Raw genomic sequence first — 49,432 nt, 5'->3', positions numbered from 1 at the left:
GATGCCTGAAACGCTACCTCGCCCGCAAGATCTACCGCACCATCACCACAGACCTCGCCCTCACCACCACTTGACAAACAATAGGAGCATCGAAACCGGCGCTTCGCGTGAGGGCGGGGCGCCGGTTTCGCGCGAAAACGCCACCCACTCAGCGCAGGGCTTCGGCGACCGCCTCGGCCGTCTCCAGCACCAGCGGCCCGATCTCCTCCGGCGCCAACGGCTGCAGGGCCACCACGCCGACGCTGGCGCGCAGCCCCGGCACCCCGCGCACCGGCGCGGCCACCGCGAACGCGCCCGGCTGCAGGTCGCCGCTGCTGGCGATCCACGCCGGCCCGCCCGGCGGCAGGTCCACGGCCCGCCCGGCGGCGCCGCGGTGCACCGGATGACGGCTGCCGACCCGGTACGACACGTGGAAGCTGGTCCACGACGGCTCGACGACCGCCACGGCCTGCGCCTCGCTGCCGTCGGCCACGGTCAGGTGCACCGTCGCGCCGACCTTCTCCGCCAGCGCCCGCAAGGCTGGCAACGATGCGATGCGCAGCTGCGGCAACACCCGCCCGGCCAGCCACAGCACGCCGAGCCCGAGCCGCACCTTCGAACCCTCGCGGCGCACCAAGCCGCGGCTCTGCAGCGGCCCGAGCAACCGGTACACGGCCGCGCGGCTGACGCCGACGGTCGCCGCCAGGTCGCTGATAGTGGGCGCTTCGCTCTCCGCGTCCGCCACGGCCTGCAGCAGGCTTAGACCGCGGTCGAGCGTCAGCGAGCTCTCCTTGGTGCCCGGCTGGGCGTCGCGCGGCAGGCCCATCGGGCCGCGAATCGGCTCGGGGCTGGGTTGGGCCATCGCGTCACCTCCGAGCCGCGGCCAGCACCGTGCCGGTCACCTCGCCGAGCCCGATCACCGAACCGTCGGGACCCGGCGCGCTGCCACTCAGTGTCACCCGGTCCCCGTCCTGGAGGAAGGTCCGCTGCTCACCGTCCTGCAGCGTGATCGGCTCCGCTCCGCCCCAGGTCAGCTCCAGCAGGCAGCCCCGCTGGTCGCGCTCGGGCCCGGACACGGTCCCGGACGCGAACAGGTCGCCGGGGCGCACCGGCGCGCCGTTCACGGTCATGTGCGCCAGCTGCTGCGCGGGCGACCAGCTCATGTGCTCGAACCGCGGCGAGGCCAGCAGCGTCTCGTTGCAGCGCACCTCCAGCCGCAGGTCCAGCCCCCACGGCTCCTTCTCGACGAGGTAGGGCTGCAGCGCGTGCGCCGGTTCCGGAATCGGCACCCTGGCCTGCTCGAAGGCCGCCAGCGGCGTGATCCACCCGGCGACGGAGGTGGCGAACGACTTGGCCAGGAACGGCCCCAGCGGCTTGGACTCCCAGGCCTGGATGTCCCGCGCCGACCAGTCGTTGACCAGTGCCAGCCCGAACACGTGCTCGGCGAAGTCCGAAGTGGACACCCGGGCGGCCGGTTCGCCGCCGCAGACGAACCCGACCTCCGCCTCGAAGTCCAGCCGTCGCGTCGGGCCGAACGCGGGCTGCAGGTCGCCGGCGGCCTTGCGCTGCCCGCTCGGACGGTGGATGTCGGTGCCGGAGACGTACACGGTGCCCGCGCGACCGTGGTAGGCCACCGGCAGGTGCGACCAGTTCTCCGGCAGCGGCTCGGCGGTGCGCCGGAAGATGCGGCTGACGTTCTCGGCGTGGTGCCGCGACGAGAAGAAGTCGACGTAGTCGCCGACCGCGAACGGCAGCACCAGGGTGTGCCAGTCGGTGCGCACCAGGCTCGCGCCCGCCGGCGCCCGATCGGCCGCGACGAGCTCGCTGAGCCGCTCCCGCAGCTCGCGCCAGCGGTCGCGGCCCGCGGCCAGCAGCGGATCGAGCGAGTCGCCGGAGACCAGCTCGGCGAGTCGAGGACCGAGTTCCCCGGCGATGCCGCGCAGCAGCAGCGCGTGCCGCCCGACCCGCACCGCGATGACCGGACCGCTGCCGGTCACCAGCACCCCGTAGGGCAGCGTCTGGGGGCCGAACGGCTTGTCCGGGGCGAACTCGGGGTCCTCGATCCAGGTCAAAGCAGTCCCAATCCTTCGAGTTCGGCGACGGGGTCCTGCAACGAGCACGAGCCGTAGGAGGCGAAGACGTCGCGCACCGCGTTGGCCGCGTCGTCGGACAGGGCTCGCGCCTCCTCGGCCAGCGCGGCGCCGTCGGTGCTGGCCAGTGCCGCCCGGACGTCCTTGCCGGACAGCGAGCGTGCGGTGGCGACGAGGACGTTGAGGAAGCCGTGGTGGGTGAACCCGGTCTCCTGGTCGGTGCCGCGCACCGCGGTGTGCAGCCCGGTGGTGGCCTTGAACGGGACGTCGAGGGTGCCCGCCACCGCGAGGAAGTCGGTGACCACGTCGATGGACGGCACCGATTCGGCGGTCTGCCCGCCGCAGCGCAGCTTGGGCCAGCAGCCGTGCTCGGCGACCCGCCGGATGCCGTCCAGCCAGCCGTCGCCGCCGCGTCGCGGCTCGACCACCCGGATGATGTCCTCCGGCACGAACTCCGACACGCGCTCCAGCCAGATGTCGTCGACGTCGGACGGCGCGGGCATCTCGACCATCCGCAGCGCGAGCAGCTCCTGCCGGCCCTCGATGATCGACAGGGCCTTGGGCACGCCGCCGAGCCCGGTGTCGCACACCAGCGAGAGCGGCACCGGGGACGCCGGCTTCACCTTCGCCAGTTCGGTGATCAGCTCGGCCAGCCGGGACGCCTTGCACAGCATCGGCCCGAGCAGACCCGTGAACGCGCCGCCGCGCGCCTCGAGGTGGTCGGCCACCGCCTGCGGCACTGCTGCGGTCCCCGGCGGGAACAGCGCCGCGTCGTCAACCAATCGGGCGAACAGGGGCGGGATGCCGCGCGGACCGGGCGCGCGAAGCTCAACAGCGCTTGACACGGCTGACACGCTAATGCCGTACCGGCCAGTGAACAAAGGTGCCCGATAAACGGACGTCGGGCGGGGTCATGTAGGCCTCCCTCGCCTGGTTTGGACATCATCATCCTCCCTGGTCCGACGGCGCTCGCACCGCCCCTGGGAGCACTACTCCGGTTGCCGCCCCACGGGGGCGTTCCAGCTGGTACTAAGAGGATGCGCGGGCAGTGGGGCCGCTTCGGCGACCGCGCGGCGCCCGATGAGGCGACTTCCCCACCCGACACATTTAAGTTAGGCTTGCCTAAGTTGGAGGTGAGCAGTGGGTGAGACGACCATTCGCCGGCCCGCGACGCCGAGCGCTGCCGAACGTGCCAGGAGCATCGCCAAACGCGGCGGCCGCGCAGCGCTCCTGCCGGCCGACGAGAACTCGGCGCGCATCGCGCCGTTGCTGCACCACGTGCACGCCGATGGCTCCGCGACCGTCCTGCTGGCGGACGAGCACCCGCTGATCGCCGCCGCCTGGCAAGCGCCGCGCGCCGAACTGGCCGCGGTCCTGGAACTCACCGACCCGACGCCGGTCCGGCTGCGCGAGCCGGTGCGCGGACTGCTGTGGCTGACCGGCTGGGTGCGGCTGCTCGACGGCGCGGAGGCCCGCGACGCCGTGCTCTCGGTCGCCGACGAGCGCCCGGACCCGCGACTGCTCGACGCCGGGCACGGCGCGAGCGTCCTGCGGCTGGAGTCCGCGTCGCTGGTGCTGGCGGATTCGGAGGGCACCGGCTCGGTGGATCCCGCGGATTTCCAGGCCGCCACGCCGGATCCGTTCTGCATGCAGGAAGACGCGTGGCTGCGGCATCTGGAGCTGTCGCACCGCGACGTCGTCGGGCTGCTCGCCCGGCACCTGCCGGAGAAGCTGCGCGGCGGGCACATCCGCCCGCTCGGGCTGGACAGGTACGGCCTGCGGCTGCGGGTGGAGTCGGCCGACGGCGACCACGACGTGCGGCTGGCGTTCTCCCGCCCGGTCAGCACGACCGAACACCTCGGCGTGGAGCTCCGCCGCCTCGTCGGCTGCCCCTTCCTCGCCCAGCAACGCCAGGGCTGACGCCGCCGGCGGCGCGAACGGACCGTTCACCGCGCTAAACGGCGCGAAGAGGCCGTTCACCTCCTGCCGCGCCCGAACGGCGCGAACGGACCATTCACCTCACTAGATGGCGCGAAGAGGCCGTTCGCTTCGACCTCGGGTCAGTCGTCGGGGCAGCGTTCGGAGTTCTCGGGGGTCAGGCGCTGGATGCGGCCGTCGCGGAAGCGCAGCGGCTCGGCGCCCGGGCCCACCAGCATCGCCTCCTCCACCGACGCGTCGCGGGTGATCACCCAGAGGAACGCCCGCGCCACGATCGCCGATTGGCCTGGCCGTCGCCCGTCGGTGAACCGCACCAGCAGCCCGCCCGGATCGCTGTGCCGAACCTCGACCAGGACACCGTCCCGGATGCCGAACAGATCGGCCGAGCCGAGCGGCCCGTCGAGCACGTCGAAGCGGCGCAGCGCCTGCAGCACGCGCACCGCGCGTTCGGTGTCCGCCGCGCCCCACACGAACACGTCCATGCCGATCCGACGCGGCGGGGGCGGTGACCAGTTCCGCACGCGGTTTTCCCGGTATTTCCAGACCTTCGAGCGCCCGGCCGGCGGCGTCACCGATCCGGGTACGGTTCGACGCGTGAGCACCCTGCGCGCATGGCTGACCCCGACCCGGCCCGGCGAGCCCGCGACGATCGCGGACCGGTCGGAGCGCAGGGCGATCATCATCGAGCTGTTCGTGGTCTTCGCCGTGACGCTCGGGCTCTCCGGCGTGCAGAGCCTGCTGTCGCTGCTGGACGCCCTGCTGCGCCCGGAACCGCTGGCCGACCAGCACGCGGCGATCAACGTGCCGCAGGCGGAGCTCGGGCTGCTCGACATGCTCGCGCAGCTGACGAACGTGCTGCGGCTGTGCGCCTGGGGCGGCTTGGGGCTGTACCTGCTGTGGCGCGGCGGGATGGCGCTGCGGCAGGTGGGCCTGGACCGCTCCCGCCCCGGGCGGGACTTCGCGGGCGGGCTGGGCCTCGCCGCCCTGATCGGCATCCCCGGCCTCGGCCTGTACCTCGTCGCGCACTCCCTGGGCCTCGCCCTGACCGTTCAACCCTCCACTTTGGACGCGGCGTGGTGGCGCGCGCCGGTGCTGACGCTGGCCGCGTTCGGCAACTCCTTCGCCGAAGAGGCCCTGGTCGTGGCCTACCTGCTGACCCGGCTGCGGCAGCTGGGCTGGTCGGAGAACCGGGCGCTGTGGGTGTCGGCGGTGCTGCGCGGCAGCTACCACCTGTACCAGGGCTTCGGCGGCTTCGTCGGCAACGTCGTGATGGGCCTGGTCTACGGCCGCGCCTGGCAGCGCACGAACCGGCTGTGGCCGCTGGTCGTCGGCCACGCGCTGATCGACGTGGTGGCCTTCGTCGGCTACGCCGCCCTGCGCGGCCGCGTCGGCTGGCTGCCCTGACCGGGTTCGCCGCGAGGGGCTCCAGTTCCAGAGGCCGTTCCAGACTGGCGGTCGGGCACGCGCGGGACCTGGCCGCCGTGCCGCAGGGCAGAGCCAATCCGAAACGACCCCTCAGGCAAAATCGGGAGACCCCCCGCCCCGACGTGACGCATCGATCGTCCATTTCACGCAATGATTCGGTGGTCGAATAGACGTTTTGTTTAATGATTGATCGAAATCATCGTCGATGACGGACGTTTCCGTTAGTCGCGGTTAGGCTGCTCATCGTGAGCGAACCACACGTCCAGAGCGAGGTCGGCCCGCTGCACGCGGTGCTGCTGCACCGGCCGGGCACGGAGCTGAAGCGGCTCACGCCGCGCAACAGCGACCAACTCCTGTTCGACGCGATCCCGTGGGTCGATCGCGCCCAGGAGGAACACGACGCGTTCGCCGAGGTGCTCCGCAACCGGGGCGTCGAGGTGCTGCTGCTGCGCGACCTGCTCACCGAGGCGCTGCACGACACCCGCGCTCGGGCCGCGGCCGTGCTCGCTGGCGTGGACGAGCTCAGGGTGGGCACGGAGATCGCCGACACGCTGCGCTCGCACCTGTCCAGCGTGGACGATTCCGCGCTGGCCGGGATCCTCATCGCGGGCATGACGTTCGAGGAGCTGCCCGCCGCGGAGGGCGAGTCCCTGGTGCGCCGGATGCACCACCCGCACGACTTCGCCATCGACCCGCTGCCGAACCTGCTGTTCACCCGGGACTCGTCGGTGTGGATCGGCGACCGGGTCGCGATCGCGGCCCTCGCGATGCCGGCGCGCCGCCGCGAATCCGCGCTCACCGACCTGATCTACGCCTACCACCCGCGGTTCTCGCACTCCACCCGCGCCTACGGCGCGCACTCCGCGCCCGTCGAGGGCGGCGACGTGCTGCTGCTCGCGCCGGGCGTGGTGGCCATCGGCGTCGGCGAGCGCACCACGCCCGCCGGCGCGGAGTCGCTCGCCCGCTCGCTGTTCGCCGACGACCTGGCGCACACCGTGCTGGCCGTGCCGATCGAGCAGGCCCGGGCCTCGATGCACCTGGACACGGTGTGCACGATGGTCGACCGCGACGCCGTGGTGATGTACCCGGCGATCCAGCACTCGCTGGAGGCCTTCGCGCTGCGCCCGCTGGACGGCGAGCTGAAGGTGTCCGGCCCGACCCCGTTCCTGACCGCCGCGGCGGAGGCGATGGGCATCGACCACCTGCGGGCGATCGACACCGGCCTGGACCCGGTGACCGCGGAACGCGAGCAGTGGGAGGACGGCAACAACACGCTCGCCGTGGCACCCGGCGTGGTGGTGGCCTACGAGCGCAACGCCGAGACCAACGCGCGGCTCGAGGACGCCGGGATCGAGGTGCTGCGGATCAGCGGTTCCGAACTCGGTTCCGGCCGGGGCGGCCCACGGTGCATGTCCTGCCCCATCACCCGCGCCCCGCTGAATCCGTGAACTCGACCGATTCCCATTCCATCACTTGATCGAGTGACGAATGAAGGGCTCTCCAACCGAAAAAGTCGATCATGGGTCGCCCTTCGCCGAACAATAGCCACTCGAATTGGTGACGCGACGAGAAACATTCACCACCGGCAGCGACGATAGCTTCACCACCAGCCAAAACGGCACAGGTTTGGCTTGGCTAATTTATCTGAGGATTGCCTTGGCTAAAACGCGATCAGCCAAGGTTAACCATAGGATTATTAGGTTTGCCTGAAATGTATCTGGACTCATTCCAGAGTATATTGGGGGCATGGCTGTCACCGCGAAGAAGATTCAGCACAAGGAATCCCGTTTCGAGCACCTGCTGCAGGAACAGGTGCGCAATGAATTCACCGCCTCGCAGCAGTACATCGCCGTCGCGGTCTGGTTCGACAACGAGGACCTGCCGCGGCTGGCCGCGCACTTCTACCGGCAGGCGCTGGAAGAGCGCAACCACGCGATGATGATCGTCCAGTACTTGATGGACAACAACGTCAAGCCGGTCATCCCGGCCATCGAGCAGGTGCGCAACGACTTCACCGAGACCCGCGAGCTCGTCGCGCTCGCCCTGGAGCAGGAGCGCGAGGTCACCCGCGAGATCGAAACGCTGGCCAAGACCGCCCGCGAGGAGGGCGACTACCTCGGCGAGCAGTTCATGCAGTGGTTCCTGAAGGAGCAGGTCGAGGAGGTCGCCTCGATGTCGACGCTGCTGAACGTGGTCGACCGCTCCAAGGGCAACCTCTTCGACGTGGAGAACTACCTGGCCCGCGAAACGGTCGGCGACGAAGGCGTCGACGCGACGGCACCCCGGACCGCCGGCGGCACCCTCTGAGCCCTCGCGCTACCCGCCGGGCGAATTCGGTTCGGTGGCGGGGTTCTGGGACGAGGTCGGGTTCGGCTTGGAGGTCTGCGATGCCGAGGTCGTCGGGTCCGGCTCGGAGGTCGTCGTCAGCAGGATCTCCGGCTGCAGCGGCTCCCTGGTCGGCGGGATCGTGAGGCTCGGCAGCTGCGGCGGCTGGCCCGGCTGCTGGTGCACCGGCGGCGGGGCCGGAGGCTGGTGGGTCGGTTGCGGCGGCGCGGTCGAGCCCGGGTTCGGATCCGTTTGCACGACGGGTGGCACCGCCGGCTGCACCGGCTCGCCCGCTTGGTGACCGATCAGCGCGATCCCGCCGCCGACCAGCAGCGTCGCGGCGAGCGCGCTGCCCGTCACGGCCAGCATCCCGTTGCGCTGCCTGCGGCGACGCGCTCCGGCCACCAGCGACCACTCGGCGCCGGTTCGCACCGGGATGTCCAGCCGATCGTCCCGGAGGACCCGCTGCAGCTCGTCCTCCAGATCCATCACGCGTCACCTCCTCCCACCAGCGGCCCGAGCCGCTTGCGCAACGTCGCCATCGCCTTGCTGGCCTGGCTCTTCACCGTTCCGCAGCTGATGCCGAGCGTGTCGGCTATCTCCAGCTCGGAAAGTCCCTCGTAATAACGAAGCACGACCACCGCGCGTTGCCTCGGTGGCAGAGATCGCAGCGCGACCCACAGCGGCTCGTGCTCCAGGCGATCCTGCTGGCTGGCCGCGGGGATGTCCGGGAAGTCCGCGAGCAGCGTTTCCCGGCGCGTCCGCCGCCACCGGCTGACGTGCGTGTTCGCCATCGCCTTGCGCACGTAGGCGGTGGGGTCCGCGCAGTTCCGGCTGATCTTCGACCAGCGGGCGCCGACCTTCTCCAGCACGGTCTGCACCAGGTCCGCGGCATCGTGCGGGTTGCCGGTCAGGGCGTGGCCATAGCGCATCAGCCCGGGTAGTGCTACCCGGACGAACTCCGCGAAATCGTCCTCTGCCGCCGCCATGTCCCCCCGACGTGCCCGCTCGCGATAGACACCGGACGCCTCGGTGGCGGTCGGCACTGCGGGCAGGTGCGCGGTCAACCCTCCACCCCCTAAAACGTCGGGTATCGCCAGGGATGACACGCCGCAACGCGCCGGTCGGTTGCCCGACCGGCGCGTTGATCACCTGTTCGGCCCAACGGTACCGGTGGGCCAGTTTCAATTGAAACTGCGAGCAGCCTCGGACTCGGGCTTCCGGAGCAGCTCGACCAGCGCCGAGATGCTGTGCTCGCCGTGGCCCTCGGCGACCGCCCGGCGCAGCAGGTCGTTCATCGGCTCGCGCCAGCTGACGTCGATGTTCGCCGCCGCCAGCTCGTCGTCGTGGGCGCTGCCCGCGTAGAACAGGCCGACCGTCGAGGACGGGTCGCTGTAGTCGCCGGCGTCGATCTCCGCCGCGAACTTCGGCAGCACCGAGCCGATCATCTCCAGCCACTTGACGGCATAGGGCACCAACTCGCTCGCGGGCGTCCCGCGCTTCGCGACCAGGGCCGCGCCCTCGAAGAAGCCTAGGAGGGCGGGCAACAGCGTGGCGCCGACCGCCATCTCGTACAGCGCAGCGAGATCCACGTCGTCACCGAGGTACCGGGTGTCGCCGCCGAGCTCCCGCAGGGTCTGTTCGTACTCGTCGAAGACGGCCTTGTCGCCGCTGTAGTACAGCAGCGTGTCCGGCTTCGCGACCGCCTCGGGCACGTTCTTCACGGCGCCGTCCAGGAAGCGGGCGCCCTTGCCGGTCGCCCACTCCGCCATTTCCCGGGCGCCGCTGGGAGTTCCACTGTTCAGCGTGATCAGGGTGCGGCCGGCCAGCTCGCCGGCGGCGGGAGCCAGGGCCTCCAGGGTGGCGTCGTAGGTGGTCAGGCAGGCGATGATCAGCGGGCCGGCGGTGACCGCGTCCGCTATCGATCCGGCGTGCGCTGCGCCCTCGGCGACCAGCGGCGCGGCCTTCTCCGGGCTGCGGTTCCACACCGTCGTCGGATGCCCGGCGGCCAGGAACGCCTTGGCCAGCGCCGCACCCATGTTCCCCAGCCCGAGGACGGTCACCGCCGTGCGTCTGCCACCGGTCATGTTCGTGCTCCAGTTCAAAGTCGGCTCTTTCGAGGTCGATCGCGTTGACGCGTTCGATCCTCGCGACTTGGCCGAACCTTGATCAAGTACCGACTATTTTGTCGGGTACTGAACTTTTTGTCAGTGGGAGCCCAGGATGAAGCGGAACAAGTACACCTGCGGACTGGATGCCGCCATCGACGTGATGGGCGGCAAGTGGAAGTGCCTGATCCTGTGGGAGCTGGCCTTCGCGACGCGGCGCTTGGGCGAGCTGCGGCGCGCGATCCCGGACATCAGCGAGCGGGTGCTGATCCTGCAGCTCAAGGAGATGGTGGCGAGCGGGCTGGTGCACCGCGAGATGTACCACCAGGTGCCACCGAAGGTGGAGTACTCGCTGACGGAGTTCGGCCGGTCGCTCATCGCGGCGCTGATGCCGCTCGGGGAATGGGGCGAGCAGAACATGGCTCGCATCGAGGCGATTCCCCGCGACTAAGGGGAGAACTCCAGCAATCGTCCACTGTGGAGCCAAGTCGGGCGGTTCCGGCCGGAACCGCCCGACACCGGGCTCAGCGGATGGTGACCTGGCGGCCGCGGAGGCCGTCGCGGGCGCGCCGCTCCGCCGCGTTCAGCGGCTCCGAGTCGAGCGAGCCGAGGGCATCGGCCAGCCGGCGCCCGAGCTCCGCGGCGGGCTCGTCCCACTCGCGCGCGTGCTTCTCGCGGTCGAGGTCCCACACCGGCACCAGCAGGCCGTGCGCGCGGAACGATCCCGCGTACTTGCTGTCCTCGCCGAGCGCCAGCTCGCCCCGGGCGGACAGCCGCGCGAGCGCCGCCAGCAGCTGCTCCTCGGGCTCCGGGCGCACCCAGCGCAGGTGGGCCTTCTCGCCCGCGTCGACCCAGTACGCGGATTCCACGCCTTCGGCGGCCAGCCGGTCGGTGGGCATGATCGCCGCGTTCGCCCGCTCCAGGGACAGCGCGACCTCGCCGGCCGGTTCCACGTCGCCGGGCAGCCACCAGGCGAAGTCCTCGTGCAGCTCGACATCCAGCGCCGCGGCCGGGTCGAGGAGGTCCTGCAGGCGAGCCGGGATGGTGCCGGGCTCGGCCGTCTCCGGGCCCACCACCGACAGCGACTCGCCGATCTCGGCGGTCTGCACCCACTCGACGGCCCGCGCGAGATCCCGGCTGATATCACCTGAGTGGGTCTGCACCTGGAGGCCGATGAAGGACTTGTCGTCATTGCGCCGCAGCGCGGCGGCGGCCATCGGCAGCACGGTCGCGAGCGTGACCGTGCCCTCGCCGCGCAGCGGCAGCTTCGCGGTCGCCGACGGGACGAACTCGCGCAGCGCGACCAGCTCGCATTCCGCGGCCAAACCCTCGAACGGCCTGGTCACGATCACGTCGGCGGCCCCGCCCGCGGCGCCGTGGCAAGCCTTGTAGCGCTTCCCCGAACCGCACGGGCAGGGCTGGCGCGGCTTGATCCCGGTGTCCGCCTGGGGCTTGGGTGCGGTTCGCTTCGACACTGCAGATCCCCTCGCTCATGGTCACTTCGCAGTGACGCTACCGAACTGCGCGAGGCCCGATTCAGCCAGGTGGAAGCGGGTGGACGCGGGCGCATTGGTGGCCACGAAGCGCACTCCGGAGCGGGCGCACAGCTCGATGTCCGCGGGGTCGTCGACGGTCCAGCAGTACGTGTCGCGGCCGAGCGCGGCCGCGCGCGCGACGAATCCCGGGTCCTCGCGCAGCAGGCGGATGCCCGGCCCGGCGAGGTCCGCCCACGGCGGGAGCACGCCGGAGCGCAACGGGCCGCGGAACCGGTCGAACAGCAGGACCGTCGGCACGCCCGGCGCGGCCTCGTGGAACCGGCGCACCGCGGACTGCGCGAACGACATCATCAGCACCGGCGAGTTCTCCCGGTCCGCCGGCGTCGCCAAGCCGTGCCGGGCCAGCAGCGCGACCAGCTTGTGCTCCACCAGCCCGCCGTAGCGCACCGGGTGCTTGGTCTCGATGAACAGCCGGACCGGGCGCGAGTTGTCCCGCAGCAGGCCGAGGAGTTCGTCGAGCAGCAGCACGCCGTGCTCGGGCTCCGCGGCCGGGCCGCGCACCAGGTCGTCCGCCGACCGGGGCGGTTCCTGGTGCCAGCCACCGAAGTCCACTTCGGACATCGCGGCGACGGTGAGCTCGCTGACCACGCCGCGGCCGCTGGAGGTCCGGTCGATGCGGCGGTCGTGCACGCACACCAGGTGGCCGTCCCGGCTGACCCGAATATCGCATTCGAGCGCGTCGGCGCCCTGTTCGAGGGCCAGTTCGTAGGCACCGCGGGTGTGCTCGGCGCGATGCGCGGAGGCTCCTCGGTGCGCGACGACGTCGGGGGTCGGTTGCCGCACGGCGCCCATTATGCGGGCGATCTCGATCCACTTCCGGCATCTGTGACGCACCGCAACGCCAACCCGTCGACACCTCCCACCCACCACCGACCCGAACGCCCACTTCACGTCCTCGTGGTTCCGCAATTTCCATTGAAATTGAAGGTCCAATTTCAATGAGCCTTTTTCATCCTGGTCGGTCCGCAGCCGCGGGTCGCAACGCCGCACGTAGATGGGTGTCGCATGCGCCGCAGGCGCATAGCCCACCTACGACGCTTGCACCGCCGCGGGTTCTCAGCGTTCGCCTGGCGAGGACGGCCCCTCCGCCGTGTATTGGCATACATCAGGAGGGGCACCCACAGTCCAGGCGGACGCTGAGGTTCCGCCACCCGCACCGCCACCCAAAACGAGGTTGGAAAAACCTCAATGGAAATTGCGGGAACTCGGGCGCGCGGTCAGCGGGGAGCGCTGGTGGGGCGGGTGGCCCGGGGCGCGGGCGGCGCGGCGCGGACCGCGCGGACCCGGAGTTGCGCGAGCTCCGTCGGGTCCAGCGGGGCGAGCAGCCGCATCAGGTACCTGATCAGCAGCGCCGTCATGATCGCCAGGGTCGTGACCAGGGCGTTGTTGAGCGCGTGCAGCACGACGCCGTCCGCCTGGGCCTGCACGCTGCCGAAGAATCCCCAGCCGAACGTGAGCCAGCCGACCAGCAGGGTTCCCACCCACGCCGCCCACCAGAACCGGACGCGCAGCGTCGGGAACGGCCGCTCGCCCCGGCGGCGCACGCCCTCCGCGACGAGCACGGAATGCTCCAGCTCGGCCAGCGTCGAGCCCGGCACGGACAGGTTCAGCCCCGGCACCAGGACGCCGACGACCACCTGCCAGTCGGGCCGGGCGCACTGCACCCCGATGCGTTCCGCGGCCGCAGCGCGCGCCCGCAGGCCCCACAGGACGACGAAAACACCGGAGAGCACGCCGAGCACCCAGAGGATCGAGCCGGTCGTGCCGACCAGCACGTCGGAGATGGCCAGCGGCGTGCGCGGAAGCGCCTGGCTGCGGCTGATCAACAGCAGCACGTACCGCCAGCACTCCGCGAAGGTGGCCAGCGCCGCCACGCCCGCGGTGATCCACAGCGTCACCACCGCGGTCCCGGCGGCGGACACCGCCCGCGGCATCGGATCGGCGTGCGGCCGCAGCGGCAGCGCCAGCGGCCACCGCCACGCGAGCAGCGGGAAGCCCCAGCGCGGCACGGCCGGGTAGGCCGGCGGGCCGGTGTAGCGGCGCGGTCGGCGCGGCGGCCGGATCCGCCGCGGGCCGCCGGGCGGGGTGGCGACCCACTCCACGCTCGGCCGTCCGGGGCCGGGAGGTCGGGCCGTCACAGCACGTACGGCTCGCCGTCGGCGTCGTCGGAGACCAGCGGCCGCCCGATGGCGGACCAGCCGTTCATGCCGCGCTCGACGTTGATCGCGTCCCAGCCGTTCGCGTTGAGGTACGCGGCGACCTTCGCCGACCGGCCGCCGGAGCGGCAGATCACGAAGACCTGGTCGGCCTCCGGGATCTCGTCGAGCCGCTGCACGAGCTCGCTCATCGGGAGGTGCACGGCCTCGGGCGCGTGCCCGGCCTGCCACTCGTTCGCCTCGCGCACGTCGAGCAGCACGCTGCCCGCGGGCAGCTGCGCGGGCAGCTCCTCCGGCTGCACGCCGGGCACCTGATGACCAGGAACTGGAGTAGTCACACCCCGATGCTGCCACGCGATGCGTGGTGCCCGCGTAAGAGACTCGCATTTCGCGCCGGCGGACGCCCCGCACTCCGGAAGAAACCGCCCTCACCTGCGATAACACGAGACCATTTCGTAGTTGATCACGCTTTCGGTCGGAGATTCCGAAGATATCGCCGTTTTCGTGAGACCCCGTGCCACAGTGTGCTTGTTCGATTCAGCTCCGTTCGCGGAATCCGCCCGGCAGGAAGGAAAGCCATGTCTCGTCGAGCCATTCTCCGCTGGCCGAACGGCAGCGACTGGGGACATCTGGCGACGGTTCCGGAGGACGGCGGATCGCCGCGGTTCGCCGGGTTCGTGCGGATGAGCGACCCGCGCGTGCAGGCCCTGCTGGTTCGCGTCCCGCCCCGCCGGGCCGACGGCGACATGCGGGAAGTGCACTTCACGGCCGCCGAATCCGAGCTGAGCGCCGCCTGACGCGAACGACCGACGAAAGCGCCCCGCCCGGTTCTCGGCCGGACGGGGCGCTAGTTCGAGGTGGAGCGGTTCAGCGCGTCAGTGCGAGACGGCCTTCTCCGCGCCGGCGCCGGTCAGCGACCGGACCTCCATCTCCGCCTGCTTGGCCTTGTCGGCCGAGTCCTTGCTCAGCACCGTGCCGAGGTAGCCGAGCAGGAAGGACACCGGGATCGACACCAGGCCCGGGTTCTTCAGCGGGAACAGCGCGAAGTCCAGCGACGGGAACATCGAGTCCTCGGAGCCGGAGACGGCGGGCGAGAAGACGATCAGCAGGATGGTGACCGCCAGACCGCCGTAGATGCTCCACAGCGCGCCGTTGGTGTTGAACCGCTTCCAGAACAGCGAGTACAGCAGCGTCGGCAGGTTCGCCGAAGCGGCGACCGCGAACGCCAGCGCCACCAGGAACGCGATGTTCTGGCCGTTGGCCGCGATGCCGCCCAGGATCGACACGACGCCGATGACCACCGCGGTGATCCGGGCGACCTTGACCTCCTGGCCCTTGTCGTCGACCTTGCCCTTCTTGATCACGTTCGCGTAGATGTCGTGCGCGAACGAGGCGGACGCGGTGATCGTCAGGCCGGCGACGACCGCGAGGATCGTCGCGAACGCGACCGCGGAGATGAAGCCCAGCAGCAGCGGGCCGCCGATCTCCAGCGCCAGCAGCGGCGCCGCCGAGTTCACGCCGCCCGGCGCCTTCTTGATCACGTCGGAGCCGACCAGCGCCCCGGCGCCGTAGCCCAGGACCAGCGTGAACAGGTAGAACAGGCCGATCAGCCAGATCGCCCAGACCACCGAGCGGCGGGCCTCCTTGGCCGTGGGCACGGTGTAGAAGCGCATCAGCACGTGCGGCAGACCCGCGGTGCCGAGCACCAGCGCGATGCCCAGCGAGACGAAGTCCAGCTTGCTGATCTCGGTCTTTCCGTACTGGGCGCCCGGGTTGAGCACCTTGTCGCCTGCGACGTCGGCGGCCGCGCCGAGCAGGCCCGACAAGTTGAAGCCGTACATGGCGAGCACCCAGATGGTCATCACGAAGGCGCCCGCGATCAGCAGCACCGCCTTGATGATCTGCACCCAGGTGGTGCCCTTCATGCCGCCGACCAGCACGTACACGATCATCAGCGCGCCGACGACGAAGATCACCGCGGCCTGGCCGGTCTTGTTCGTGATGCCCAGCAGCAGCGCGACCAGGCCGCCGGCACCGGCCATCTGCGCGAGCAGGTAGAAGAACGTCACGGCCAGGGTGGACAGCGACGCGGCGGTGCGCACCGGACGTTCCTTCATCCGGAAGCTGAGCACGTCGCCCATCGTGTACTTGCCGGTGTTCCGCAGCAGCTCCGCGACCAGCAGCAGCGCCACCAGCCAGGCCACCAGGAAGCCGATCGAGTACAGGAAGCCGTCGTAGCCGTAGACCGCGATCGCCCCGGCGATGCCGAGGAACGACGCCGCCGACAGGTAGTCACCGGCGATGGCGATGCCGTTCTGCGGGCCGGTGAACGCGCGGCCGCCGGCGTAGTAGTCGGAGGCGGTCTTGGTGTTCCGGCTGGCGCGGAACACGATGACCATGGTGACCACGACGAACAGCGCGAAGATGCCGATGTTGAGCGCGCTGTTGTTCGCGGTTTCGCTCTGGGCCAGCGGGGAAAGTGCGGCGATCACTTCTGGCCTCCTTCGGAGTCGTCCTTCTTCGCGCCGTCGTCGCCGTCGTCATCGGCGTCGCCGTCGTCATCGGCGTCGCCGTCGTCATCGGCGTCGTCGGCGGCGGCGGCGGCGATGTCCTTCGCACCGTCGCCGTCGCCGTCGCCGTCGCCGTCATCGGCGTCGTCGCCGTCATCGGCGTCGTCGTCGGCGGCGGTGTCCTTCTCGTCGCCGTCGTCGTCAGTGGCGTCCTTCTCGGCGCTGTCGTCCGCGGACTTCTCCGGGGCGTCGTCGGTCAAGTCCTCCGCGGTGTCCGCCGCGGTGTCCACCGCCTTGTCCGCCGCCTTGTCCGCCGCCTTGTCGCTCGCGCCGCCCTCGAGGGATTCGCGGATCTCCTCGGCGATCGGGTCGAGCTCCCGGTTGGCGAATCGCACGTACCAGGTGGTGATGGCGAACGTGGACACGAACTGCAGCAGGCCCAACACGAGGCCGACGTTGATGTTGCCGACCAGCTTGATGCTCATGAAGCCGTGCGCGTAGTCGGCGAGCAGCACGTAGACCAGATACCAGGCCAGGAACAGTGCCGAGACCGGGAAGACGAAGTTGCGCAGTCTGCGTCGCAGGGTGGTGAATTCGGGGCTGCTATGGGCAGCGGCCCAGGTTTCGGCGTCGATACCGGACCCGGACCCGATTTGGTCCGTGGTGCTCACGGTGTCCTCCCACAAGAAAAGGCTCCGTCCCGGGTGCCGCCGGTACGGGAGCCTGCTGAATCAGTTCAACGCGGGAACGCTACGTAGTTCGACCACCGCTGTGAAGCCCCGTTGGGAGTACGCAAGCTAACGATCGAGTGAAGTTATCCGAGACCAAGCGGACGCGTTGAATTGCGTCTCACCAGATCGATTTCACCCGTTCAGCCTATTGATTTTCCATTGGTCTATACCATCAAACACGAAAGGTGATTGCATTCGTCGCGGAATCCGCCCAAAAAGTTCAAAGAACACGACGCATGATCACGTTCAGCGTTGATGGCGGCCCTCGGTCGGCGCCTGCTCCGCGGGCTCCGCGCTGAGCCGGCCGTCGAAGAAACCGAGCCGATCCGGCGCGTGCAGCCGCAGCATCACCCGGCCCACCCCGGCAGGCACCCGCGCCCGGGTCGCCACGCTGACCAGTCCGGTCACCGCGAACGCGATCGGCACGGTGACCAGCGCAGGCTGCCGGGCCAAGGTCGCGAACCAGCCCGCCCCGTCCCCGACGAACTTCGTGCACGCCACCGCGATCAGCACCAGGCAGCAGCCGACCACCATGCCGCTGGCGGCACCCACCGCGGTGAGCCCGCGCCACCAGATCCCGAGCACCAGCACCGGGCAGAACGTGGAAGCGGCCATCGCGAACGCCAACCCCACGCTGCGCGCGATGTCGTGGTTGTCCGCGGGCAGCGCCAGGAGCGTCGGCACCAGGCAGCCCAGCGCGGCCGCCAGCCGGAAGTCGAGCGTCCGGCCACGGAGCGCGTCGCGCGAGGACAGCACCCCGGCCACGCTCACCACCAGGCCGGAAGAGGTCGACAGGAACGCGGCGAACGCCCCGGCCGCGGTGATCGCCGCGAGCAGCCCGCCCACCCAGTTGCCCAGCATCGCCTGCGGCAGCAGCAGAACCGCCGCATCGGCCTCGCCGGTGACCAGCAACTGCGGCACGTACAGCCGGGAGAGCATCCCGAAGATCGTCGGGAACAGGTAGAACGCGCCGAGCAGCGCCAGCACGAACAGCGTGGTGCGGCGCGCGCCGGACCCGCTCGGGTTGGTGTAGAAGCGGGCGAGCACGTGCGGCAGGCCCATGGTGCCGAGGAACGTCGCGATCAGCACCGAATACGTTTCGAGCAGCCCGGAAACGCCGTCGCCGTGCGGCCGCAGCCAGGTCGCGTTGTCGGCCTCGGCCGCCGCGACGACCGGGACCGCCGCGCCCGCCGGGAACCGCAGCTCGGTACCCGCCGCCATCGAGTGCTCGCCGGGCTGCAGGTAGATCGAGCCGGTGCCTTCGGCCGCCCACACCGGCTCGCTGACCCGCAGCTGCACGTCGGTGTCGATGTACACCGCCGTGTCGCGCGGGAAGACCGGCGGCAGCGGCTCGTCGAGCGCCTGGTGCGGCGGCGCGTTGACGAAGACCACGAACAACGCGAACGCGGGCACCGTGATCGCGAACAGCTTCACCCAGTACTGGAAGCCCTGCACCAACGTGACGGCGCGCAGCGCGCCGGTCGCCACGGTCAGCAGCACGATCACCGCGACCGCGAAAACCCCCACCCAGTAGTGCACTCCGACGATCGCCGCCAGCGTCATCCCGGCGGCCTGCAGCTGCGGCACCAGGTAGAGCCAGCCGATCAGCACCACCAGCGCGGTGCACAGCGTCCGCAACCGCAGCGAACCCAGCCGGGCCTCGGCGAAATCGGGCAGGGTGTACGCGCCGGAGCGGCGCATCGGCGCGGCGACGAACAGCGTCAGCGCCAGGTACCCGGCCGCGAAGCCGATCGGGTACCACAGCGCGTCCACCCCGTCCTTGAGCACCAGGCCCGCGATGCCCAGGAACGACGCCGCCGACAGGTACTCACCGGAGATCGCCACCGCGTTGCGCTCTTCGCGCACCGGCTGCCGCGCCGCGGAGAAGTCGGAGGTGGTGCGCGCCGACCGGGAACCCCAGAGCCCGATGCCCAGGGTCGCCGCGACGATCAGCACGATCCCTAGCAGGGACCAGGAACTCGAAACCATCGCACCGCGCCGCCCCTGGGGTGTGGAAATCCGTCGTCGATCATGCGGTCACTGCTCCACCATGTGGATGAAGTCCCGCTCGTGCCGCTCCGCGCTGCGGGTGCACAGGTACCCGATCAGCAGCAGGAACGGGTGGACCAGCACGCCGAGCAGCAGCCACGGCAGCCGGAAGCCGAGCACCTCGAAGTCGCCGATCGACGGCACCACCCAGAACAGCACCGGCAGCCCGAGCAGCACGACGGCGACCACGCCGGTCAGCACCAGCGCGCTGCGCAGCTGCACCTTCACCAGGTGCCGGACCAGCACCTCGCCGACGCTGGTCTGCTCCTCCAGCTCCATGATGGTGCGTGCGACCTGCCGGGTCCGGCGGTCGGCGAGCACGACGCGCTTGCGGCGCGGGCGGGGCGTCGAATCGCCCAGCCGCGCGCGGATGTCGAAGCCGTGGTCCGGGCTCATCCCGCCGAACCGCGGTTCATTGCTGGCCCCAGCCCTGCCGCGGCGCCCGGACCAGCCGGTCCTTCAGCTCGCGGGTGTGCCGCCTGCTGACCGGCAGCTCCTTCGACGGCCCACCGCCGAGCACCACCGAGTACCCGGACGACGACATGCGCAGCTCGGTGACCAGCGGCAGCGACACCAGGAACGACCGGTGGATGCGCAGGAAACCGGCCTCCGCCCAGCGTTCTTCCAGCTGCGCCAACGGGATCCGCACCAGGTGCGAGTCCTCGGCGGTGTGCAGCCGGGCGTAGTCGCCCTGCGCCTCGACCCAGCGCACGTCCTTGCGCGGGATCATCCTGGTGGTGCCGGCGAGTTCGACCGGGATGACCTCGTCGTCATCGGCCGCCGGCGCCTCCAGCGCGCGGGATCCCTTGGCCGCCTGGGCCTTGTTCTTCTCGATGGTGCGCAGCGCGCGGTCGACCCGCTCGGCGTTGGCCGGCTTCATGATGTAGTCCAGCGCGCCGACCTCGAACGCCTCCAGCGCGTTCTCCTCGTGCCCGGTGATGAACACCAGGGCAGGCGGATTGCGGAAGGCGGTGAGCACCCTGGCCAGCTCCATCCCGCTGAGCCCGGGCATCGACACGTCCGCGAAGACCGCGTCCACAATGGACTCCTCGCCGTCCCGCCTGCCGAGCAGCTCGGGATCGTCGCTGCGCAGCAGCCGCAGCGCTTCGGCGGCGTCGAACGCCGTCAACACCCGTCCGACCCGCGCGTTGTTGCCGAGCAGGTACTTCATCTCGTCCAGCCCGGCCATCTCATCGTCGACGGCCAGAACGACGAGACCCGCTGGATTCTCTCGTGTACTCACTGCAACGCCATATCCTGCCGCGCCCACGGCGCACTGTCCATGATCGAGTGTCGGCCCCCACCCGCTGACGCAGCCTCGTACCACCCGAGAGCCGACGAGTGAGGTCAGTCACGCCTGACAACCAAACTAGTTGCTAACAGAGCGCGCTGGACACCAGGGGGTGCGCAGTGCGGAAATCCGCTCAGCGGCACGGCTTTTAGCCCGATCAGCCCAGCGTCTGCGGCCGAACGAGTGACAGTCTCGAAACCACGATCTACGCAGTGCGATCACGCCGATTACCCAGCGTTCGCAAGGGATTCGCCGGTCCCAGAAACGGGTCCGCTTGGGCCCGTGAGTGTTTCGGGTCGCTATGGCACCCCGAAACACTCACGGGCACCGATCCGGCTTCAAATTCCGGAAAGCTCGATCGAGCCGCCCGAAAACGAGCGTCACAGCCCGAAGCGGTTCCACATGGCTCGGTGCTCCAGCGCCTCGACGGCCGCGAGCACGGTGTCCGCGCCGCCGCTGCCGCCGAGCCGGACCGAGGACGACATGCCGAGCCGGGCCAGCAGCGGCTTCCGCGGCTCCACCGTCAGCAGGTGCGCGTCCGGGAACTTGTCCTTCACGATGCCCCGCAGGGTGCCCAAGCCGTCGACCAGCCCGAGCTCCTCGGCCTTCACGCCGGTCCAGATCTCGCCGGAGAACAGGTCGTCATCGGCGCCGTCGACCTTCTCGCCGCGGCGCTTGCGCACCCAGGCGCGGAACTGCTCGTGCAGCTCGTCCTGCAGGCCGCGCAGCCACTGCACGTCCTCGTCCTTCTCCGGGCTGAACGGGTCGAGCCGCACCTTGTGCGTTCCCGCGGTGTGCACCCGGCGCTCCACGCCGAGCTTCTCCAGCAGGCCGGTGAGCCCGAAGCCCGAGCTGACCACGCCGACCGAACCGACCAGCGACGTCGAGTGCGCGTAGATCTCGTCGGCCGCGCAGGCCAGCCAGTAGCCGCCCGAGGCCGCGACGTCCTCGCAGAACGCCAGCACCGGCACCTGCTTCTCCTCGGCCAGGCCCCGGATCCGGTCCGCCACCAGCGCCGACTGGGTCGGCGATCCGCCCGGCGAGTTGATCGACAGCACCACGGCGCTGAGCCGGTCGTGCCCGAACGCGCGCGTCAGCGCGGATTCCACGTTCTGCAGCGAGATCGTCGGCCGGCTCATCGGCGATGCCGTCGGCGTGATGACGCCGTGCAGCTTCACCACGGCGACCACCGGGCCGCGCTCGGCGCGCTCGGCGAGCTTGCCCGGCAGCTTCGCGGACAGCTTCCCGGTCAACATGTCGGTGAACTTCTGCGGCGCCTTCTCGTTCATACCTCGACGTTACCGGCTGAGCTGCGGCCCGGCCGCCAACCCGACGCTCGGCTCGTCGATCGCCTGCGGCGGCACCGGCCGCACGCCCGGCGCGAACTTCGGCACCCGCATGATGACCTTCATGCCCGCGCCCTTCTCGGTCTCCACGACCAGCCCGTAGTCGTTGCCGAAGGTGGCCCGCATCCGGTTGTTGATGTTGCCGAGGCCGACGTGCGCGCCGGTCAGGTGCGCGTTGGCCAGCTCCGCGTCGAGCAGCTCCGGATCCATCCCGATGCCGTCGTCGTCCACGCTGATCAGCGCCTCGGTGCCGTTGTCCTCGGCGATCACCGACACCGTGCCGCCGCCGGGCTTGGTCGCCAGGCCGTGCCGGACGGCGTTCTCCACCAGCGGTTGCAGCGCCAGGAACGGCACCACCACCGGCAGCACCTCCGGGGCGATCTTGAGCTGGATGTTCAGCCGGTCCGGGCCAAAGCGGGCGCTCTCCAGCGTGAGGTAGCGGTCGATGTTGCGGATCTCGTCGGCCAGCGTGGTGTAGAGCCCGCTGGTGCGGAACGAGTAGCGGGTGAAGTCGGCGAACTCCTGCAGCAGGTCCCGAGCGTGCTCCGGGTCGGTGCGGATCAGCGAGCCGATGGTGTTCAGCGCGTTGTAGATGAAGTGCGGCGAGATCTGCGCCCGCAGCGCCCGCACCTCGGCCTTGGCCAGCCGCTCCTTGGACTCCTGCAGCTCGGCCAGTTCCAGCTGGGTCGACACGTGGTTGGCGACCTCGGCGGCCGCGCGCAGCAGCCGCTTGCGGTCGCCGCCGGCGATGACGGTCAGCGCGCCGCGGCTCTCGCCCTCGACCTCCAGCGGCACCACCACGGCGTGCCGCATCGGGCAGGGCCGGTGGTCGCAGGTCACGTCGCCGTGGTCGAGGAACTCGCGCTTCCCGGTGCGCAGGACCTGCTCGATCTTGGTCCGCAGGTCGGCGTAGTGGTAGTTCGCCTCGCCGTCCCAGCTCAGCAGCGTGCCGTCGGCGTCGACGATGCCGACGGCGACGCACGCCAGCAGCTCGCGCAGGTGCGGCGCGGTCTTGTCGGCGGATTCCTGGGTGAGCCCGGCCCGCAGGTGCGGGGCCGCACTGGTCACCCGGTGCAGCGCCGCCAGCGTGGCGTCCTCCACCGACGTGTTCACCCGGCGCGCCCGGCACAGCAGTACGAACATGCCGAGCACGGCGAGTGCGGCGAGCGTGGTCAGGACCGTCCGCTCAGTCAACATCTCGGGCACAACATCAATCTTCACGTCCGCCACGCTTGGAATCAAGGCGGCTACGCTCAGTGCACCGTTTCCATCGGTAAGCGGTACCTTACTATTCCGTTCAGCGGGAACGATGCGTCCAACCAGTGGCAACGGCCTGTGCACAACCGGCCGATCTGTCCACAGGCTGTGGACAACTACTTCAGCAAGCGGGACAACCGGCGATCCGCGAGCGGCTTGCCGCCGGTCTGGCAGGTCGGGCAGTACTGCATCGACCGGTCCGCGAAGGACACCTCCCGGACCGCGTCACCGCACACCGGGCACGGCAATCCGGTGCGCGCGTGCACCCGCATCCCCGACCGCTTCTCCGCCTTCAGCCGCGCCGCGTCCTGCTTCAGCGAACGCGCCACGGCGTCCTGCAAGATCTCCTGCATGCTGCCGTGCAGCCGCTCGACCGCGGCGGCGTCGAGCTTGCCCGCCGTCGCGAACGGCGACAGCTTCGCGGCGTGCAGGATCTCGTCGGAGTAGGCGTTGCCGATCCCGGCCAGCGCGGACTGGTCGGTGAGCAGCGTCTTGATCCGCTCGGTGCGCCCCGCCAAGACCTCGGTCAGCCCGGCCAGGTCCAGGCCCAGCGCATCGGGCCCCAGCTTCGCGATCCCCGGCACCTCCGCCGGCGACGCGACGACCCACGCCGCCAGCTTCTTCTGGGTGCCGGCCTCGGTCAGGTCGAAACCCGCGCCGCCCAGGTGCACCCGCAGCGCGATCGGCCCCCTGCCGGGCTTCGGCGGCGCCGGGGACAGGTTGTCCGACCAGCGCAGCCAGCCGGCCCGCGCCAGGTGGCAGACCAGGTGCAGCCCGCCGCAGTCGAGATCCAGGTACTTGCCGTGCCGCACCGCATCGGTGACGGCACGACCGTGCAGCTCGGTCCACGGCGGGCTCGCCGTCTTCAGCACGCTCATCGACGCGACGTCGACGCGCTCGACGGTCCGGCCCACGGCGTTGTCGCGGAGGTGCTGGGCCAACGCCTCCACCTCGGGAAGTTCCGGCACCGGTCCAGTGTGCAGGCAGAACCCGCGATTTCAACGCCGAAACCGGCTTCCAGTCCCGTTCCGCGCGGCGGAACCGCGGAAGCCTTCTCACCGCGGGGTCCGAAGGGGCGGGACTACTCGACGGGCTGCAGGCTGCCGTTCATGTCCGGCTCGGCGTACAGCTCGATGTGCCGGGACACCGACGAAACCTCCTGGCGCACGTCGACGAAGCCGCGCACCACGCCCACCCAGGTCTCCGGCGGGTTCTCGTCGTGGTCACCCGGGGTGGCGGCGGTGACCGTCCACGGGCGCCGCAGCACCCAGCGGACCGGGAAGAACAGCACGGCCGCGATCAGCAGCAAGATCAACCAGCTCGGCACGTACACCTCGTCCGGCGTCCACACCACGAACATCACGACCAGGAACAGGAACACCGCGCCCATCAGGATCGCCGGCGCCGAGCCCCCGTTCACGTCGTGCTCGAACTCGTCCGCCGCGATCGGGTTGGACCACTCCAGGTTCGCCTTGATGGTCCATTCACGGCCGTCGGAACCCCGCACCACCCGGTTCATCGTCGCCTCCCCGCCCACCCGGGCTGGTCGCTTCGGAACATCGTCTCGCCACTCGAATCCCGTCGGTCACCGAGCGTGAAGCAACGGTACCGCGTACGTCATGGGCCCGACGGGTGATAGTCGTCCCCGAAACAGGCCCATTGTCGATCATGAGCGGCGCCCGGCCAACCCCGAACGCGACCGATCAACCGCGGCGCGAACACCCCGCAGCCCGCTGGCCGGACACCGCGGCCGCCTCCTCGTAGGCCTCCCGCAACCCGCGCCGCGCCCGGTGCGCCAGCACCGCGGTCGCATTCGGCGTCAACCCCAGCTGATCGGCCAGGCTGGCGGGGCGATGCCCCTCCACCTCGGTCCGCCACAGGACCTCGCGCCAGCGCGCCGGCAACCGGTGGAACGCGCGGGCCAGCAACTCGCCCTCGGCTTGCACGAACTGGTGATCGCGCTGCCGCGGCGCGTGCTCGCCCAGCTCGTCGGTGTTCATCGGCTCGTCCCGTCGGGCCGCCACCCACTCCCCCAGCACCCGGCGGACCACCGTGAACAGGTAGGTGCGGATCGCATCCCGCGGCCCGCAGCCGCCTCGAACCGCGCGCAATGTGCGCAAGAACACCTCGGCGACCACGTCGTCGACGTCGATCCCGGGCCGCGGCATGCTCAACGCGAACCGCCGCACCGCAGGCGCATACCGCCGGTACAGATCGCCGTAGGCGAGATCATCGCCCGCCCGCAACCGCGCCAGCAACACCCGGTCATCCGGCTGCAGACCCCCGGCGACATCATCACGCATCCCCATGAACTCCCCCCAACGACCAGCCGCGGCGAATACCGCGCGACCAGCGCAATCGCTACCGTGGACCCCCAAGGCCACGGCTGTCACCAGGCACCGCACGGGAGGTCGGAGTGGATCTCGACGAAGCCCGCGAAGTGATCGGCAACCAGCACCGCGCCGTGCTCAGCACGCTCCGCGCCGACGGCACACCCCAGATGACACCGGTGCTGACCACCACGGACAGCGCCGGACACGTCACCGTCAGCACTGTCGCTGGCGCCGCCAAAGTGCGCAACCTGCGCCGCGACCCGCGCGCCTGGCTGTGCGTCCTGCCCGACCAGTTCTTCGGCCGCTGGATCCAGGTCGAAGGCACCGTCGAGATCGTCGAGCTCCCGGCCGCCCTCCCCCTCCTGGAGGAGTACTACCGCAGCATCTCCGGCGAACACCAGGACTGGGCCGCCTACCGCCAGGCCATGCAGGAGGAACACCGCGTCCTCCTGCGCATCACCCCGACCCGCGCGACCAGCTCTCCGAGCCGTTGAGGGACCCCCGGTGAACGGGCTTGAAACGATGGGCTAAAGTAGTCTTCAACAGCCCGACAGGGCGCTGAATACGCGGATGTAGCGCAGCTGGTAGCGCATCACCTTGCCAAGGTGAGGGTCGCGGGTTCGAGTCCCGTCATCCGCTCGGAGCTGGGAGCCGTGTGTCGACTTCGTTCGACCTCGGCTCCTCGCCATTTCATTGGGGGGATCGAATCCCCCCAAACCCCCCTACGGTGCGGTGGGCACCTTTCGTTTGCTCCTTGCGATTCGTGGCGTTCCCGGCCTGGTCTGGGACCAGCTTCTTTCGGCTTGCTTCGCTGCGGCCGACTCCATCGACGCCTTCGCATCGGCTCCGCGCGGCCGCAGCCTTGCTTCGCTTCGGCGGCTTCTGCCGGGGTTTTCAGGTTTCGAGGCGGAAGCCTATTTTCAGGGTTACCTGATAGTGGGCCAGTTCGTTGTTCTCCACGTGGCCTCTCACGTTCGTCACTTCGAACCAGTCGACGTTTCTCAGCGTTTGGGATGCTCTTTTCACCGCTTTTCTTATTGCGTCGTCCACTCCCTCTTTCGAGGAGCCCACTACTTCGGTTACTCGGTACACGTGGTCCGTCATGGGTCGATGGTTGGGCTCGGCGCTGTCGTTCGCAAGCCGATGTTGCCGTGGGTCGTCGGCCTTCGGCCGTGTTGGTGGTGACGTGCTGGTTCGTCGGCCTTCGGCCGTGGGGTGGGGGTTGTCGGCCTTCGGCCGTGGGGTGGGGTGGTGGGTGGTCGGCCTTCGGCCGTGTTCTGGGTTTTGGCGGCCTTCGGCCGTGGGGTGGGTTTCTCGGGCTTTCTCCCCCGGCTTTCTCCCCTGGGCTTTGTCCTCTGGGTTTGTCCTCTGGCTTTGTCCTCTGGGTTTGTCCGGGTTTTGGTTGTTCGGTTGGGGTTTTTGTTCGGCAAGCAGCTGAATGGACCTTTTTGGGGTGGGGGGTGGGGGTCATCATGGTTTCGTCGGTTTTGGTGGGAGGAAGGTCGTTGCGATGGCGGAGGAACCACCTGCGCCTTTCACCCCTGGCGCCGAGGAGGCCGCCGCTCGGGCGGTGCTCAGCTCGCCCACCTGGGCTTTCGTCTTCGGGGCCGCCGGGGCTGAGGAGACCTCGAAGGTCGCCAACCGGCGGGCCTGGGACAGCGTCTTCCTCGAACACCGGTTGCCCGCCGACGTTTCCCGGCGGTCCAGCGGTTCCGTCGTCTTCGGGGTTGCTTCGGAGGCTCCGATCGCCGTTGCTCCGATGGGGATTCCCGCTCAGGTTTGGCCGCACGGGGATCTGGAGATCGCCGCCGCTTGCGCCGAGGCCGGGATTCCCGTCGCCGTGTCGACCATGGCTTCCGCCCGGCTCGAGGACATCGCCAAGTCCGGGGCCCGCTGCGCTTTTCAGCTCTACTGGCTGCGGGACGCCGCCCTGCGGCGGCAGTTGGTCGCGCGCGCCGAGGACGCCGGGTGCGTCGCGCTGCTGATCACCGTGGACGCGCCCGTTCGGCGGGGCTCGGAACGGGAGCGGCTCGTCGGCTACCGGCCCGGGGTCGACGTCGAGCCGGTCATGGCCGGTAGCGCCGAGATCGATCCCTCGCTGAGCTGGCCGGACATCGAAGAGCTCATCGCTTCGACGCGGTTGCCCGTGTACGTCAAGGGAATCCTGTCGCCCGAGGGCGCGCAGCGGGCCCAGGCCGCCGGCGCGGCCGGGGTGGTGGTGTCCAACCACGGCGGGCGGCAACTGGAGTGCGCACTGCCGACCGCGTTGGCCCTGCCGCGCGTGAACCGGGCGCTGCACGCGACCGACCGCGGCTTCGACGTGGTCGTCGACAGCGGCATCACGACCGGCACGGACGTGGTCCGGGCGCTGGCGCTGGGCGCGTCGTCGGTGCTGATCGGGCGCCAGGTCCTCTACGGCCTGGCCCGCGGCGGAATGCAAGGAGTCCTGAGCGTTCTGCGCCGGATAACGGCGGAGTTCGCCCAAACCCTGATGATGACGGGCTGCGCGACCCCGGCCGAAGCCGCCAACCTCCACCCGCACATCCTCGACGCCTGATCCGAATTCGTGACGGCGTTCCGGGCCTGCGCGGGTTCTCGCCGGTCCGGAACTCGTCAGCCTTGATCAGCTCTCGGTCGGGACGTTGAGGCCGACCGGGCAGGAGACTCCCGTGCCTCCCAGGCCGCAGTAGCCGTTGGGGTTCTTCGCGTCGCTCAGGTACTGCTGGTGGTAGGTCTCCGCGTAGTAGAAGTCCTTGAGCGGGGCGATTTCCGTGGTGATCTCGCCGAGGCCCGCCGCCGTCAGGGCCTCCTGGAAGGCCGTCGCACCGGCTTCCGCTTCCGCCTTCTGGGCCTCGTCCGCGTAGTAGATCGCCGAGCGGTACTGGGTGCCGATGTCGTTGCCCTGGCGCATGCCCTGCGTCGGGTCGTGGTTCTCCCAGAAGACCTTCAGGACCTGCTGGTAGCTGATCGCCGCCGGGTCGAACACCACCAGGACCGCCTCGGTGTGGCCGGTCAGGCCCGAGCACACCTCTTCGTACGTCGGGTTGGGCGTGACGCCGCCGGCGTAGCCGACCGCCGTCGACCACACGCCGTCGGTGCGCCAGAAAGTTCGCTCCGCGCCCCAGAAGCAGCCCATGCCGACCACCGCGGTGGCGTAGCCCTCCGGGAACGGCGGCACGATCCGGCGGTCCGGGAACACCGCGTGCTCCGCCGCCACCGGGAGCGGGGTGGACCGGCCCGGCAGGGCCTCGGCCGGGTCGATCAGCCTGGTCTTGTCACCGAAAAGCGCCATGCACCCGAGGGTACGCGGTGCTCACTGACCGTCCTGCCGCTTGGGATACGGCCGGACCGGCCGGGTTTCCTCCGCCGGGGCGGGCGGCGGCTCGGGACGGGCATGGCGACCGCCGGTGCGGCGGACCGGCGGCCGGGCCGGTGGCGGCCCGGAGTCCAGGTCCCCGGACAACCGCTTGGCCAGCACCGATTCATCCGGCGGCGGCGCGGGCAGGCGGGCCGGCCGTTGCTCCGCCGGGCGGCGAGTGCGCGCGGGCGGCAGCGGGGCGCCGTTCATCGGCAGGCCGTTGAGCCGGCCGCGCGGCGGGCCGTCCGGTCGGGGTGCGGGTGCGACGTCCGGGCGGGGTTGGCCGTCCGGCCGGGGCGCGCCGTCGATCCGCGTGCCGCTCGGCGGAGTGCCGGGGCGCGGCCTGTCGACGCCGTTCGGAGCGCCTCCCGGGCGCGGGGCGTCGCTCGGCGGTCCGGCCGGGCGCGGGGTGCCGCTGCCCGGACGTGCGACATCTCCCGGGGATCCGGCCGGGCGCGGAGTGCCGCCGGGTGAGGTGCTCGGTCGCGAGGCGCCGCTCGCGGGCGGGCCGGCCGGGCGGCCGGGGCGGGCGCGGGGCGGCTCCGGGCCGGGCGCCGGTGGGCGCGGCAGCGGGCGGCGCTTCGTCGTCGCCTCATGCGCTGGCGTGACCGCCTCCGGCTCCTCCGGTTCCAGGTCGTCCAAGTCGTCGAGGTCGTCGAGGTCTTCCGGGTCCTCCTCGACCTCGTCGAGGTCGTCGAGGTCGTCCTCGACCGGCTCGGGTTCCTTCTTCTTCGGCGCCGGGGTGAAGTAGTGGCGCAGCTTCAGCGTCGGCTCTTCGACGAACTTCCAGGACAGCGTGCCGATGCAGTAGGCCAGCGGGGCGGCGCAGATCAGCATCAGCCACGGGTTGTGGATCCCGGCCATCGCCAGCAGCTGCTGGATCGGGAATCCCCACACGTACACGCCGTAGCTGCCGTTGACCCACACCCCCGGCACCGTCAGCCGCGCCGGCCAGAAGTGCCCGGCCACGACCACCGCGTAGCTGACCGCGAAGGTCATCCAGAACGAGCCGGTGATGCTGTTGGGCATCAGCACCAGCACCGCCAGCCCGGCGCCGGCCGCCAGCGGCGACAGCGGGATCCGGTACAGGTTGACCACCACGCCGAAGGCGAACGCGACCAGGAACGCCACCAGCGACTCGACCGGCACGCTGAAGAACGAGCCCGCCGACTCCGAACTCGGCAGCTGCTCCAGGTGCCGGTCCCACGCGATCAGCCCGATCAGCGCCACCGCCATCACCCAGCGGTAGCGGTGCTTCGCGGCGCCGACCAGCAGCAGCGCGTAGAGGCCCGCGTAGGCGATCAGCTCCATCGGCAGCGTCCACAACGACCCGTTGACCGCATTCGGCCACGGGTTGTCCACGAACACGCCCGGCAGCTCGTGCTTCAGCGTGAGCAGGCCGGCGTTGTTGACGACGTAGCCCCAAGTGCCGTTGGCCGCGAAGTACTCGCCGACGGACAGGGTCGTGATCAGCGGGCCGACGATCAGCGCCATGGCGAACGAGACCGTGAGCATGGGCGGCCACAGGCGCAGGACCCGCTTCGCGGCGAACCTGCCCGGATGGGGGTCCCGGACCCAACTCTCCGTGATCTGGAAGCCGCTCATCGCGAAGAAGCCCATGAGGACGCCCTCGTCGGGCTGCAGCGGCCAGTCCGACGGGAACAGGTCGCCCGTTCCGGCCAGCGGTGAACTGTGCCCGTAGATCACCACGAGCGCGCCGATCATGCGGATCCAGGCGAACCCGTGGTGCGGTTCGGCGAACCACTCGGGGCGAGCGTGGACGACCCGCGCGTCATCCACCCAGATCACCCCATCAAGTCATGTCCCCGGCCGCCGAAGTCAACGCTGCGTAGCCTAGCCCGCGACCTGACGGTTGTGGACCCATTACCTCCTCGCGACCCGGTCGGGCCAGACCACGCCTCGGATCGTTATCCGGCCGGTGCCCCGCGTTCCCCCTTGCGGGTGCCAGAATGGCGGTCGATCGCAATGGGGGCGTTCGAGCGAATTCTGGAAAGGGCGCATCGGTGACCTGGCAAGACGAGCTGCAAAATCTCGACGCCGAACTCGCGGCGGGGCGGATCTCCGCCGAGGAGTACCGCCAGCGGCGCGACGCCGTGCTAGGTCGGGCGCAGAACGGGCAGGGCGGACCCGCATCCGGCGGATTCCCGCAGCAGGACCCGTCCTCCGGCGGGTTCCCGCAGCAGCAGCCGCAGGCCGGACCGCAGTCCGGCGGATTCCCCCAGCAGCAGCCGCAGACAGGACCGTCTTCGGGCGGATTCCCCCAGCAGGACCCGCAGGCCGGACCGCAATCCGGCGGATTTCCCCAGCAGCAGGGGCCGTCCTCGGGCGGGTTCCCGCAGCAGCCGCAACAGCAGCAGTCCAGCCCGTTCCCTCCGGCATTCAGCTGGGGAGACGCCGCCCAGTCCGCTCAACAGCAGCAGCCGCCGCCGCAGCAGCAGGGCGGGGCGCCGAGCGAGGCCACGCAGGTCGTGCCCAACCCGCTCGCGCAGCAGCAGGCTCAGCAGCAGGCGCCGCAGCAGCAGGCTCAGCCGCAGCAGCCTCAGCAGCAGGCGCCGCCGCAGTCTGACTCCGAGAGCACCCAGGTGGTCAGCCTCAGCCAGCAGCCGCAGTGGGGTCCGCCGCAGCCGCAGTGGGGCCCGCAGCAGGGCTGGGGCCCCGTCGAGAGCACCGGTACGCCGTGGGGCGACGACCTGCCGGGGACGCCGGAGCACGGCGACGCGTCGTGGATGCGGCAGGGCCCGGAGGTGTTCGAGACGGCGAGCAAGCCCGGCAAGGGCAAGCTGATCGCCGGGCTGTCCATCGGCGGTGTGCTGCTGGTCGGCTTGATCGTCGCCGGGATCTTCTACTTCACCTCCGGCGGCGGCACCACGCCGACCGAGACGACGGCCGCTCCGCCGCCACCGCCCCCGGTGCAGACCCAGGAGCTGCCCTCGCCGCCGCCGGCGCACCCGAATCCCCCGGCCAGCCCGCAGGAGGTGCTGGTCGCCGCGCCCGGCCCGGCGCACCCGTGGTCCGGGCCGCTCGACCTGCCGAGCCTGCAGGGCGCCAAGGCCGGTCTGCTGCAGCCGAAGGCGGTGCTCGACTCCGCGATCCAGCGCGGGCTGATCAACGGCTGGTTCAACGGCGCCGAGGGCACCCCGAGGACCACGATGCTCGCGCTGCAGCTGCCCGACGCGAACGCCGCCAAGCAGGTGGTGGACCAGTACCTGGGCGCCCAGCAGGGTCTGTCCGAAGTGGACGACCTGTCGTACCAGGGTGTCAAGGTGGTGAACGCCGGCGGCGTCTACCGCACCGCCTACGTCGCGCACAACTGGGCGATCATCATCGACGCCACCGGCCCGTCGGACCAGAAGTCGGCGGTCCAGCAGTCCTTCAAGTCGACCCTCGACCAGCAGGTCAACCACCTGCCCCCGACCGTCCGCGACTGACCCCACCTGCCGTCCCCCGCAATTTCAATGGAAATCGAACCTCTGATTTCCATTGAAATTGCGGGGGTTCGGTGTGTCTGGGCCCGGCACACCGGGGTGTGTCGGGCCCAGCCCCATCGGGCCCAGCCCCATCGGGTCAGGCCTCGTCGGGTCAGGCCTCGTAGTCGGTGGTGGCGAGGAGGCTGCTGAGGGCCGCGCGGGAGACATCCGGGCCGAACTGGGCCGCGATGCCCTTCTTGCCCGCCTCCGACATCCGCCGCCAGGCGTCGTCGTCGGTGAGCAGCCGGACCGCCGCCTCCGCGAGCCCCGCCTCGTCGTCGGCGACCAGCACGTCCTCGCCGTTCGTCAGGTGCATGCCCTCGGTCGCCACCGACGTGCCGACCACCGGCACCCCGAGGCTGAGGCTCTCGCCGACCTTGCCCTTGACGCCGGCGCCGAACCGCAGCGGCGCGAGGGTCACGCGGCTCGCCGCGTACTGCGGCTCCAGCTCCGCGACCCAGCCGTGCACCTGCACGCCGCGACCGGCCAGCTCGCGAACCTCGTCGGTCGGGTTGCTGCCGACGACGTGCAGCACCGCGTCCGGGCACTTCTCCCGCACCAGCGGCATGATCTCGGACGCCGCCCAGCGCACGGCGTCGATGTTCGGCGGGTGGTCGAAGCTGCCGACGAACAGCAGGTCCTTGCGCCCCTCCGGCTTCGCCGGGCTCCAGTCGACCTCGTGCACGTTGGACAGCACCCGCACGTCGGCGTCCGGCACCAGCTCGCGCAGCAGCACCTGCTCCGCCTCGGACACCACCAGCGTGACGTCGCAGGAGCGGGTCAGCCCGAGCTCCATCTGCCGCGATGCGAAGGCCTTGCGCCGCAACGCTTCCGCCCGCGCCGCATCGCCCTGCTGCTCGGCGACCTCGGCCTGCCGCTCCAGCCGGAGGAAGTGCACGTCGACGGTGTCGTAGGCGATCACGGCCTGCGGCGCGCAGGTGCGCAGCTCCTCGACGAGGCTCCACGCGACCTGCGGGCGGGACAGCAGGGCCAGCGAGATCTCCGAGCCCGCCTCGTGCAGGAACGCCTGCTGCAGTTCGGGTTCCGGCAGCACCGTGACACCGAGCTGCTGCAGCTCCGTGGTGTAGGGCTCCAGGCGCGCGTGGTTGCCGGGGAAGAACACCACCCGGCAGCCGAGCTGGACGAACTGCTCCAGCACCCGGCGGATCCGCACCGAGCCGGAGTCGAAGTCCGGGCGCGGCACCTGGTGGTCCTTGACCAGCACGATCGGCCCGTGGTGGCCGCGGGTGCCGCGCTGCCGGGCGAGCCAGAGGTTGCGCGGCGAGGCTTCCGGCAGGTGTTCGGCGGCCAGCGTGTCGGCCCACTTCTCCACGAACACCTTGCGGTTGAGCTCCTGGTGCTTCTTCACGCCGGTGCTGAGGTCGGTGCCGTTGGACACGCCCTCGTGGTGCACGACGACGGCCTTCGGCTGCACCACGGTGCGGTAGCCGGCCGCGCGCACCGCGAACGCCAGGTCGGTGTCCTCGTAGTAGGCGGGCGCGTACCGGGTGTCGAAGCCGCCGACCTGCCGGAACACGTCGGTGCGGACCAGGATCGCCGCGCCGGAGCAGTAGTCGACGTCGCGCACGACGTCGAACTCGGCGCCGCCGTTGGTGGTGTTGCGGCCGTAGTTCCAGCCGTTGCCGTCGGCCCACACGATGCCGCCGCACTCCTGCAGCCGGCCGTCCGGGTAGACGAGCTTGGCGCCGACCAGCCCGATGCGTTCGTCGCCGCGGATGGTGTCCATCAGGGTGTCCAGCCAGGACTCGGTGACCTCGGCGTCGTTGTTCAGGAAGAACAGGTACTCGCCGCGCGCGTGCTCGGCGCCGAGGTTGCAGGCGCCGATGAACCCGAGGTTCCGCTCGGCGCGCACCAGCCGGACGCCCTCGCAGGCGGCGAGCTTCTCGGCGCTGTCGTCCGGCGAAGCGTCGTCGACGACGATCACCTCGAACGGCACGGACACCAGGTGCCCGCCGAGGAACCGCAGGCACTGCCGGGTGTAGGGCCACTTTCCGTGCACCGGCACGATCACGCTGACCAGTGGTTTGTCGCTGTGCGGCACCGGCAGCGGCCCGGTCTCGGCGGCCTCGTCGACCTGCGGCACGCCGGGCTTGCGCCCGAGCGCGATCTCGTACGCATCGCGCCGCGCGGTGCCGCGCGGCGCTACGCGCTCGATGACCTTCCGGTACTTCGTCACCGCGCGCTGCACCAGCGCGGAGTTCTGCGCCGCGAGCTCCGCGTTCGCGGCACCGAGCTCCGCCGCTTGCCGCTCGGCGTCCGCTGCGCGTCCTTCGAGCCGCGCGACGGTGTCGTGCAGCCACTCGATGCGCGCCGCGTCGCGCTCCGCGCTCTGCTGGCTCTCCTGCAGCTCGCCGCCGATGCGATCCAGCTCGGCTCGCAGCTGCGCCTGCTCGCGGACGCCCTGGTCGGCGCGCCGCTCTTCCTTCTTGCGCAGCTCTTCGAGCCGCGTGATCGAGTTCTTGAGCTCTTCGGCCTCGGCGCGGTTGCGCTGGTAGAGCTCGTTGAGCTTGGCGACGTCCGCGACCGCCACGTCGCGTTGTTCGATGATCGGCGCGACGTCGCCGCCGCGGCGGATCAGGGTGAGGTCGGCGTCGGTCAGCAGCGCCGCGGCGGGCAGTTTCGGCAGGTGCTTGTCGGAGGCGATGCCGAGCAGGTAGGTGTGCGGCACGCCCTGCCGGACCGACCACTCGCCGTCGCGGCCCTGGATGGTCTGCAGCCGGACGCCTTCGATCGCGGTGTCCGGGTCGCCGTGGTCGGCGGGGGTGAGCAGCGATCCGACGGTGACGTTCTGCTTCAGCACCGCCACGTGCCGGAACGCGTCTTCCAGCAGCTTCTCGTACTGGTCCGCGGTGAGTTCCTTGACGTGGTACGGGTTTTCGTTGCCGTGCTCGTGCGAGTAGACCGCCGTGTCCGGGGTGCTGCTCAGGAACAGTCCACCTTGGACGAGCCGGGACCTGACCATGGCCAGCACCGCGTCGTGGTCTTCGACGTGCTCGATCGCCTCGAAGCAGACGATCACGTCGAAGGGCTTGGCGTCGGCGAGCAGCTCGGGGTCGGCGATCGAGCCGACCTCGAAGCTGACGTCGCGGCCGCCGTAGTTGTGCCGGGCGTGCTCGACCGTCGCCGGGTCGATGTCCACGCCGACCACTTCGGCGCCTTCGGCGGCCAGCAGCGCCGCGCCGTAGCCCTCGCCGCAGGCGAGGTCGAGCACCCGCTTGCCGCGCACGAAGCGGGCCGCGAGGGCGTAGCGGTGGTAGTGCTCGTAGATGACTTGGACGTCATCGGTCCACGGCACGCAGCGCTCGCCGGTCCAGTCGATCAGCCGCTTGTCCATCCGGTCCCTTACGACGTGATTGAGTCCCACAGCAGGCTAGCGCCCCGTCGCGGCGTCCCAGGGCGATACTCCGGAACCGGTGCGCGCGATCGCGCACGACGCCGGGTTCGTCCGGCGGCGACGGAGCTCCGCCATGTGGAACTCGGGTTCCGGTGATTCCGATTTTGCCTGAAATTGGGCCAGCCTCGGCCTCGGAAGGGCCCGGACCAGGGCGTGGGAGCGCCCATTTTTAGGCAAAATCGGGCGGCCCTCCCCGGCGGCCGCGGCACCCAGATGAAAAACCTCTCATCTTGTTTTCATGCTCGGCTCCCGGCGGGCGGCGAGAGTGGTGCCATGAGGTCGGTTCCGAAGGCGGTTCTGCTGATCGCGGCGTTGGCGCTGCCGATCGCCGCCGTGCTGGTGAGCTTCGCGCTCACCGACGGGCCGCGCACCCCGCAGGTGCCGGCCACCGTGCAGGTCGGCAGCTCGCCGGGCCCCGAACCCAGTCGGCCGGCGCCACCGGCCTCGACCGGCGTGCCCACCGAGCTCCCGCCGCCGGCCCCCGACGACGATGACGACGATGACGACCACGACGACGACTGAGCCCACCACGACCAGGTCGTTCGCCAAGCTCCCCGGCCGCCGCGGCACCCGCATCCCGGCGCGCGCGCAGATCATGGGCTGGCTGCTGCTGGTGCTGGTCGTGGTGCTGCTGGCGGTGATCCTGATCGTCCGCTCGTTCCTGCACAACGACGTGAACGACCAGGTGACCGCGTCGATGGAGCAGGAGGCGCACGAGTTCGTCACGTTCGCCGCCACCGGCCGCGACCCGCGCACCGGGCAGCTGCTCACCAATCCCGAAACGCTTTTCGACTCCTACCTGCGCCGCCAGTACCCGGACCGCGACGAGGCCCTGATCGGCGTGTGGGAGACGCCGACCGGCCTGCGGCCGCTGTCCCAGGAGCAGGACGACGAGATCGACCGGTTCGCCAAGGACCAGGCGCTGCTGCAGCAGATCGTGGCCGCCCCGAGCAACTACGGCTGGCTCGACACTCCGGCCGGGCGGATGCAGTGGCTCAAGGTTCAGACCGAGTCCGAGCAGGGCGGCCGGGCCTGGTTCGTGGTCGAGCGCTACACCGCGTCGGCGATGGCCGACGCCGACCGGACCGTGCAGGTGCTGCTGCTGGTCAGCGGCCTCGGCGTGGTGATCGCGGCGCTGTCGTCGTGGGTGGTGGCCGGGCTGATCCTGGCGCCGGTGCGGGCCGTGCGGCAGGCCGCGGCCGAGATCAGCGAGCACGACCTGACCAGGCGCATCCCGGTCGAGGGCCGGGACGACATCGCCGCGCTGGCCGACCAGTTCAACGCGATGCTCGACCGGCTGGAGGGCGCCTTCCGCATCCAGCGCCAGTTCGTCGACGACGCCGGGCACGAGCTGCGGACACCGATCACGATCGTGCGCGGCAACCTGGAGCTGCTCGGCGACGACCCGGCGGAGCGGGAAGAAGTGGTGCGGCTGTGCACCGACGAGCTGGACCGGATGACCCGCATCGTCAACGACCTGCTGATGCTGGCCAAGGCCGACCGGCCCGACTTCGTCACCGCGGCGCCGGTCTCGCTGGCCGAGCTGACCAGCGACATCGAGGCGAAGGTGCGGTCGCTGGCGGACCGCCGCTGGGTGCTCGACGACATCGGCGAGGGCGAGGTGCTGGTCGACGAGCAGCGGATCACCCAGGCGATGGTGCAGCTGGCGCAGAACGCGGTGCAGCACACCGAGCCGGGTTCGGAGATCCGCATCGGCTCCTCCCTCGCCGACGGCGCGGTGCGGCTGTGGGTGACCGACCACGGCCCGGGCATCGATCCGGCCGAGGTGTCGAAGATCTTCGACCGCTTCACCCACGGCAGCAGCCACGGCAAGGGCGGCGCCGGGCTCGGGCTGGCGATCGTCAAGGCCATCGCGGACGCGCACCACGGGCGGGTGCGGGTCGTGTCGCAGCCCGGGGAAGGCGCCACCTTCGCCCTGGAACTGCCCGCCGCCCCACCCCACAACGCGACCGAGGAGACCACTGCATGAGCAAGATCCTGATCGCCGAGGACGAGGCGCGGATCGCGGCGTTCATCGAGAAGGGATTGCGGGCCAACGGCTTCACCACCACCGTCGTCGGCGACGGCGACGCCGCCCAGGACTACCTGCTGACCGGCGACTTCGACCTGGTGGTGCTCGACCTGGGGCTGCCCGGCAGGGACGGCTTCTCGGTGCTGCGGGCGGTGCGGGCCCAGCACGTGACCGTGCCGGTGATCATCCTGACCGCGCGGGACGGCGTGCACGACACGGTCGCCGGGCTGGAAGGCGGCGCGGACGACTACATGACCAAGCCGTTCCGGTTCGAGGAGCTGCTGGCGCGGGTGCGGCTGCGCCTGCGGCCCGTCGACCGGGTCCCGGAGATCACGGTGCTGCGCGACGGCGAGCTCTCGCTGGACCTTCGCACGCGGCGCGCGCAGGTGCCGGAGGGCACGGTCGACCTGACGGCGCGCGAGTTCGCGATGCTGGAGCTGTTCCTGCGGCACTCCGGGCAGGTGCTCTCCCGCGAGCAGATCCTGTCGCACGTGTGGGGCTACGACTTCGACCCGTGCTCCAACGTCGTGGACGTCTACGTGCGGGCGCTGCGCCGCAAGATCGGCACCGAGCGGATCAGCACCGTCCGCGGCATGGGCTACCGCCTGGGCGCCTGAAGCGCGGAGCGCGTGGCGTTTTCGCGCGAAACCGGCGTTCCGCGTGAGGAGGCGGCGCCGCTTTCGCGCGAAAACGGCGCTCACCGAAGCCGAGGCGAGGCGGCGGTCAGGGGGCGTAGCGGAGGATCGCCGCGGTCGCGCCGCCTCCCGGGATGTCCTCGCTGCGCACCGCCATGACCCGGCCGCCGGTGAGCCAGACGCGGCGGGCTATCTCGTCCACCACGCCGTAGGACACCGCGTCGTCGGCCTGCTCGAACGTCACCGCACCCGCCTCGTCGATGAAGCCCGGGACCACGTTGTCGATGTCCACGAACACCGTGTCGACCGCGCCCATCGTGGCGTGCCGGGCCACGTCCGCGATGTCCGTGACCGCCCGGCCCTGGCCGGTGCGCTGCTCGAACAGCTCGCGCAGCTCGCGCAGCCGGTCGGCGTGCAGGTCGTCGAGGACCTCGCGCGTCGCCGACGCCAGCTCGCGGTCGCTGCTCTCCTCCGGGTTTCCGGTCAGGCCGACCGAGGCGAGCTCCGAGGCGGTGCTGACCGACCGGAAGATGCTCGCCAGCGGCTCGGTCGCCGCCAGGACCAGCGGCACGTCGCCGCGCAGCACCGGCCGCAGCGCCCGGTCGACCTGGCGGGAGAACTGGCCCATCCGGACCTTCGGGCCCTCGCCGCCCTGGAACCGGCGGCGCGGCAGGCGGTCGGTGACCGACTCCTTGCCCACCGAACTCTCCACGTCCGCGGGCATCCCCGGCACGTCGACGACGACCGGGTCCATCTCGGGCACGACCTCCAGCAGCCGCACCGAGTTCTGCGCGAGCGCCAGCAGCAGCGCGGTCTGCGGGAAGGTGATCGAGCGCAGCAGCGGCTTGAGGTGGAACCGGTCGGACACCTCGACCACCGCGTTCAGGCGGTTGGGCAGCCGGAAGGTGGTCAGCGAGGTCGGCGTGGCGAACAGCGCGAGGCTGCGGGCCTGGAAGCGCCAGAACTCCTCGTCCTCGGCCAGGTCGGCCAGCTGGCCGGTGATGCCGGCCACGTCCTCCTTGGCGGCGCCCGCCCGGCGGAGCTGGTCGGTCGCCTGCCCGGCGAGGTTCTTCAGCTCGATGCGCTCGGCGTCGCCGCCGGAGGCCGGGCTGGTCGGCAGGTACAGCGAGACGCTGATCGGTTCGCGCGCGGTCAGCAGCGCGTCGACCTGCGCCCGCGTCGGGATGTCGGTGTGCAAGATCGCCATCGGTGCCCTCCCCAGGCGGAACGTCCGGCACCGGCGACGCTACCGAGGCTCCGGCGAACCGGCAGGGCGACGGAGCTCACCCGGCTTCGCCCGTTCCGACGGGCCCGTACCTGCGGTTAAGGTGGTCGGCGTGAACTCGCACTGGCACCGCGTTCTGCCGCCCCCGTCCCGCTGACGGGCGGCGAACCTCCACCACCCCGAAGGCGCAGTTTCAGTTGAAACTGACGGACCCGGGTCTTCTCGTGGCAGTTTCAGTTGAAACTGCACGCACCCACCGGGGTTGACGCGCGCCCGTTCGACGAGTCCTGACGGTTCGCGAACGGAAGAGTTCACCTTGACTGATCAACTGCTCACCGCACCCGCTCCTGCCCGCGGTTTCGTCGCCGGCCCGCTGCCGGTGCTGCTCGCGGCGTTCCTGTGGGGCACCACGGGAACGGCCGCCAGCTTCGCCCCGGCCGCCGCGAGCCCGCTGTCGATCGGCGCCGCCACCATGGGCGTCGGCGGCGTGCTGCTGCTCGTGATCGCCGGGCGGTCCGCGTTCGACGTGCTGCGGTCCGGCCGGACCGGGCTGCTGCTCGTGGGCGCCCTGGCCGTGGCGGTCTACCCGCTGGCGTTCTACTCGTCGATGGCGCTCGCCGGGGTCGCCATCGGCACCGTCATCACGCTCGGCTCGGCGCCGGTGTTCGCCGCGATCTTGGAACGCGTCGTCGACGGCGTCCGGCTGGATCGCCGGTGGGCGCTGGCCGCCGCGGTTTCGGTGCTGGGCCTGCTGCTGATCACCGTCGGCGGCGAGAGCGGCGTCGGCGCGGACGTCATCGTGGGTGCCCTGCTCGGCTTGCTCGGCGGCGCCGGGTACGTCGCTTACTCGTGGGCGGCCGCGCGGATGATGCGCGGCGGCCACGGCTCGCGCGCGGTGATGGGCGCGATGTTCGGTGCCGGCGCCGTCGTGCTGCTGCCGGTGCTGGCGTTCACCGGCGGTCCGCTGCTGAGCTCCCCGTCCGGGCTGCTGGTGGTGGGCTACCTCGCGGTGATCCCGATGGGCCTGGCGTACCTGCTGTTCGGGGCCGGGCTGCGCCGCACGTCGGCCAGCGTCGCGACAACGCTGAGCCTGCTGGAGCCGGTGGTGGCCGCGCTGTTGAGCGTGCTCGTCGTCGGGGAACGACTGGGCATCGCGGCGTGGTGCGGCGTCGCGCTGATCGGCATCGGGTTGGTGCTGGTCAGCACGCGCCGCTGAGAACCTGTGCACAGCTGTGGATAACTTTCTCCACAGCTGTGCACAAACCGGTAGCTCAACCAGGTGTTTTCGCAGCTGAGCACCCTGTTGGCAAAGTTATCCACAAGCTTGTGGACAACTGCGCGGCAAAGATGAAGTGCTCCTCATGGGCGGTTCACGCGCGGTTCAGCCGCGGGACAGATCGTTCATGGCGTGAACAGCCACGAGGACACCACGCAGCTGGTGCGCACCGAGTTCGCCACGAGCCCGGTGCGCACCGCCCGCGTGGCGTCCGACCCGAGCGCCGGGCGCGGCTGGGCCATCGGGATCACCCTCGGTGCGCTCGGCCTGCTCGGGCTGATGGCGGTGCTGACCGCGCCGGAGGACGCCGGGGCCGACCAGCTCGGCCGGTCCGGGCTGATCACCATCCTGGTGTTCGCCGCCGCCGTGGCCGGCTGGATGAGCAACCGGCTCGACGACACCTTCGTCGCGCTGTCCGCGGCGGCCGTGCTGGTGGTGCTGGGCGCGCTGGACGCCGAGGAGCTGTTCGAGTCGCTCGGCGCGGACCAGATCTGGCTGCTGGTGGCGGCGTTCGTGCTGGCCGCCGGGATCAACCGGACCGGCCTGCCCGCCCGGCTGGCGATCGCGCTGGTCGGCCGCGCCCGATCGGCGCGCGGCCTGGTGCACCTGATCACCGCGGGCCTGGTGATCACGGCGCTGCTGGTGCCGAGCACGAGCGGGCGCGCGGCGCTGGTGCTGCCCATCTTCCTCGCGCTGGCGGACGCGTTCGCGCACCGGCCGCGCCTGGTCCGGGCCCTCGCCGTGCTGTTCCCGACCGTCGTGCTGCTGTCGGCGATCGCGACGCTGGTCGGCGCCGGGGCGCACCTGATCACCAGCCAGGTCCTGGACAGCACGATCGGCACGGGCATCGGCTTCGGCCAGTGGCTGCTGTGGGGCCTGCCGTTCGCCGTGGTCAGCTCGCACCTGGCCGCAGAGCTGGTCCTGCTGCTGTTCACCGGCCGCGCGGAACGCCGGGCGCGGTTGAGGGTCGACGCCGCCGCGCTGCGCGAGCAGCTCGACGTGCCGCCGCAGATGCGGCGCGCCGAGATCCGCGCCATCTGCCTGCTCGGCACCGTCGTGCTGCTCTGGAGCACCGAGCCGCTGCACGGCCTGTCGCCCGCGCTGATCGCGCTGGCCGGGGCACTGCTGATCGCCTCGCCGCGGTTCGGGACGGTGCGCATCGGCGCCGCGATCTCCGAAATCCCCTGGTCGCTGCTGCTGTTCATGGCCGCCACCACGGCGCTCGGCGAGGCGCTGACCGAGTCCGGGGCCGCCGGCTGGGTCGCCGCGAACGCGCTCGTCGGCGACAGCACGGGCGCCATGCTGATCGCCGTCGTCGCGTTGAGCGTCGCCGCGCACCTGCTGGTGCAGTCGCGGTCCGCGCGGTCGGCGGTGCTGATCCCGCTGATCGTGCCCGCCGCCTTCGCGGTCGGCATGAACCCGGTCGCGCTGGCCTTCGCCTCGACCGCCGCGGCGGGCTTCTGCCACACGCTGCCGTCCTCGGCCAAGCCGGTCGCGATGTTCGCCCGGCTCGACCACGCCTACACCCCGCGCGACCTGCTCAAGCTGTCCGCCCTGCTCGGCCCCGCGCTGGGCGCGCTCGTCGTGCTGTTCGCCCTGTTCGTCTGGCCGGCGCTCGGCCTGCCGCTCATCTGATAAGTCCACAGTGGAGGAGAACATCATGCTGCGCTTCGCCGTCGCCCCGAGCGGATTCAAGGAATGCCTGGACGCCGAGGCCGTCGCCGACGGGATCCGCGCCGGCATCCGCCGGGTGGTGCCCGCCGCGGCCATCGACACCATCCCGCTGATCGACGGCGGCGAGGGATCGGCGCGGCTGCTGGCCCGGTCGACCGACGGCGAGCTGGTGCCGGTCACCGCCACCGGCCCGGTCGGCGAACCGGTGGAGTCGCACTTCGCGCTGGTCGGCGACACCGGATTCGTGGAAATGGCCGCCGCCGCCGGGCTTTCCCTGGTGCCGCCGGGCCGGCGCGATCCCGGCGCGACGACCAGCCGCGGCGTCGGCGAGCTGATCGCCGCCGCGCTCGACGCGGGCGTGAAGAAGATCGTCATCGGCTGCGGCGACTCCGGGACCTGCGACGGCGGTGCCGGTGCGCTGCGGGCGCTCGGCGTTCGCGTGCTGGACGCCGACGGGGCGGAGATCGGCGACGGCGGCGCGGAACTGGTCCGCGCCCGGCGGCTCGACGCGACCGGGCAGGACCCGCGACTGTCCGAAGTGGAGCTCGTGGTCGCGGTGAACCCGACGAACGTGCTGTGCGGGCTGGGCGGCGTCGCGCGCCGCTACGGGCCGCAGAAGGGCGCCGCGCCGGAGCGCGTCGAGCAGCTCGCCGCCGCGATGCAGGTCTGGGCGGAAGTCCTGCGCCGGCACAGCGGAATCCGGTTCACCGACCTGCCCGGCGGCGGCGCTTCGGGCGGGCTCGGCGCCGGGCTGGCGGGAGTGCTCGGGGCGCGGCTGGCCTCGCGGTTCGACGTGTTCCTCGAGAGCAGCGAGCTGGACCAGCGGCTGCGGGCCGCCGACCTGGTGATCACGGCCGAGGGCGCGATCGACGCGTCCACCGCGCTCGGCAAGATCCCGACCGAGGTGGCGCGGCGGGCGAAGCGGTACGGCAAGCCGGTGATCGCCCTGTGCGGCACCATCGGCCCCGGCGCGGACGCCAGCTACGACCACGGGATCGACGCGATCACCGGCATCCTGACGGAACCGGTGGACCTGGCGGACGCGATCACCCGCGCCCCGGAGCTCATCGCGGACGCCACCGCCCGAACCCTCCGCATGCTCCTCGTCGGCCGCACCTTACGAGCGGCCTGACGCGGGGTCGAGTGGAGCGAACGGACCGTTTACTTCGTAAGGCGAGGTGAACAGGCCGTTGACTCCGTCCTCCGAAACCCGCGCATTCAGCAACAGATCCCCAACCCGCAGCAGCGCCATCCGCAAGCCGCGCCAGAGCGAACGGCCTGTTCACTTCACTTTTCGGGGTGAACGGTCCGTTCGCTCCATCCCCGAGGCACGCACCGGCCGGTGGACCAGGTGCTCAGAGAAAGCGGCGTCCGGATGCGGGAAAGGACGGAGCGAACGGACCGTTCGCCTCGTTGGGCGAGGTGAACAGGCCGTTCACTTCAGCGCAGGTCAGCGGCCCGCGGCGTAGCCCTGGGCCCCGCGGGCGTTCGCCGCCGCGCGCAGCAAGCCGGAGTCCGGGTCCCGCGAGACCGCAGACAGGCGGCCGAGCGCCCACGGCCCGGCGTCGAGCACGTCGTGGCCGCGGCGGCGGAGCTCGGCGAGGGTGCCGGCGCCGAGCCGCGACTCCGCGACGACCCGGCCGGGTTCCCAGGCGCGCGGGTAGAACGAGCCCGGGAACGCGCCGGTGTGCCAGGCCGGCGCGTCGATCGCCGCCTGCAGGTTCAGTCCACCGTGGACGTGCGCCAGCCAGAAGCACAGCTGCCACTGGTCCTGCTGGTCGCCGCCGGGCGTGCCGAAGGCCATGGTCGGCACGCCGCCGCGCAGCGCCAGCGACGGGCTCAGCGTGATCCGGGGCCGCTTGCCCGGCGCCAGCGAGTTCGGCAGGCCCTCGTCCAGCCAGAACATCTGCGCCCGGCTGCCGAGGCAGAAGCCCAGCTCGGGAATGGTCGGCGAGGACTGCAGCCAACCGCCGGACGGCGTTGCCGAGATCAGGTTGCCCCACCGGTCGACCACGTCGATGTGCACCGTGTCGCCGCGGCTTTCGCCGGTCGGCGACACCGTGGGCTCGCCGATGCCGACGCCGCTCGGGTCCTTCTCGCCGTCCACGCCGCGCCCCTCGGCGACGTGCGCGGCCAGGATCGCGTCGCGACCGCCCGGCGAGCCGGGGCGCAGCTCCAGCGAGGCGCGGTCGCCGATCAGCGCTCGGCGGGCGGCGGCGTAGTCGCGGGACACCAGGTCGGCGAGGACGCCGGGGTCTGCGGAGTCGCCGTACCAGGCCTCGCGGTCGGCGAAGGCGAGCTTGGCGGCCTCGACCGCGACGTGCACGGTGTCCGCGTCGGCGACGCCGTCGACGTAGTTGATCCGGTCGCCCTCCAGGAGGCGCAGTTGCTGCGCCAGCGCGGGGCCCTGGGACCAGATGCCGAACTTCGCCAGGGTCCAGTCGCCGGGGAGGTCGACGGTCAGCGGGGTTTCGTAGCCCGCCTCGAACTCGGCCATGTCCTGCGCGGTGATGACGCCCGCGTGGTCCCGCCCGGAGTTGTCCCGGTGCGGCGTGCGCACGAACTTCTCGACCGCCTCGGCGACGAAGCCGTGCGACCAGGCGCGGCGGGCCGCGTCGATCTGCGCCTCGCGGCCGGACCCGGCCGCCTCGCCCTCGGCCAGCAGCCGCTCCCACGTGTCGGCCAGCACCGGGTTCTTGAGCACGCTGCCGGGCTTCGGCGCGGCGCCGTCGGTCAGCCAGAGCCGGGCCGAGCTGAGCCAGTGCTCGGTGAACATCGCGCGGACCGTGTCGATGGTCGTGCTGATCCGCTCCACGATCGGAAACCCGTCGCGGGCGTAGCCGATGGCGTACTTCAGCACCTCCCGCAGCGGCTTGGTGCCGTGATCGCGCAGCAACAGCAGCCAGCCGTCCCAGGCGCCCGGCACGGTGGTGGCCAGGAATCCGGTGCCGGGCACCAGGTCGAGGCCGAGCTCGTCGCGGTAGTGGCCGATGGTCGCCGCGGCGGGCGCCGGGCCCTGGCCGCAGAGCGCGCGGGGGCGCGGGTCGTCGGCGGTGGTGAACAGCGCGGGGACCTCGCCGCCCGGGCCGTTGAGGTGGGGTTCCACGACCTGCAGGACGAACCCGGCGGCGACCGCGGCGTCGAAGGCGTTCCCGTCGTCCTCCAGCACCGCCATGCCCGCCGCGGAGGCGAGCCAGTGCGTGGAGGCGACCATCCCGTGCGTGCCGGCGAGTTCCGGGCGAGTCGTAAACACGTCAACCACCTTAGGCGGACGCCACCCGTCCGAGCGATAGCCGAAGCGAGGACATCCCCTGCGCCCAGCACCAGCCGCCCGAGTCAGCGGGAGGGGTCCCGATTGCCCAAGGTGTCGTTTCAGAGCGGGGTCCGGGCGCGTGTGCGGCGTGACCGCCCGGAACGCAGGGCGGCGATTTCGCGCGAAATCGCCGTCGAGCACCGGGCGCCCTCGGATGGGCTTGCCCCGAGCCAACGCCTGGAATCGGGAGGCGCTCAGGCGGGCGTGCCCGCGACCGGGGTTCGGCCGACGCCTCGCCAGGACAGGCCCGCGCGGCGCAGGACGTCCGGGTCGAGGTGGTTCCGGGTGTCGACCACCACCGGGCCGCGCAGTGACTCGGCCAAACGGTTCCAGTCCAGCGTCCGGAACTCCTGCCACTCCGTCAGCAGCACCAGCGCCGCGGCTTCCTTCGCCGCCTGGTACGGGTCGTCCACCAGCTCCACCTCCGGCGGCAGCGCCGGCTCGTCGCCGCGCAGCCCCGGGTCGTAGGCGACCAGCTCCGCGCCGCGCTCCGCCAGCAGCCGCGCCACCTCCAGCGCAGGCGAATCGCGCAGGTCGTCGGTGCCGGCCTTGAACGTCAGGCCCAGCAGCCCGAGCCGCACCCCGTCGAGGGAGCCGCCGCAGGCGTCGGCGACCTTCGCCACCATCCGCTCGCGCTGCCGGGTGTTGGACGAGATGGTCGCCTGCAGCAGCGGGAAGTCGAAGTCCACGGCCTCCGCCACCTGCAGCAGTGCCGCGGTGTCCTTCGGCAGGCACGAGCCGCCCCAGCCCGGCCCCGGCTGCAGGAACGACTGCCCGATCCGGCGGTCGTAGCCCATTCCCTCGGTGACGTCCGAGATGTCCGCGCCCAGCCGCTCGCAGAGCTCCGCGATCGCGTTCACGTACGAGAGCTTGGTCGCCAGGAAGCAGTTCGCCGCGTACTTCACCATTTCCGCGCTCGCGGCGTCCGTGAGCACCGTCGGGGCGCCGAGCCGCGCGTACAGGGCGGCCACCCGCTCGGCCGCGTCCTGGGTGTCCGAGCCGACCACGATGCGGTCCGGGTTCAGGAAGTCGTGCACCGCCGAGCCCTCGCGCAGGAACTCCGGGTTGCTGACCACCGCGACGTCCTCGCGCCCGACCAGCTCGCGCAGCCGCGCCGACGTGCCCACCGGCACCGTCGACTTCGTGACCAGCACGCATCCCGCGGGCAGCAGCTCGCGCACCTCCTGCGCCACCGCCTCCACCACGGCCAGGTCCGCCTTGCCGCCGGCCCCCATCGGCGTCGGCACGCACAGGAAGACCACCTCGGCCTCGGCGACGGCGGCCGCCGAACCGACCACGAACTCCAGCCGTCCGGCCGCGATGCCTTCCTGCACCAGCTCGGCCAGCCCGGGCTCGTGGATCCGCACCTCGCCGCGGGAGAGCTGCTCGACCTTCGCGGCGTTCACGTCGCTGCACACCACCCGGTGCCCCAGCGACGCCAGGCACGCGCCGGTCGTCAAGCCGACGTACCCGGTGCCAACAACGACGATTCGACGGGCGAACACAGTCCCCACACCCCTTCACCTCGCACGACCGTTCGGTCGTGGCCCCCTTGGGCATCGTGGCACATCGCCCGCACAGCGGAACCTGCATCGCCAAACGTTCACGCGCCGTACGTCCTGCGTGACGCGCCGGTGAACCGGCGTTTAGGCTCACCGGCCGTGGAGCAGCGACGTTTGGGCGAATCCGGTCTGGTGGTCAGCGCGGTCGGTCTGGGTTGCAACAACCTCGGCCGCCCCGGTACGGCCACCGAATCCCTGTCCGGTGTTCGAGCCGTGGTGGACGCCGCGCTCGACGCCGGGATCACCTTCTTCGACGTGGCCGACGTGTACGGCTCGCCCCGCGGGCGCAGCGAGGAGCTGCTCGGGCAGGCGCTGTCCGGCCGCCGCGAGCACGCGATCATCGCCACCAAGTTCGGCATGGACATGCAGGGCGGCAACGGGCCCGACTTCGCGGCGCGCGGTTCCCGCCGCTACGTGCGGCGCGCCGTCGAGTCGTCGCTGCGGCGGCTGGGCACCGACTGGATCGACCTGTACCAACTGCACCGGCCGGACCGGCTGACGCCGATCGACGAAACGCTCTCGGTGCTGGACGACCTGGTGCGCGAGGGCAAGATCCGCTACGTCGGGCACTGCAACCTCGCGGGCTGGGAGCTCGCCGACACGTCGTGGACGGCGTCCTCGGCCGGGCTGGCCGCGCCGGTGTCGGCGCAGAACCACTACTCGCTGCTGGCGCGGGAGGCCGAACGCGAGGTCGTGCCGGCCTGCAAGCGGTTCGGCGTCGGGATCATCCCGTACTTCCCGCTGGCCAACGGGCTGCTCACCGGCAAGTACCGGCAGGACCAGGAGCCGCCGGAGGGCAGCCGGCTGGCGAACCGGAACCAGATGCTCGCCGACGCCCCGTGGGAGTGCATCGAGCAGCTGCGCGCCTTCGCGGAGGAGCGCGGCATCCCGATGACCGCGGTGGCGGTCGGCTGGCTGGCGGCGCAGGAGGTGGTGGGCTCGGTGATCACCGGCGCCACCACGCCGGAGCAGGTGCAGGCGAACGCGGTGGCGGGCGCCTGGCGCCCCACCCAGGCCGACCTGGACGCCATCGACGCGATCTGCCCGCCCACCGAGCGCTAGGCCCCGACGACGGCGGTGGCGCTCCGTCACCACCGCCGTCGCTTCCGCAGGTGGTGGACGATGTCACGAGCAGTCGGCCGGCATCGGGTGAACGTCGACTTCTCGCGGAATCACGCTCCAGCCACGGCTTCGCGGGTCTTCCAACACAGTCGGTGATCGGGTCCGTCGCTCGGACGGACCCGAGAATCGCACCGGTGGCAGACGCGGCGGCCCTGGCCCGCGGACCAGGCTCTGAACATGGAGCTGATCGGGATCGCCACATTGTTCGCCGGCCTCGCGTTGCTGGCCGCGCTGCCGCTGGTCGCGCTGCTGGCGTTCGTCGAGATGAGTTCGCAACGACGGGTACGCCGCCATCATTGAGCGCAGGTTCGCCGCCTGCCCGTTCCGCGTCAGGTGCTGGGCACGACCGTTCCCAGGTGTTAGACATGCCGGGACACCAGCAACGAACGCAAAGGAACGAGCAGATGCTGATCACCGACACCGCGGCGATCGTCACCGGCGGGGCTTCCGGCCTTGGCGCGGCCACCGCACGAGCGCTCGCGTCGCGCGGCGCGCAGGTCTTCGCGGTGGACTTGCCGGACTCGGTGGCCAACGCGCCGGTCGTTGACGGGGTCACCTACACGGCCGCCGACGTCACCGACGCGGACCAGGTGCAGACCGCCGTCGACCAGGCGGCCGGTGCCGGGGTTCCGCTGCGGATCGTGGTGAACTGCGCGGGCATCGGGCCGTCGGCGCGGATCGTCGGCCGCAAGGGCCCGCACGACTTCGACCTGTTCCGCAAGGTCATCGAGATCAACCTGATCGGCACCTTCAACGTGCTGCGGCTGGCCGCCGCGGCGATCGGCCAGACCGAACCCGGCGAGCACGGCCAGCGCGGCGTGGTGATCAACACCGCCTCCGTCGCCGCCTTCGACGGGCAGATCGGCCAGGCCGCGTACTCGGCGTCCAAGGGCGGCGTGGCGAGCCTGACGTTGCCGGCCGCGCGCGACCTGGCGTCGTCGGGCATCCGCGTGATGACCATCGCGCCGGGCATCGTGGACACGCCGATGCTGGCGACCATCAGCGAGGAGTTCCGCACCGGGCTGGCCGAGAGCGTGCCGTTCCCGAAGCGGCTGGCCACGCCGGAGGACTTCGCGAAGCTCGCGCTGGACATCGTCGAGCACGACTACCTCAACGGCGAGGTCATCCGGATGGACGGCGCCCTGCGGATGGCGCCGCGCTGACGATCGGGTGATGGTGGCGGGGGGGGGTGGGGAGGGAGGCAGGACCAACCCCCACACTGGGGCGGCTTTTTGCCA

General features: G+C 71.1%; 45 protein-coding genes, 1 tRNA gene and 1 pseudogene. 19 read left to right on the top strand and 28 right to left on the bottom strand.

From position 1 onward, the window contains the following. Window positions 1-148: 148 nt before the first annotated feature. From AC07EQ_RS26965 to AC07EQ_RS26955, 3 genes are read right to left on the bottom strand one after another with little or no spacing between them, the layout of a single operon-like run. Complete coding sequence (locus AC07EQ_RS26965; RefSeq protein ID WP_478390659.1) at window positions 149-805, bottom strand: IclR family transcriptional regulator; 657 nt, start codon at window positions 803-805, stop codon at window positions 149-151. 40 nt (window positions 806-845) lie between these two features. Then, window positions 846-2,051, bottom strand: a complete 1,206-nt coding sequence (locus AC07EQ_RS26960; protein WP_478390646.1) for a fumarylacetoacetate hydrolase family protein — start codon at window positions 2,049-2,051, stop codon at window positions 846-848. After that, window positions 2,048-2,914 carry a hypothetical protein gene (locus tag AC07EQ_RS26955; protein ID WP_478390645.1) on the bottom strand — a complete coding sequence of 289 codons (867 nt, stop codon included), beginning with the start codon at window positions 2,912-2,914 and terminating at the stop codon, window positions 2,048-2,050. The genes AC07EQ_RS26960 and AC07EQ_RS26955 overlap by 4 nt, the downstream gene beginning before the upstream one ends. A gap of 295 nt (window positions 2,915-3,209) precedes the next feature. On the opposite strand from AC07EQ_RS26955, the gene AC07EQ_RS26950 reads away from it, so the two are divergent. Continuing rightward, window positions 3,210-3,989 carry a DUF2470 domain-containing protein gene (locus AC07EQ_RS26950; protein ID WP_478390644.1) on the top strand — a complete coding sequence of 260 codons (780 nt, stop codon included), beginning with the start codon at window positions 3,210-3,212 and terminating at the stop codon, window positions 3,987-3,989. A 140-nt stretch (window positions 3,990-4,129) separates the two neighbouring features. On the opposite strand, the gene AC07EQ_RS26945 is transcribed toward AC07EQ_RS26950, so the two are convergent. Beyond that, window positions 4,130-4,489, bottom strand: coding sequence for a hypothetical protein (locus AC07EQ_RS26945; protein WP_478390643.1), 360 nt, complete (start codon window positions 4,487-4,489; stop codon window positions 4,130-4,132). 112 nt (window positions 4,490-4,601) lie between these two features. Here AC07EQ_RS26945 and AC07EQ_RS26940 point away from each other — a divergent pair, with 112 nt between their 5' ends. From AC07EQ_RS26940 to AC07EQ_RS26930, 3 genes are all read left to right on the top strand, one after another. Continuing rightward, window positions 4,602-5,411, top strand: coding sequence for a CPBP family intramembrane glutamic endopeptidase (locus tag AC07EQ_RS26940; protein ID WP_478390642.1), 810 nt, complete (start codon window positions 4,602-4,604; stop codon window positions 5,409-5,411). Window positions 5,412-5,677: 266 nt separating this feature from the next. Then, the gene (gene arcA, locus AC07EQ_RS26935) at window positions 5,678-6,880 is read left to right on the top strand and encodes an arginine deiminase (RefSeq protein ID WP_478390641.1); all 1,203 of its coding nucleotides are present in this window, start codon (window positions 5,678-5,680) and stop codon (window positions 6,878-6,880) included. 298 nt (window positions 6,881-7,178) lie between these two features. Further along, window positions 7,179-7,739: a ferritin gene (locus AC07EQ_RS26930; protein WP_478390640.1), complete on the top strand. Its 561-nt coding sequence runs from the start codon at window positions 7,179-7,181 to the stop codon at window positions 7,737-7,739. 9 nt (window positions 7,740-7,748) lie between these two features. Here the strand turns inward: AC07EQ_RS26930 and AC07EQ_RS26925 are convergent, their stop codons facing one another. From AC07EQ_RS26925 to AC07EQ_RS26915, 3 genes are all read right to left on the bottom strand, one after another. Continuing rightward, the gene (locus tag AC07EQ_RS26925) at window positions 7,749-8,249 is read right to left on the bottom strand and encodes a hypothetical protein (RefSeq protein ID WP_478390639.1); all 501 of its coding nucleotides are present in this window, start codon (window positions 8,247-8,249) and stop codon (window positions 7,749-7,751) included. Continuing rightward, window positions 8,246-8,824 carry a SigE family RNA polymerase sigma factor gene (locus tag AC07EQ_RS26920; protein ID WP_478390638.1) on the bottom strand — a complete coding sequence of 193 codons (579 nt, stop codon included), beginning with the start codon at window positions 8,822-8,824 and terminating at the stop codon, window positions 8,246-8,248. Before AC07EQ_RS26920 ends, AC07EQ_RS26925 begins: the two co-directional genes overlap by 4 nt. Window positions 8,825-8,941: 117 nt before the next feature. Continuing rightward, window positions 8,942-9,844, bottom strand: a complete 903-nt coding sequence (locus AC07EQ_RS26915; RefSeq protein ID WP_478390637.1) for an NAD(P)-dependent oxidoreductase — start codon at window positions 9,842-9,844, stop codon at window positions 8,942-8,944. 136 nt (window positions 9,845-9,980) lie between these two features. Between AC07EQ_RS26915 and AC07EQ_RS26910 the strand changes: the two genes are divergently transcribed. Continuing rightward, on the top strand, window positions 9,981-10,316 hold the full coding sequence (locus AC07EQ_RS26910; protein WP_478390636.1) for a winged helix-turn-helix transcriptional regulator: 336 nt from the start codon (window positions 9,981-9,983) through the stop codon (window positions 10,314-10,316). A 73-nt stretch (window positions 10,317-10,389) separates the two neighbouring features. On the opposite strand, the gene AC07EQ_RS26905 is transcribed toward AC07EQ_RS26910, so the two are convergent. From AC07EQ_RS26905 to AC07EQ_RS26890, 4 genes are all read right to left on the bottom strand, one after another. Then, entirely contained in the window at window positions 10,390-11,340 is a 951-nt protein-coding gene (locus AC07EQ_RS26905; protein ID WP_478390635.1) for a DUF5926 family protein, read from the bottom strand. Between the two features lie 21 nt (window positions 11,341-11,361). Beyond that, on the bottom strand, window positions 11,362-12,213 hold the full coding sequence (locus AC07EQ_RS26900) for a glycerophosphodiester phosphodiesterase (protein WP_478390634.1): 852 nt from the start codon (window positions 12,211-12,213) through the stop codon (window positions 11,362-11,364). Window positions 12,214-12,638: 425 nt separating this feature from the next. Further along, a complete protein-coding gene (locus tag AC07EQ_RS26895; RefSeq protein WP_478390633.1) occupies window positions 12,639-13,523 on the bottom strand; it encodes a DUF4328 domain-containing protein in 885 nt (294 codons plus the stop codon). A 32-nt stretch (window positions 13,524-13,555) separates the two neighbouring features. Beyond that, on the bottom strand, window positions 13,556-13,879 hold the full coding sequence (locus AC07EQ_RS26890) for a rhodanese-like domain-containing protein (protein WP_132479552.1): 324 nt from the start codon (window positions 13,877-13,879) through the stop codon (window positions 13,556-13,558). A gap of 276 nt (window positions 13,880-14,155) precedes the next feature. Between AC07EQ_RS26890 and AC07EQ_RS26885 the strand changes: the two genes are divergently transcribed. Next, on the top strand, window positions 14,156-14,374 hold the full coding sequence (locus tag AC07EQ_RS26885; RefSeq protein WP_478390632.1) for a hypothetical protein: 219 nt from the start codon (window positions 14,156-14,158) through the stop codon (window positions 14,372-14,374). 78 nt (window positions 14,375-14,452) lie between these two features. On the opposite strand, the gene AC07EQ_RS26880 is transcribed toward AC07EQ_RS26885, so the two are convergent. The 10 genes and pseudogenes from AC07EQ_RS26880 to AC07EQ_RS26835 form a co-directional block, all read right to left on the bottom strand. Next, window positions 14,453-15,976 (bottom strand): solute symporter family protein, encoded by a 1,524-nt coding sequence (locus AC07EQ_RS26880; protein ID WP_478390658.1) that lies wholly within the window; start codon window positions 15,974-15,976, stop codon window positions 14,453-14,455. Between the two features lie 437 nt (window positions 15,977-16,413). Then, window positions 16,414-16,740: pseudogene (locus AC07EQ_RS26875) on the bottom strand (DUF485 domain-containing protein); the annotation flags it as partial. A gap of 324 nt (window positions 16,741-17,064) precedes the next feature. Next, a complete protein-coding gene (locus AC07EQ_RS26870; RefSeq protein WP_478390631.1) occupies window positions 17,065-18,807 on the bottom strand; it encodes a sodium/solute symporter in 1,743 nt (580 codons plus the stop codon). Between the two features lie 48 nt (window positions 18,808-18,855). Next, a complete protein-coding gene (locus AC07EQ_RS26865) occupies window positions 18,856-19,263 on the bottom strand; it encodes a hypothetical protein (RefSeq protein WP_478390630.1) in 408 nt (135 codons plus the stop codon). Window positions 19,264-19,279: 16 nt separating this feature from the next. Further along, window positions 19,280-20,056 (bottom strand): LytR/AlgR family response regulator transcription factor, encoded by a 777-nt coding sequence (locus AC07EQ_RS26860; RefSeq protein WP_478390657.1) that lies wholly within the window; start codon window positions 20,054-20,056, stop codon window positions 19,280-19,282. A 482-nt stretch (window positions 20,057-20,538) separates the two neighbouring features. Then, entirely contained in the window at window positions 20,539-21,447 is a 909-nt protein-coding gene (locus tag AC07EQ_RS26855; protein ID WP_478390629.1) for a S49 family peptidase, read from the bottom strand. Window positions 21,448-21,456: 9 nt separating this feature from the next. Next, window positions 21,457-22,719, bottom strand: coding sequence for a GAF domain-containing sensor histidine kinase (locus AC07EQ_RS26850; protein WP_478390656.1), 1,263 nt, complete (start codon window positions 22,717-22,719; stop codon window positions 21,457-21,459). A gap of 158 nt (window positions 22,720-22,877) precedes the next feature. Then, entirely contained in the window at window positions 22,878-23,729 is an 852-nt protein-coding gene (locus AC07EQ_RS26845; protein ID WP_452613466.1) for an Fpg/Nei family DNA glycosylase, read from the bottom strand. Window positions 23,730-23,842: 113 nt separating this feature from the next. Continuing rightward, entirely contained in the window at window positions 23,843-24,280 is a 438-nt protein-coding gene (locus tag AC07EQ_RS26840; RefSeq protein WP_358568024.1) for a DUF983 domain-containing protein, read from the bottom strand. Window positions 24,281-24,464: 184 nt separating this feature from the next. Then, window positions 24,465-25,064: an RNA polymerase sigma factor gene (locus tag AC07EQ_RS26835; protein ID WP_478390628.1), complete on the bottom strand. Its 600-nt coding sequence runs from the start codon at window positions 25,062-25,064 to the stop codon at window positions 24,465-24,467. Between the two features lie 113 nt (window positions 25,065-25,177). Here AC07EQ_RS26835 and AC07EQ_RS26830 point away from each other — a divergent pair, with 113 nt between their 5' ends. After that, on the top strand, window positions 25,178-25,588 hold the full coding sequence (locus AC07EQ_RS26830; RefSeq protein ID WP_132479337.1) for a PPOX class F420-dependent oxidoreductase: 411 nt from the start codon (window positions 25,178-25,180) through the stop codon (window positions 25,586-25,588). A 72-nt stretch (window positions 25,589-25,660) separates the two neighbouring features. Next, window positions 25,661-25,733, top strand: a tRNA-Gly gene (locus tag AC07EQ_RS26825). Between the two features lie 255 nt (window positions 25,734-25,988). Here the strand turns inward: AC07EQ_RS26825 and AC07EQ_RS26820 are convergent. Next, window positions 25,989-26,198: a dodecin gene (locus AC07EQ_RS26820; RefSeq protein WP_358568033.1), complete on the bottom strand. Its 210-nt coding sequence runs from the start codon at window positions 26,196-26,198 to the stop codon at window positions 25,989-25,991. Between the two features lie 406 nt (window positions 26,199-26,604). Between AC07EQ_RS26820 and AC07EQ_RS26815 the strand changes: the two genes are divergently transcribed. Then, the gene (locus tag AC07EQ_RS26815) at window positions 26,605-27,651 is read left to right on the top strand and encodes an alpha-hydroxy acid oxidase (protein ID WP_478390627.1); all 1,047 of its coding nucleotides are present in this window, start codon (window positions 26,605-26,607) and stop codon (window positions 27,649-27,651) included. 66 nt (window positions 27,652-27,717) lie between these two features. Here the strand turns inward: AC07EQ_RS26815 and msrA are convergent, their stop codons facing one another. Beyond that, window positions 27,718-28,386: a peptide-methionine (S)-S-oxide reductase MsrA gene (gene msrA, locus AC07EQ_RS26810; RefSeq protein ID WP_478390626.1), complete on the bottom strand. Its 669-nt coding sequence runs from the start codon at window positions 28,384-28,386 to the stop codon at window positions 27,718-27,720. Between the two features lie 21 nt (window positions 28,387-28,407). Then, window positions 28,408-30,252 (bottom strand): acyltransferase family protein, encoded by a 1,845-nt coding sequence (locus AC07EQ_RS26805; RefSeq protein ID WP_478390625.1) that lies wholly within the window; start codon window positions 30,250-30,252, stop codon window positions 28,408-28,410. A 224-nt stretch (window positions 30,253-30,476) separates the two neighbouring features. Here AC07EQ_RS26805 and AC07EQ_RS26800 point away from each other — a divergent pair, with 224 nt between their 5' ends. Further along, a complete protein-coding gene (locus tag AC07EQ_RS26800) occupies window positions 30,477-31,901 on the top strand; it encodes a hypothetical protein (RefSeq protein ID WP_478390624.1) in 1,425 nt (474 codons plus the stop codon). A 151-nt stretch (window positions 31,902-32,052) separates the two neighbouring features. Here AC07EQ_RS26800 and AC07EQ_RS26795 read toward each other — a convergent pair whose 3' ends face one another. Continuing rightward, window positions 32,053-35,295 carry a glycosyltransferase gene (locus AC07EQ_RS26795; RefSeq protein ID WP_478390623.1) on the bottom strand — a complete coding sequence of 1,081 codons (3,243 nt, stop codon included), beginning with the start codon at window positions 35,293-35,295 and terminating at the stop codon, window positions 32,053-32,055. A gap of 333 nt (window positions 35,296-35,628) precedes the next feature. Here AC07EQ_RS26795 and AC07EQ_RS26790 point away from each other — a divergent pair, with 333 nt between their 5' ends. From AC07EQ_RS26790 to AC07EQ_RS26780, 3 genes are read left to right on the top strand one after another with little or no spacing between them, the layout of a single operon-like run. Then, on the top strand, window positions 35,629-35,877 hold the full coding sequence (locus AC07EQ_RS26790; RefSeq protein ID WP_478390622.1) for a hypothetical protein: 249 nt from the start codon (window positions 35,629-35,631) through the stop codon (window positions 35,875-35,877). Further along, window positions 35,855-37,345, top strand: coding sequence for a sensor histidine kinase (locus AC07EQ_RS26785; protein WP_478390621.1), 1,491 nt, complete (start codon window positions 35,855-35,857; stop codon window positions 37,343-37,345). Before AC07EQ_RS26790 ends, AC07EQ_RS26785 begins: the two co-directional genes overlap by 23 nt. Next, window positions 37,342-38,004 carry a response regulator transcription factor gene (locus AC07EQ_RS26780; protein WP_478390620.1) on the top strand — a complete coding sequence of 221 codons (663 nt, stop codon included), beginning with the start codon at window positions 37,342-37,344 and terminating at the stop codon, window positions 38,002-38,004. Before AC07EQ_RS26785 ends, AC07EQ_RS26780 begins: the two co-directional genes overlap by 4 nt. A 106-nt stretch (window positions 38,005-38,110) precedes the next feature. Here the strand turns inward: AC07EQ_RS26780 and AC07EQ_RS26775 are convergent, their stop codons facing one another. After that, entirely contained in the window at window positions 38,111-39,229 is a 1,119-nt protein-coding gene (locus AC07EQ_RS26775) for a baeRF11 domain-containing protein (RefSeq protein ID WP_478390619.1), read from the bottom strand. A gap of 334 nt (window positions 39,230-39,563) precedes the next feature. Here AC07EQ_RS26775 and AC07EQ_RS26770 point away from each other — a divergent pair, with 334 nt between their 5' ends. From AC07EQ_RS26770 to AC07EQ_RS26760, 3 genes are all read left to right on the top strand, one after another. Next, window positions 39,564-40,463, top strand: a complete 900-nt coding sequence (locus tag AC07EQ_RS26770; RefSeq protein WP_478390618.1) for a DMT family transporter — start codon at window positions 39,564-39,566, stop codon at window positions 40,461-40,463. Window positions 40,464-40,655: 192 nt separating this feature from the next. Next, window positions 40,656-42,158: an SLC13 family permease gene (locus AC07EQ_RS26765; RefSeq protein WP_478390617.1), complete on the top strand. Its 1,503-nt coding sequence runs from the start codon at window positions 40,656-40,658 to the stop codon at window positions 42,156-42,158. Window positions 42,159-42,183: 25 nt separating this feature from the next. Next, entirely contained in the window at window positions 42,184-43,329 is a 1,146-nt protein-coding gene (locus tag AC07EQ_RS26760; RefSeq protein ID WP_478390616.1) for a glycerate kinase family protein, read from the top strand. A 318-nt stretch (window positions 43,330-43,647) separates the two neighbouring features. On the opposite strand, the gene AC07EQ_RS26755 is transcribed toward AC07EQ_RS26760, so the two are convergent. Both AC07EQ_RS26755 and AC07EQ_RS26750 read right to left on the bottom strand, forming a co-directional pair. After that, the gene (locus AC07EQ_RS26755) at window positions 43,648-45,411 is read right to left on the bottom strand and encodes a gamma-glutamyltransferase family protein (protein WP_478390655.1); all 1,764 of its coding nucleotides are present in this window, start codon (window positions 45,409-45,411) and stop codon (window positions 43,648-43,650) included. 293 nt (window positions 45,412-45,704) lie between these two features. After that, a complete protein-coding gene (locus AC07EQ_RS26750) occupies window positions 45,705-47,015 on the bottom strand; it encodes a UDP-glucose dehydrogenase family protein (RefSeq protein WP_478390654.1) in 1,311 nt (436 codons plus the stop codon). Window positions 47,016-47,171: 156 nt separating this feature from the next. Between AC07EQ_RS26750 and AC07EQ_RS26745 the strand changes: the two genes are divergently transcribed. The 3 genes from AC07EQ_RS26745 (at window position 47,172) to AC07EQ_RS26735 (ending at window position 49,357) form a co-directional block, all read left to right on the top strand. Next, complete coding sequence (locus AC07EQ_RS26745; RefSeq protein WP_478390615.1) at window positions 47,172-48,134, top strand: aldo/keto reductase; 963 nt, start codon at window positions 47,172-47,174, stop codon at window positions 48,132-48,134. Window positions 48,135-48,371: 237 nt separating this feature from the next. Continuing rightward, window positions 48,372-48,494 (top strand): hypothetical protein, encoded by a 123-nt coding sequence (locus tag AC07EQ_RS26740; protein ID WP_358568070.1) that lies wholly within the window; start codon window positions 48,372-48,374, stop codon window positions 48,492-48,494. 104 nt (window positions 48,495-48,598) lie between these two features. Next, window positions 48,599-49,357 (top strand): SDR family NAD(P)-dependent oxidoreductase, encoded by a 759-nt coding sequence (locus AC07EQ_RS26735; RefSeq protein WP_478390614.1) that lies wholly within the window; start codon window positions 48,599-48,601, stop codon window positions 49,355-49,357. Window positions 49,358-49,432 lie beyond the last annotated feature (75 nt).

This window comes from Saccharopolyspora sp. NPDC045839 (assembly GCF_056431645.1).
The sequence above is the reverse complement of the archived record's forward strand: the minus strand, read 5'-3'. Positions and strand labels throughout refer to the sequence as shown.

Excerpts from the sequence above, each read along its gene's own strand:
- AC07EQ_RS26965 (WP_478390659.1), bottom strand. The coding sequence starts at position 805 with ATGGGCCTGCCGCGCGACGCCCAGCCGGGCACCAAGGAGAGCTCGCTG.
- AC07EQ_RS26945 (WP_478390643.1), bottom strand. The coding sequence starts at position 4,489 with ATGGACGTGTTCGTGTGGGGCGCGGCGGACACCGAACGCGCGGTGCGC.
- AC07EQ_RS26930 (WP_478390640.1), top strand. The coding sequence starts at position 7,179 with ATGGCTGTCACCGCGAAGAAGATTCAGCACAAGGAATCCCGTTTCGAG.
- AC07EQ_RS26915 (WP_478390637.1), bottom strand. The coding sequence starts at position 9,844 with ATGACCGGTGGCAGACGCACGGCGGTGACCGTCCTCGGGCTGGGGAAC.
- AC07EQ_RS26910 (WP_478390636.1), top strand. The coding sequence starts at position 9,981 with ATGAAGCGGAACAAGTACACCTGCGGACTGGATGCCGCCATCGACGTG.
- AC07EQ_RS26900 (WP_478390634.1), bottom strand. The coding sequence starts at position 12,213 with ATGGGCGCCGTGCGGCAACCGACCCCCGACGTCGTCGCGCACCGAGGA.
- AC07EQ_RS26885 (WP_478390632.1), top strand. The coding sequence starts at position 14,156 with ATGTCTCGTCGAGCCATTCTCCGCTGGCCGAACGGCAGCGACTGGGGA.
- AC07EQ_RS26880 (WP_478390658.1), bottom strand. The coding sequence starts at position 15,976 with ATGGTCATCGTGTTCCGCGCCAGCCGGAACACCAAGACCGCCTCCGAC.
- AC07EQ_RS26870 (WP_478390631.1), bottom strand. The coding sequence starts at position 18,807 with ATGGTTTCGAGTTCCTGGTCCCTGCTAGGGATCGTGCTGATCGTCGCG.
- AC07EQ_RS26865 (WP_478390630.1), bottom strand. The coding sequence starts at position 19,263 with ATGAGCCCGGACCACGGCTTCGACATCCGCGCGCGGCTGGGCGATTCG.
- AC07EQ_RS26860 (WP_478390657.1), bottom strand. The coding sequence starts at position 20,056 with ATGGCCGGGCTGGACGAGATGAAGTACCTGCTCGGCAACAACGCGCGG.
- AC07EQ_RS26855 (WP_478390629.1), bottom strand. The coding sequence starts at position 21,447 with ATGAACGAGAAGGCGCCGCAGAAGTTCACCGACATGTTGACCGGGAAG.
- AC07EQ_RS26840 (WP_358568024.1), bottom strand. The coding sequence starts at position 24,280 with ATGAACCGGGTGGTGCGGGGTTCCGACGGCCGTGAATGGACCATCAAG.
- AC07EQ_RS26835 (WP_478390628.1), bottom strand. The coding sequence starts at position 25,064 with ATGCGTGATGATGTCGCCGGGGGTCTGCAGCCGGATGACCGGGTGTTG.
- AC07EQ_RS26820 (WP_358568033.1), bottom strand. The coding sequence starts at position 26,198 with ATGACGGACCACGTGTACCGAGTAACCGAAGTAGTGGGCTCCTCGAAA.
- AC07EQ_RS26815 (WP_478390627.1), top strand. The coding sequence starts at position 26,605 with ATGGCGGAGGAACCACCTGCGCCTTTCACCCCTGGCGCCGAGGAGGCC.
- msrA (WP_478390626.1), bottom strand. The coding sequence starts at position 28,386 with ATGGCGCTTTTCGGTGACAAGACCAGGCTGATCGACCCGGCCGAGGCC.
- AC07EQ_RS26795 (WP_478390623.1), bottom strand. The coding sequence starts at position 35,295 with ATGGACAAGCGGCTGATCGACTGGACCGGCGAGCGCTGCGTGCCGTGG.
- AC07EQ_RS26790 (WP_478390622.1), top strand. The coding sequence starts at position 35,629 with ATGAGGTCGGTTCCGAAGGCGGTTCTGCTGATCGCGGCGTTGGCGCTG.
- AC07EQ_RS26785 (WP_478390621.1), top strand. The coding sequence starts at position 35,855 with ATGACGACCACGACGACGACTGAGCCCACCACGACCAGGTCGTTCGCC.
- AC07EQ_RS26780 (WP_478390620.1), top strand. The coding sequence starts at position 37,342 with ATGAGCAAGATCCTGATCGCCGAGGACGAGGCGCGGATCGCGGCGTTC.
- AC07EQ_RS26775 (WP_478390619.1), bottom strand. The coding sequence starts at position 39,229 with ATGGCGATCTTGCACACCGACATCCCGACGCGGGCGCAGGTCGACGCG.
- AC07EQ_RS26760 (WP_478390616.1), top strand. The coding sequence starts at position 42,184 with ATGCTGCGCTTCGCCGTCGCCCCGAGCGGATTCAAGGAATGCCTGGAC.
- AC07EQ_RS26755 (WP_478390655.1), bottom strand. The coding sequence starts at position 45,411 with ATGGTCGCCTCCACGCACTGGCTCGCCTCCGCGGCGGGCATGGCGGTG.
- AC07EQ_RS26740 (WP_358568070.1), top strand. The coding sequence starts at position 48,372 with ATGGAGCTGATCGGGATCGCCACATTGTTCGCCGGCCTCGCGTTGCTG.
- AC07EQ_RS26735 (WP_478390614.1), top strand. The coding sequence starts at position 48,599 with ATGCTGATCACCGACACCGCGGCGATCGTCACCGGCGGGGCTTCCGGC.